The organism is Psychrobacter sanguinis (assembly GCF_020736705.1).
GTDB classification, from domain to species: Bacteria; Pseudomonadota; Gammaproteobacteria; order Pseudomonadales; family Moraxellaceae; genus Psychrobacter; species Psychrobacter sanguinis.
Genome location: NZ_CP085990.1, coordinates 1,557,128 through 1,614,798, shown reverse-complemented (window position 1 = coordinate 1,614,798; position 57,671 = coordinate 1,557,128). Strand labels below are relative to the sequence as shown.

At 42.4% G+C, this 57,671-nt stretch carries 52 protein-coding genes (2 of these 52 running past the window's edge); 29 read left to right on the top strand and 23 right to left on the bottom strand.

Annotation, left to right across the window (positions count from 1 at the left end; genetic code table 11):
• Positions 1-432, bottom strand: the 5' portion of a protein-coding gene (locus LK453_RS06830; protein WP_007395640.1) for a hypothetical protein. It extends 168 nt beyond the left edge of the window; only the first 432 of its 600 coding nucleotides appear in the window; it begins with the start codon at positions 430-432; the stop codon falls past the left edge of the window.
• 287 nt (positions 433-719) lie between these two features.
• Here LK453_RS06830 and LK453_RS06825 point away from each other — a divergent pair, with 287 nt between their 5' ends.
• The gene (locus LK453_RS06825) at positions 720-1,313 is read left to right on the top strand and encodes a LysE/ArgO family amino acid transporter (protein ID WP_007395641.1); all 594 of its coding nucleotides are present in this window, start codon (positions 720-722) and stop codon (positions 1,311-1,313) included.
• A gap of 240 nt (positions 1,314-1,553) precedes the next feature.
• Here the strand turns inward: LK453_RS06825 and LK453_RS06820 are convergent, their stop codons facing one another.
• From LK453_RS06820 to LK453_RS06810, 3 genes are all read right to left on the bottom strand, one after another.
• Positions 1,554-2,195 (bottom strand): MarC family protein, encoded by a 642-nt coding sequence (locus tag LK453_RS06820; protein WP_007395642.1) that lies wholly within the window; start codon positions 2,193-2,195, stop codon positions 1,554-1,556.
• A 272-nt stretch (positions 2,196-2,467) separates the two neighbouring features.
• Complete coding sequence (gene nadC / locus LK453_RS06815; protein ID WP_201534629.1) at positions 2,468-3,382, bottom strand: carboxylating nicotinate-nucleotide diphosphorylase; 915 nt, start codon at positions 3,380-3,382, stop codon at positions 2,468-2,470.
• Positions 3,383-3,575: 193 nt separating this feature from the next.
• Positions 3,576-4,670 (bottom strand): NUDIX hydrolase, encoded by a 1,095-nt coding sequence (locus LK453_RS06810; protein ID WP_201534626.1) that lies wholly within the window; start codon positions 4,668-4,670, stop codon positions 3,576-3,578.
• A 359-nt stretch (positions 4,671-5,029) separates the two neighbouring features.
• On the opposite strand from LK453_RS06810, the gene nadA reads away from it, so the two are divergent.
• The 3 genes from nadA (at position 5,030) to LK453_RS06795 (ending at position 9,391) form a co-directional block, all read left to right on the top strand.
• Entirely contained in the window at positions 5,030-6,190 is a 1,161-nt protein-coding gene (gene nadA, locus LK453_RS06805; RefSeq protein ID WP_201534642.1) for a quinolinate synthase NadA, read from the top strand.
• Between the two features lie 99 nt (positions 6,191-6,289).
• The gene (gene nadB, locus LK453_RS06800; protein WP_201534623.1) at positions 6,290-8,209 is read left to right on the top strand and encodes an L-aspartate oxidase; all 1,920 of its coding nucleotides are present in this window, start codon (positions 6,290-6,292) and stop codon (positions 8,207-8,209) included.
• A gap of 255 nt (positions 8,210-8,464) precedes the next feature.
• Positions 8,465-9,391: a LysO family transporter gene (locus tag LK453_RS06795; RefSeq protein ID WP_201534620.1), complete on the top strand. Its 927-nt coding sequence runs from the start codon at positions 8,465-8,467 to the stop codon at positions 9,389-9,391.
• A 134-nt stretch (positions 9,392-9,525) separates the two neighbouring features.
• Here the strand turns inward: LK453_RS06795 and LK453_RS06790 are convergent, their stop codons facing one another.
• From LK453_RS06790 to LK453_RS06775, 4 genes are all read right to left on the bottom strand, one after another.
• Complete coding sequence (locus LK453_RS06790) at positions 9,526-9,975, bottom strand: hypothetical protein (RefSeq protein WP_201534617.1); 450 nt, start codon at positions 9,973-9,975, stop codon at positions 9,526-9,528.
• 127 nt (positions 9,976-10,102) lie between these two features.
• Entirely contained in the window at positions 10,103-10,702 is a 600-nt protein-coding gene (locus LK453_RS06785; protein ID WP_201534614.1) for an OmpA family protein, read from the bottom strand.
• Complete coding sequence (locus tag LK453_RS06780; protein ID WP_201534611.1) at positions 10,703-11,980, bottom strand: FAD-dependent oxidoreductase; 1,278 nt, start codon at positions 11,978-11,980, stop codon at positions 10,703-10,705.
• 67 nt (positions 11,981-12,047) lie between these two features.
• Positions 12,048-13,403, bottom strand: a complete 1,356-nt coding sequence (locus LK453_RS06775) for a UbiH/UbiF/VisC/COQ6 family ubiquinone biosynthesis hydroxylase (protein ID WP_227674395.1) — start codon at positions 13,401-13,403, stop codon at positions 12,048-12,050.
• A 378-nt stretch (positions 13,404-13,781) separates the two neighbouring features.
• On the opposite strand from LK453_RS06775, the gene LK453_RS06770 reads away from it, so the two are divergent.
• The 3 genes from LK453_RS06770 to LK453_RS06760 all read left to right on the top strand — a co-directional run bounded on the left by LK453_RS06770 (position 13,782) and on the right by LK453_RS06760 (position 16,247).
• Entirely contained in the window at positions 13,782-14,885 is a 1,104-nt protein-coding gene (locus tag LK453_RS06770; protein WP_201534608.1) for a PhoH family protein, read from the top strand.
• Positions 14,886-15,046: 161 nt separating this feature from the next.
• Positions 15,047-15,601, top strand: coding sequence for an rRNA maturation RNase YbeY (gene ybeY, locus LK453_RS06765; protein WP_201534605.1), 555 nt, complete (start codon positions 15,047-15,049; stop codon positions 15,599-15,601).
• 217 nt (positions 15,602-15,818) lie between these two features.
• Positions 15,819-16,247, top strand: a complete 429-nt coding sequence (locus LK453_RS06760) for an Hsp20/alpha crystallin family protein (protein WP_007395654.1) — start codon at positions 15,819-15,821, stop codon at positions 16,245-16,247.
• A 155-nt stretch (positions 16,248-16,402) separates the two neighbouring features.
• Here LK453_RS06760 and LK453_RS06755 read toward each other — a convergent pair whose 3' ends face one another.
• The 3 genes from LK453_RS06755 to fumC form a co-directional block, all read right to left on the bottom strand.
• Positions 16,403-17,671 carry an ammonium transporter gene (locus LK453_RS06755; protein ID WP_201534585.1) on the bottom strand — a complete coding sequence of 423 codons (1,269 nt, stop codon included), beginning with the start codon at positions 17,669-17,671 and terminating at the stop codon, positions 16,403-16,405.
• A gap of 575 nt (positions 17,672-18,246) precedes the next feature.
• Positions 18,247-18,678, bottom strand: a complete 432-nt coding sequence (locus LK453_RS06750; RefSeq protein ID WP_201534582.1) for an ACP-like domain-containing protein — start codon at positions 18,676-18,678, stop codon at positions 18,247-18,249.
• Positions 18,679-19,292: 614 nt separating this feature from the next.
• A complete protein-coding gene (gene fumC, locus LK453_RS06745) occupies positions 19,293-20,681 on the bottom strand; it encodes a class II fumarate hydratase (protein WP_201534579.1) in 1,389 nt (462 codons plus the stop codon).
• A 241-nt stretch (positions 20,682-20,922) separates the two neighbouring features.
• Between fumC and LK453_RS06740 the strand changes: the two genes are divergently transcribed.
• Positions 20,923-21,537, top strand: a complete 615-nt coding sequence (locus LK453_RS06740) for a 5-formyltetrahydrofolate cyclo-ligase (RefSeq protein WP_201534577.1) — start codon at positions 20,923-20,925, stop codon at positions 21,535-21,537.
• Complete coding sequence (locus LK453_RS06735; RefSeq protein ID WP_201534574.1) at positions 21,534-21,827, top strand: hypothetical protein; 294 nt, start codon at positions 21,534-21,536, stop codon at positions 21,825-21,827. The genes LK453_RS06740 and LK453_RS06735 overlap by 4 nt, the downstream gene beginning before the upstream one ends.
• A 112-nt stretch (positions 21,828-21,939) precedes the next feature.
• Here LK453_RS06735 and LK453_RS06730 read toward each other — a convergent pair whose 3' ends face one another.
• Positions 21,940-23,316: a Na+/H+ antiporter family protein gene (locus tag LK453_RS06730; protein ID WP_201534572.1), complete on the bottom strand. Its 1,377-nt coding sequence runs from the start codon at positions 23,314-23,316 to the stop codon at positions 21,940-21,942.
• 339 nt (positions 23,317-23,655) lie between these two features.
• Here LK453_RS06730 and lon point away from each other — a divergent pair, with 339 nt between their 5' ends.
• The 4 genes from lon (at position 23,656) to LK453_RS06710 (ending at position 29,957) form a co-directional block, all read left to right on the top strand.
• The gene (gene lon / locus LK453_RS06725) at positions 23,656-26,232 is read left to right on the top strand and encodes an endopeptidase La (RefSeq protein ID WP_227674394.1); all 2,577 of its coding nucleotides are present in this window, start codon (positions 23,656-23,658) and stop codon (positions 26,230-26,232) included.
• Positions 26,233-26,721: 489 nt separating this feature from the next.
• Entirely contained in the window at positions 26,722-27,273 is a 552-nt protein-coding gene (locus LK453_RS06720; protein WP_201529922.1) for a superoxide dismutase family protein, read from the top strand.
• Between the two features lie 463 nt (positions 27,274-27,736).
• On the top strand, positions 27,737-28,789 hold the full coding sequence (gene recA, locus LK453_RS06715; RefSeq protein WP_201529920.1) for a recombinase RecA: 1,053 nt from the start codon (positions 27,737-27,739) through the stop codon (positions 28,787-28,789).
• A gap of 70 nt (positions 28,790-28,859) precedes the next feature.
• A complete protein-coding gene (locus tag LK453_RS06710; protein WP_201534569.1) occupies positions 28,860-29,957 on the top strand; it encodes a regulatory protein RecX in 1,098 nt (365 codons plus the stop codon).
• Between the two features lie 97 nt (positions 29,958-30,054).
• Here the strand turns inward: LK453_RS06710 and LK453_RS06705 are convergent, their stop codons facing one another.
• The gene (locus tag LK453_RS06705) at positions 30,055-30,615 is read right to left on the bottom strand and encodes a GNAT family N-acetyltransferase (RefSeq protein ID WP_007395667.1); all 561 of its coding nucleotides are present in this window, start codon (positions 30,613-30,615) and stop codon (positions 30,055-30,057) included.
• Positions 30,616-30,748: 133 nt separating this feature from the next.
• Here LK453_RS06705 and truD point away from each other — a divergent pair, with 133 nt between their 5' ends.
• The gene (truD, locus tag LK453_RS06700; RefSeq protein WP_201534566.1) at positions 30,749-31,945 is read left to right on the top strand and encodes a tRNA pseudouridine(13) synthase TruD; all 1,197 of its coding nucleotides are present in this window, start codon (positions 30,749-30,751) and stop codon (positions 31,943-31,945) included.
• Here the strand turns inward: truD and LK453_RS06695 are convergent, their stop codons facing one another.
• Positions 31,946-32,878 (bottom strand): PHP domain-containing protein, encoded by a 933-nt coding sequence (locus LK453_RS06695; RefSeq protein WP_007395669.1) that lies wholly within the window; start codon positions 32,876-32,878, stop codon positions 31,946-31,948. It lies immediately after the preceding gene.
• A 254-nt stretch (positions 32,879-33,132) separates the two neighbouring features.
• On the opposite strand from LK453_RS06695, the gene ispZ reads away from it, so the two are divergent.
• The 4 genes from ispZ to mnmD all read left to right on the top strand — a co-directional run bounded on the left by ispZ (position 33,133) and on the right by mnmD (position 37,143).
• The gene (ispZ, locus tag LK453_RS06690) at positions 33,133-33,687 is read left to right on the top strand and encodes a septation protein IspZ (RefSeq protein WP_007395670.1); all 555 of its coding nucleotides are present in this window, start codon (positions 33,133-33,135) and stop codon (positions 33,685-33,687) included.
• Between the two features lie 89 nt (positions 33,688-33,776).
• Positions 33,777-34,073, top strand: coding sequence for a YciI family protein (locus LK453_RS06685; RefSeq protein ID WP_044298382.1), 297 nt, complete (start codon positions 33,777-33,779; stop codon positions 34,071-34,073).
• 36 nt (positions 34,074-34,109) lie between these two features.
• Positions 34,110-34,676 (top strand): hypothetical protein, encoded by a 567-nt coding sequence (locus LK453_RS06680; RefSeq protein WP_007395672.1) that lies wholly within the window; start codon positions 34,110-34,112, stop codon positions 34,674-34,676.
• 220 nt (positions 34,677-34,896) lie between these two features.
• The gene (gene mnmD / locus LK453_RS06675) at positions 34,897-37,143 is read left to right on the top strand and encodes a tRNA (5-methylaminomethyl-2-thiouridine)(34)-methyltransferase MnmD (RefSeq protein WP_044298526.1); all 2,247 of its coding nucleotides are present in this window, start codon (positions 34,897-34,899) and stop codon (positions 37,141-37,143) included.
• Between the two features lie 51 nt (positions 37,144-37,194).
• Here mnmD and LK453_RS06670 read toward each other — a convergent pair whose 3' ends face one another.
• The 5 genes from LK453_RS06670 to LK453_RS06650 all read right to left on the bottom strand — a co-directional run bounded on the left by LK453_RS06670 (position 37,195) and on the right by LK453_RS06650 (position 41,424).
• Entirely contained in the window at positions 37,195-38,001 is an 807-nt protein-coding gene (locus LK453_RS06670) for a tRNA threonylcarbamoyladenosine dehydratase (RefSeq protein WP_007395676.1), read from the bottom strand.
• Between the two features lie 56 nt (positions 38,002-38,057).
• Entirely contained in the window at positions 38,058-38,918 is an 861-nt protein-coding gene (locus tag LK453_RS06665) for a TatD family hydrolase (protein WP_201534638.1), read from the bottom strand.
• Between the two features lie 4 nt (positions 38,919-38,922).
• Positions 38,923-39,153: a hypothetical protein gene (locus LK453_RS06660; protein WP_201541754.1), complete on the bottom strand. Its 231-nt coding sequence runs from the start codon at positions 39,151-39,153 to the stop codon at positions 38,923-38,925.
• Positions 39,154-39,303: 150 nt separating this feature from the next.
• Entirely contained in the window at positions 39,304-39,963 is a 660-nt protein-coding gene (gene ssb, locus LK453_RS06655) for a single-stranded DNA-binding protein (protein WP_007395679.1), read from the bottom strand.
• A gap of 96 nt (positions 39,964-40,059) precedes the next feature.
• Positions 40,060-41,424 (bottom strand): MFS transporter, encoded by a 1,365-nt coding sequence (locus LK453_RS06650; RefSeq protein ID WP_201534563.1) that lies wholly within the window; start codon positions 41,422-41,424, stop codon positions 40,060-40,062.
• A 622-nt stretch (positions 41,425-42,046) separates the two neighbouring features.
• On the opposite strand from LK453_RS06650, the gene uvrA reads away from it, so the two are divergent.
• Positions 42,047-45,025, top strand: a complete 2,979-nt coding sequence (gene uvrA / locus LK453_RS06645; RefSeq protein ID WP_007395681.1) for an excinuclease ABC subunit UvrA — start codon at positions 42,047-42,049, stop codon at positions 45,023-45,025.
• Between the two features lie 125 nt (positions 45,026-45,150).
• Complete coding sequence (locus LK453_RS06640; RefSeq protein ID WP_007395682.1) at positions 45,151-46,251, top strand: ArsO family NAD(P)H-dependent flavin-containing monooxygenase; 1,101 nt, start codon at positions 45,151-45,153, stop codon at positions 46,249-46,251.
• A 50-nt stretch (positions 46,252-46,301) separates the two neighbouring features.
• Here the strand turns inward: LK453_RS06640 and LK453_RS06635 are convergent, their stop codons facing one another.
• Positions 46,302-47,342: an outer membrane protein assembly factor BamB family protein gene (locus tag LK453_RS06635; RefSeq protein ID WP_007395683.1), complete on the bottom strand. Its 1,041-nt coding sequence runs from the start codon at positions 47,340-47,342 to the stop codon at positions 46,302-46,304.
• A gap of 19 nt (positions 47,343-47,361) precedes the next feature.
• A complete protein-coding gene (locus LK453_RS06630) occupies positions 47,362-47,643 on the bottom strand; it encodes a DUF503 domain-containing protein (protein WP_007395684.1) in 282 nt (93 codons plus the stop codon).
• Positions 47,644-47,751: 108 nt separating this feature from the next.
• Here LK453_RS06630 and LK453_RS06625 point away from each other — a divergent pair, with 108 nt between their 5' ends.
• Positions 47,752-48,195, top strand: coding sequence for a GFA family protein (locus LK453_RS06625; RefSeq protein ID WP_007395685.1), 444 nt, complete (start codon positions 47,752-47,754; stop codon positions 48,193-48,195).
• Between the two features lie 34 nt (positions 48,196-48,229).
• Here the strand turns inward: LK453_RS06625 and LK453_RS06620 are convergent, their stop codons facing one another.
• A complete protein-coding gene (locus LK453_RS06620; RefSeq protein WP_007395686.1) occupies positions 48,230-48,874 on the bottom strand; it encodes a LysE family translocator in 645 nt (214 codons plus the stop codon).
• A gap of 349 nt (positions 48,875-49,223) precedes the next feature.
• Here LK453_RS06620 and LK453_RS06615 point away from each other — a divergent pair, with 349 nt between their 5' ends.
• From LK453_RS06615 to gorA, 5 genes are all read left to right on the top strand, one after another.
• The gene (locus LK453_RS06615) at positions 49,224-49,856 is read left to right on the top strand and encodes a nitroreductase family protein (protein WP_007395687.1); all 633 of its coding nucleotides are present in this window, start codon (positions 49,224-49,226) and stop codon (positions 49,854-49,856) included.
• A 257-nt stretch (positions 49,857-50,113) separates the two neighbouring features.
• A complete protein-coding gene (locus tag LK453_RS06610) occupies positions 50,114-51,112 on the top strand; it encodes a DUF368 domain-containing protein (RefSeq protein WP_007395688.1) in 999 nt (332 codons plus the stop codon).
• Between the two features lie 146 nt (positions 51,113-51,258).
• Positions 51,259-52,050 carry a threonine/serine exporter family protein gene (locus LK453_RS06605; RefSeq protein ID WP_007395689.1) on the top strand — a complete coding sequence of 264 codons (792 nt, stop codon included), beginning with the start codon at positions 51,259-51,261 and terminating at the stop codon, positions 52,048-52,050.
• 1 nt (position 52,051) lies between these two features.
• Complete coding sequence (locus LK453_RS06600; RefSeq protein ID WP_007395690.1) at positions 52,052-52,504, top strand: threonine/serine exporter family protein; 453 nt, start codon at positions 52,052-52,054, stop codon at positions 52,502-52,504.
• A 315-nt stretch (positions 52,505-52,819) separates the two neighbouring features.
• Positions 52,820-54,175, top strand: coding sequence for a glutathione-disulfide reductase (gene gorA / locus LK453_RS06595; protein ID WP_007395691.1), 1,356 nt, complete (start codon positions 52,820-52,822; stop codon positions 54,173-54,175).
• A 109-nt stretch (positions 54,176-54,284) separates the two neighbouring features.
• On the opposite strand, the gene smpB is transcribed toward gorA, so the two are convergent.
• Positions 54,285-54,761 (bottom strand): SsrA-binding protein SmpB, encoded by a 477-nt coding sequence (gene smpB, locus LK453_RS06590; RefSeq protein ID WP_044298531.1) that lies wholly within the window; start codon positions 54,759-54,761, stop codon positions 54,285-54,287.
• A gap of 373 nt (positions 54,762-55,134) precedes the next feature.
• Here smpB and coaD point away from each other — a divergent pair, with 373 nt between their 5' ends.
• The 3 genes from coaD to LK453_RS06575 all read left to right on the top strand — a co-directional run.
• Entirely contained in the window at positions 55,135-55,641 is a 507-nt protein-coding gene (gene coaD, locus LK453_RS06585; protein WP_007395693.1) for a pantetheine-phosphate adenylyltransferase, read from the top strand.
• Between the two features lie 126 nt (positions 55,642-55,767).
• The gene (locus LK453_RS06580; RefSeq protein ID WP_007395694.1) at positions 55,768-56,016 is read left to right on the top strand and encodes a YfhL family 4Fe-4S dicluster ferredoxin; all 249 of its coding nucleotides are present in this window, start codon (positions 55,768-55,770) and stop codon (positions 56,014-56,016) included.
• 211 nt (positions 56,017-56,227) lie between these two features.
• Positions 56,228-57,671 carry the 5' portion of a YgiQ family radical SAM protein gene (locus LK453_RS06575; RefSeq protein WP_007395696.1) on the top strand. It continues 1,040 nt past the right edge of the window, so only the first 1,444 of its 2,484 coding nucleotides appear in the window; the start codon lies at positions 56,228-56,230; the stop codon falls past the right edge of the window.

Sequence of the window (57,671 nt, the reverse complement as noted above, 5' to 3'; positions counted from 1 at the left end):
AGCGCGGCTTAGCTCATTGCTATTAGACGTATCACTTTGCGCTGATAGCACGACCGTTTTGTTAGACGTGGTATCTAGGTCATGCAAGCGTCGATAATCAGCGACCGCTTCTGGAATATGTTTGTCCATTACGTTCTTGATCATGATATAGGTTTCAGTAACGGCGTCCTTATCATCAATAACCCCATCGTTATTGGTATCGCCATACAGCCCTTTTAGTTTCTCGCCTTTATCATTGATCATATCTAGCTTTTGCTTGACCTCTGCTGGCAAACTTTTTTCTGGGATATAACCGAGTTGTGGCATGGCTTTATATTCCAGCATCTTTGGCTGAGTTAATTTTTTAACGCCACGATAGCCCAAATAAATACCTGCAGCTGGTAATACCCCATATAGTATAAACATCAGAACCATTGCAGTAGCTTGCGTCATATATTCACCTTTTGTTTTTTATTATTTATTAAACTTACGCCTATAAGACTTTTTAAGCGTGCTACGACTGGGATTATTTTTCAAGCTTCTAGTATTACCATATCGCTAGCTAATAAATAACAGCCAGCAATACCAGTACCCAGTCGCTATAGTCTATACCTTTGCGTAACTTCAGCTATTTATATTGGTCAGTCAGAACTTATATCAAGCTTTTATAATCTATAATGATCGCTTAATAATGGCTTTGGCTATACTTCTATTTTAATAACTTACCCTGAGATAACTAGATGGATTATGTATCAGGCTTTATGTTGGGTCTATCGCTTATCTTTGCCATAGGCTCGCAAAATGCTTTTATTTTGAAACAAGGATTAAAAAAACAGCATATTTTTGCCATATGTCTATTCTGCGCGGTCTCAGATGCGCTGTTAATCTCTGCTGGGGTAGCAGGATTTGGGGCAATAACGACAAGGTATCCCAACGCAGTATTTATTGCAAAAATTGCAGGGGCTTTGTTTTTATTGGTTTATGGCCTACAAAGTCTATATGCCAGTGCCACTAAGTCGCATGCTTTGACACAAGACCATCAACAGGTTAGTAGTTTAAAAAAATCTTTGCTGTTATGCTTTGGCTTTACCTGGCTCAACCCTCATGTTTATTTAGATACGTTGGTATTGGTCGGCATGGTATCCACTGGAGCCGCTAGTAAATTACAGTTTGGCATTGGGGCAGTGAGCGCTTCATTTGTGTTCTTTTTTAGTTTGGGCTACGGTGCAAGGTTATTATCTCCGCTTTTTGCCAAACCCAAAGCTTGGAATATTTTGGATGCTCTTGTTGGATTATTAATGATTTATTTGGCGTGGCATTTATACAGCAGCTAGCGATATACAGTTAAACCATTCCACTATCAAACCATGTAGCTGTTAAACCAAGCCACTACCTAATCATTCCTTTATCAAATCCCATTTCCATAAAAAAAGGTCTCTACCAATATAGAGACCTTTCATCATTTAAATCAAAAATTAAATCAGACTTAAATAGCTACGTAGGGGTGGCAACTAGATAAATCGTAGTCTTTGCTAGCTGCTTTAAGCATAGAAATCTATCTTAAACCTAAATGATTATGCAAGGCTCGGAAAAATAGTACGAATACCACTCACCAAGATTTCGATCGCCACTGCTGCCAATAACATACCCATAATTCGGCTGATAATATTTAGTCCGGTATCGCCTAAGAATCGGCTTAATCTACCTGCGGCCATTAATGCCAAATAACAGAAAATAGAGATTAATAAACCAGCAATGATAATGGCCAATCTTTGATGCCAGCTTGTAACTTGAGCGGAATAAATAATCACTGTAGAAATACCACCAGGGCCTACCATCATAGGAATCGCTAAAGGCACTACCGCGGCAGCTGTGCTTCCAATACTCTCAACACTGTCATCAAAATCAACATTTTCTTGGTCCGGTTTTGCTGGGTTACCATCGCCATTCATCATATTAATGGCAATTAAAAATACCAGCACACCACCTGCCACTTGGAACGAGCCTACTGAGATACCCAATACCCTTAAAAGTCCTTCACCGGCTACAGTGAAAAAGGTAATGGTAATAAAAACAGTTAAGCTACTGATACGCGCAAAACGGCGCCTATCAGTCATACTATAGCCTTTGGTCGAATCTAAAAATAGGGTTAGAGCACTAAAAGGATTAATCAGCACCATAAACGCTATCATTATTTTGACAATTTCAGTGTCCATAATGGGCGCCTCAGTTTGCAGAAAAAACAGGCGATTCTAACACACACATCAAATCGCAAAAACCCTATATTATAGGCTTAGACAGCTTTTGTGTACCGGCTATGTATCATATTATTACAGGGAATAAAAATTGACCGGCCTTCATAGCAATATAGTTTAATACGGATAGGCGTTTAAGGGTAAGAGAATAAGCATCAGGGCCATAACATCAAGTTAAAGCCCCTAAACTATAAGTTAATTTGAAAAATATAAGCTACTCTGGAAAATATAGGCTAAGCAGAGAAATCCATACCAATATCTAACGCTGTGGTACTGTGCGTTAAATAACCCATGGCAATAAAATCGACACCTGTTTCTGCCACTGCCACCACGCTGTCAGGCGTAATTCCACCCGAAGCTTCGGTTTTGATACGGCCACTAGGATGGTTTTTGCACAATGCCACAGCTTGACGTAAAGTGTCAGGACTCATATTGTCTAATAGCACCAACTCTGCCCCGGCATCAATGGCTTGTTGCAACTGCTCTAAAGTATCTACTTCAATTTCAATCGGTATCAAATGCCCAGCCAGTTGTTTGGCCTGAGCAATAGCATTGGGAATGTTGCCGGCGATGGCAATGTGGTTGTCTTTGATTAAGATAGCATCATCGAGACCCAAACGGTGATTGCGGCCACCGCCACAACGTACAGCATATTTTTGTACAGTGCGTAGGCCTGGAATGGTCTTACGAGTACAAGTAATTTGAGCAGGATAGTCGGCTACCAGATCTACTACCTTTCTGGTGGCCGTAGCAATGCCGCTCAAATGAGTCATAAAATTGAGTGCAGTGCGTTCAGCGGTCAATAAGTTACGCGCATTACCACTGATAGTAGCCAGTGCCTGACCCGCAGTAACCCATGCACCATCCTGAGTGTGTGCGGTAAATTCAATCGACGCATCGACTTGGGCAAATGCCAGTCTCGCCAAATCTAAACCACACACCACGCCATCATCACGCACCGTTAATGTCAGCGTTGCTTGCTTGTCTGCGGGAATGGTCGCTTGTGAGGTCACATCGCCTCGACGACCTAAATCCTCTAGTAAAGCATTCTCAACCAAGGGCGCCAGTAAAACTTCATTTAAAGGGGGCTGTTGATAGTCTTTTAACGGGGCTGAGTGTTGATAATTAGTGCTAAGCGTTGAAGACATAGAGGGTCCTTGATGATTTTGTTGGTTACTTTATCTATGGTTTTATCAATAATTCATTAAATAAGCATAAGATAAGCTGCGCTAAGTTAAACATTTGTACCTTACAAATATTGTCAGAACTCTTTTGCCAATAATACTCATAATGAGCATAAATATAACCAACAAACAGCCGTTTAGCAATAATTAATCTAGATTATCGGTTGTTGCTTTTAGGCAACTTGCTGTCCATCAATAAACTTTGTAAACCGACATCGAAACGGAATCGATACAGTTTAGCCGGTCGGCCTCTACCGGTTTGGCTGCTATTACCGGTTGGCTCAAGTAAGTCTTGACTCTCAAGTAGTCTTCTAAAGTTTTGCTTGTGTAGAGGGACGCCCGATAAGGCCTCTACGCTTTGTTGTAACTGCAATAAGGTAAATTCTTCAGGCATCAAACCAAAGATAAGTGGGCGATACTCAATCTTGGCGCGCAGTCGCGATATGGCGGTAGCAATCACTCGGCGATGATCATAGTACATAGGCTCACCGGTAACTTGTTGCCAATCTTTGGGTAGCTTGATGGCATTGTAGAAAGGTGATTCAGGTATTAATCCTGCCTCATAAAGCATTTCATAACGCAGTAATGCATGTTCAGCGACCCACTGACTAAACATCTCTTTGGCACTGCTACTACGACCCTCTTCACTGGTGATGACCTGTCTAAAGTCCGAATCTTCCTCCCAATCTCCACCCCAACATAGATAAATACGTTGTAGGCGCTTGGTTCGCTCCACACTACTATCTGCAGCATATGCCCATTGTTTTAATTTTTCAATAATCTGACTGCTGTTTGTCTGATCTTGCAAATGATTTTCCCAAGGAAAATAGGTGTACCAATCACGCCAGCGTGCACTGCTCTGACCTTCCACTGTAGTCGGAGATTGGGCTACAGCAGCAACAGGGGTAGATTGAGAGCTGGTCGTAATACCTGCTTGAGAAACTGCTTCTTGCACCAGCCCCATATAGCTGACATAGACTAAGGCATGCCCTTCTTTATTACGTCTGTTAGTATCAACAAAAGTATATAACTGCTCAATATAGCCAAGCGGCTGCTGAGTCTGCTCCTCTACCCACTGCCGAACCCCCGCTTGCAATGAACGGTGTAAAGGCATTAAGGGTCCATTAGGTAATAGTTTTCCACCATCAACCGTCAGCACTCGAGCGCTATTATTGGTAATGGCTATCAGCACCGCTACCACTTCAGTGGTGCCACTACCTTCACTATGGGCGTGAGAAAAAGACAGACTCATAACTCTCATCAAATCTATTGAATTTAAGGTCTTTAGTATATCGTTTAATACACTGAATTACACGGTATCTAAGTTAGATCTTACTTTAATCTTACCCTCATAGGACCACGATAAATGTAGGCATAGCCGTTGCTAAAGCCTCTAATCGAGCCTCACCAACAACCAGCATTTATAGCAAAACAGATCACTATAAATCATTCATATCTCAGTTTTATTAAAAATTTTCTTGTATTTATACTCAAAATGAGCATAATTATAAAAACCACATTTAAACTTATTACTATGAAATAGGGATATCTATGCCAGCCTCACAAGCCAGTTCAACCCTGACAAAAAACGACATGACTTCTAAAAGAAATATGACCTCTGAAAAAGTAGAGCTTTTTGCTTATGATGCCCCTACTTTGGCTCAAAGCAATCAGCAGTCTACTGTCAATCATATCGATATAGAGTATGCCAAAGCCAAAATACCGGCTGAACTATCACGCAGTGAGCGTAAGCAAGTTGAAGCCAATATCAAGCGTCTGCTAAAAGAGCACAACGCAGTATTGGTAGCTCATTATTATGTTGACCCTTATATTCAAGACTTGGCCTTAGAAACAGGCGGCTGTGTGGGTGATTCGCTAGAAATGGCCCGCTTTGGTAAAGAGCATGAGGCTCAGACCTTAGTGGTAGCTGGAGTGCGCTTCATGGGTGAGTCTGCCAAGATTCTTAGCATGGAAAAAACAGTGTTAATGGCGGACTTAGAAGCAGAATGCTCGCTAGATTTGGGCTGCCCTATTGAGGAGTTTAGCGCCTTTTGTGACCAGCACTCTGATCGCACTGTCGTGGTCTATGCCAATACCAGTGCTGAAGTTAAAGCCCGTGCTGACTGGGTGGTAACTTCTTCTGTGGGACTTGAAATTGTGACTCACTTGCATGAACAAGGCCAAAAAATCATTTGGGGCCCTGACCGTCATTTGGGCAAATACATTCAAAAAGAAACTGGCGCTGATATGCTACTTTGGCAAGGCTCCTGCATCGTCCATAATGAGTTTAAAGCCAAAGAATTACAGCAGCTTAAAGCGGAACATCCTGAAGCAGTGGTATTGGTTCACCCTGAGTCACCAGACAGTGTGGTAGCCCTTGCTGATGTTGTAGGTTCAACCAGTAAACTACTCAGTGCCACACAGGAAATGGATGCCAAAACTTTCATCGTCGGTACTGACCTTGGCATCTTGCACGAAATGCAAAAGCACTCTCCAGATAAGCTATTTTTAGCCGCTCCTACCGCAGGCGAAAGTGCCACTTGTAAGAGCTGTGCTTTTTGCCCTTGGATGGCCATGAACGGTCTAAAAGGCATTGAGCAGTGTTTAGAAACGGGTAGCGGCGAAATTAAGCTAGAGCCAGAATTGGCAGCGGCAGCATTAAAACCGTTACAACGTATGCTCGACTTCGCAGCTGAACAAAAACGCCGTGTCGCAACCAGCGGCGATATTGTTAAAGACCGTTCGCTATTTGCCAACGTTGGTCCTGCTTAATTGTGATTTAAACCTCACAATGAACCTTAACAGCAAATTTTAAAGGCTTTTAGCTATTTACTAAAAGTCCTGCTATCAACCATAAATAAGAGCCTGCCTATGTCAACATCACAAACTGGTGCCACTAGCACAACCTGCTCATTGCCTGATTCACTTGACACTGTCCTTGAAACAGCCAATGAAGCTTCAACGATTCAGCATTGTGATGTATTAATCATTGGCGCGGGTTTGGCAGGTCTGGCCACCGCTTTGTCTTTGCCTCAGCATTTAAAAATAACAGTATTAGCCAAAGAAGGGTTAAATGCCTGTTCAAGTTATTACGCTCAAGGCGGTATTGCTGCCGTTATTGATGCAAAAGATAAAGTGTCAGACCACGTGAGTGATACACTAATAGCAGGCGACGGCTTATGCGATGAACAAGCCACTACCCATATTTTGTCTCAAGGCAGCGAGGCCATACGCTGGTTGTTGGCTCATCAAGTACCTTTTACCACCAATGACCACTCTATACCACCTGCTGATATGAAGACAAATGGGCCCTCTCTTGCAGATCTACATTTGACTCAAGAAGGGGGGCATGGCTGTCGCCGAGTGGCTCATGCCGATGATGCTACTGGCAGACATATTATGACCCGCTTACAACAGCAGGCATTAGAGGCTGACCATATTACAGTTTTGCCCTTTCATCAAGCGTTAAGTCTTATTACGCAAGGCGAGACAGACCGACGTTGTACCGGTGCTCAGGCCATTAATACCCAAACCAATAGCTTAGTTCGCTTTAATAGCAAAGCGGTGGTTCTCGCCAGCGGTGGATTAGGACAATTATTTAGTCGTGCTACGGCCCCTAACGTCTGTGTCGGCGATGGCATTATGATGGCATGGGAAGCCGGTTGCCGCTTGGCCAATCTTGAGTTTATCCAGTTTCATCCAACCGGCTTGGTCTATAACGATCAAAATGGCAGCAGTAATTTCCTGATCTCAGAAGCAGTGCGTGGTGAAGGTGGGCATCTGTTATGTCCGCTGACTCATCAGCGCTTTATGCCAAACTATGATAGCCGTGAAGAGCTGGCACCACGTGATATTGTGGCCCGTGCTATCGCCAGTGAAATTGCTAATAATGGCTTAGGTTATGTTCATTTAGATATTTCGCATAAGCCCGCTGAATTTATCCAGCAGCACTTTCCTGATATTTACGCTCATTGCTTAAGCTTAGGAATAGATATTACCCGTAACCCCATTCCAGTGGCGCCTACTGCTCACTATACTTGTGGCGGGGTTATGGCAAATGGTCATGGTCAAACCGATGTTAAAGGCCTATATGCAGCAGGAGAAGTGGCCAATACTGGGTTACATGGCGCCAATCGCTTGGCCAGTAATTCGCTTTTGGAGTGTGTGGTGGTGGGCCGTGACATAGCTTCTCATCTTGCTAAGCAGTTAGATAATGAGACTAATGACCTAGATTGGCCAGTGCGCAATACGGGTGAGGCCTTATTGGCTCAGTTCAAAGTACCGACTGATTATCTGAATCAACTCAGCTTAGAACCGTTCGCTGAGTCTGAAACCAACTCTACTGAATTGCTTAGCTTTGATTTTGCTCAGCAACTGACTGATTTAAAGCAGTTAATGACCAATAATATGGGTATTAGACGCAATGAGGTCAGTTTAAAGCAAGCATTGCAGCAAGTGCTTAGCCTAAAACAGCAGCTGGCATCCACCCATATTGAAGATTCCGTACCAGATACTAAGCTAGTAAAAAATACTACGTTAAATAAGTTTCGCTTCCAGCGTCTATTAACCTTAGCGTCTTTGTTATTACAGTCAGCATTGGTGCGTACTGAAAGCCGTGGCGGTCATTACAGAGAAGACTATCCAAGTCTAACCGATATGCCCTCAATGAGCGTTGTCTCCGCTTTAGCTGGTCAATCAGCTGGTATTAATAATAGCAACGCTGAAACTGCTTTTATCCCCCATTCTGATACCGACATGGACCTTTCTAGTAGGGTGGCCAAAGCGTCTTAGACTTCATATCGTAATCCTTTTTGCGGTCCTTTTGCCATAGAGACATTGCTCTGTTACTTTAAGATTATGGTCTTTTTCGTTTAAAGCTATTGCCCTCTTTGTTTAGAGACAAAGAGGGCTTTCTCCTTTTTATGGCAAACAACCTTCGACCCTCCCCCTTTCAACCTTCAAGCTATGGTAGAATCGCCATTTGTCAGTTTTGGTGCATATATACGCCATAACTTTTCCAACCTAACGTCCTGTGTGCTCTTATCCATGCAAACACCGCAAAATTTAGACAACCTTATCACCCTGATTTTGGTATTAACCCCTTTGTTTATCGGCTTTGCTTTACCGTTAAATAAGAAATTAATTCACTACTCTGAGAAGATGCTGAGTTATTTGGTTTATATCATTCTCACTCTCATCGGAATAGAGTTGGCTCAAGTCCAAGGGCTGGGTAGCCAAATCAAAGACATCATATTATATGTTGGAGTGTTGTCGGTACTCACTATCGGCTGTGGCCTAGCTGGCTTAATGCTATTTGACCGCTTGATGCCTTGGCGACCCACAGTAAAGAATACCAACACCGAACATAAAGTCAGTATCCGAGGCAGCTTAATCCAAGTGTTTTGTGTGATTTTTGGGTTTTTGATTGGTGGCATATTACCATCGACCATGATGCCCCCAGAGAACACCATGACTGGGCTTTTAATGTTTTTAATTTTGTTGGTAGGCATTGGGCTAAAAGGCTCTGGCATTACTCTGAAAGAAGTTCTGCTTAGCAAGCGTGGCATGCAAACCAGTGTTATCTTCACTTTATCAGTATTGATGGGTGGGGTGATATTTTGGCTATTGTTTGATGAAGTCTCTTTGACTCAAAGCTTAGCTTTGGCTTCAGGCTTTGGCTGGTATTCTTTATCTGCCATCGTCATGACCGATGCCTATGGCGCAGTTTGGGGCAGTATCGCTTTATTTAATGATTTAGTACGCGAGTTTTTTGCGTTGTTGTTTATTCCGCTATTCATGCGTAAATATCCATCGGCTGCTGTGGGTCTGGGCGGTGCAACCAGCTTAGATTTTACCCTACCGGTTATACAACAGTCAGGTGGATTGGGTATCGTACCGTTGGCGATTAGTTTCGGCTTTATCATTAATATTGTGGCGCCAGTATTGATGGTTGTTTTTGCATCTTTCGGCTAATGAGTTTTTGTCGTTGAGATGGGCTTTTACTGCTGAATAATTAAAAATAAGTTTTCTAAAATAAAAAAGGTATGGATTTCTGGTCAATTTTTAGACCACGAAACCATACCTTTTTTAGAATAAAAGTGAAAAAACTAAGACTTTAACTTTCTTCTATAACTGACTTTATTATTAATTGAAATCTTGATTCTTTTTTTCTTAATCATTCTTTTAATCACTCTTTCTACCAACTGTTCGTCCTCAGTACGCAGGTGACTAAGTAAGAAATTCTTTAAAGCTTTTTTCTTAATAGGGCGCTTGTCAGCAGGCTGCTTTTTAAGCAACTTAACCCCTTTATGATACTGCTTTTTAACCTCTTTTTTTGCCGCTTTTTTGGCTGCTTTTTCTTTTTTGTCGTGCTTGTCTTTTTTGTAGTCTTTGTCTTTTTTATCTTTCTTGTGCTCTTTGTCCTTTTTATGCTTCTTATCTTTATTGTGCTTTTTCTCTTTCTTGTCTTTTTTCTCTTCTTTACGTTTCTTATCTTTTTTATCAGATTGCTCTAACTTCTCTTTATTAAGCAATTGTTCTTCCTCTTTGTTACTCATGTCGTCCTCTCCTGACTCTTAGGGTTAAGTCCCTTGTACTACAAACTTCCTTGATAAAATACATCCTAATCACTATTACAATATAGACGCCTTATCAAAGCCTAAAGCAAATTTATAACTTTCATTTTTAGTCTGGATTAGTCTCAATCTCACCAGTTAATAAACCATAAACTCTTTGGTTGAGTCTTAGCTCCTCTTTGTTATCTTCATTTTCAGAAAGCGGTCGAGTAGCACCATAAGTTTCTATCGTAATTCTGTCGGGCTGAATACCATGGTTTAAGATAAGATAGTTTTCAACATACTCTACCCGTTCTTGAGCCAAAGCAGCATTATTAGTGCTCTTTTCATAATTACTGATATGACCTTCAAAAAGTACTTTAGACTCTGGATACTGCTTCATAATATCTGCAACTCTATCTAATTCTATTAAATCTTCTTGAGTTAACTGATTACTTCCAGCTTCATAATAAGCTCTATACTCCATTTTTAAATCTGTTCCTATAGGAGTCGGTGGGCAACCCTCTTTATCAACCACTATATTCCACGGTGTATTTGGGCACTGATCAATAATATCTGGCACCCCATCCCCATCACTGTCTAATTTATTCGGATCGATGGGAGTAGTCACTACAGCTTCTGGAATAGGCGCTGACACTGTCTGACAACCCATTAATCCTAAAACGCTTATGCTCAAAAATGTTGCCGCAATGACTGGTAAAGTTTTCACTTAAAGCCCGCTCGCCTTATTGGTAAAGAAACGCATTAACGGTTTAATTTTGCCCACACGGTACATACCTTCACTGCGCAGCTGCTGCACCGGACGCAGCGCCGCAAAGTCTCCAGCGAATAACCAGTTCATTAGCGAAAAACTGTGCATCATTACACTATTATGAGGGCGACGGGTACGCTCATAACGACGTAATGTGGCAAGTTCACCCCAACATCTGCCACCACTACGCTGATAATCCTCGTTCAATATCTCAACCAAAGCTGAGACATCGAGCATACCCAAATTCAATCCTTGACCCGCCAGCGGATGCACCCCATGCGCCGCATCTCCGACTAACACCAAGTTATCTTTCACATAGTTTTTTGCTTGCTGCGCATTTAGTGGGAAACTAGCAATCGACTCAAGCTGCTCAATATCGCCTAAAGCATACTGGCTGGCAGCCGCCAATTCCCTGCGTAAAGTATCAGCAGTTTCTTCAGAGTCTTCTTCATTCAACTGCAACAGCTCAAGCGCTCTATTACGCGGCAAACTCCAGACCACAGATTGCCAGTGTTGCGGATTGGCTTTGTCTTGTTCGGTGACATCGGCGAGCGGTAGTAACGCCAAAGTTCCAGTGGGCAACATCAACTGGCGAGCAGTGGCTTTATGCGGCTTCTCGGTCTTGATAGCACAGCAAATGGCAGTTTGATTATAGTCTAAAGTATCAAGCCCAATACCGGCCTCACGTCGTACCAATGACCCACGACCATCAGCACCAATTAACAGTTTACCTTGTAGCTTATCGCCATTATCAAGATGAACCTGATAGCCTTGCTGGCTGCCTAACCAATCAAGCATGGTTACTTTATGACCGGCAATTAAGGTCAGATACTCTTTAACATCATCAGCTGCCATCCTTTGATACAAAGCTTGCTCAATCACAAACGGCTCAACCATAGAGCCTAATAATTGTGGCACTCTGTCATCACCGAAATTCAGCTCGCCTCTGCCATCTTGTTGCCAGACCTGCATCTGAGTATAGTCAGCTTTACGTCCCGACTGGGCAATAAGTTGCCAGGCACCGACTTCTTTTAATAACTCAATACTGGCGATACTTAATGCGAAGACGCGGGCATCACGCTGCTGCAGTTTTTGTTGCCACTGAGACTCACTCAGCTCGGGACGGGCATCAATTAAAGTCACTTTCTGCTGTTGCAGTGCTAACTTTAGCGCCAAAGTAACACCGACTATGCCGCCGCCGATAATGAGGGTTTGTGTTGCCGTATTTGTTGCCATAAAGCCGCCCAATGTTTCAATTAAAATCAGTTAAAAGTAAAATCGTTGCTGTCCAAACCTTAAAACTTTAGGACTTCAGACCCATTGCATAGTTAGCCACCAACGGCTTCACATTAGGTAGCTTGTCAAAGGCAATCAGCGCTACGTTACGTGCCAGCTTCATGGCTGGATTGGGATGGGTAAAGCCATGTACTACCGCATCACAGAAGCGAATAACCCGTTTTTGATCTTTTTGACGGGCACGCTCGTAAGCTTGTAGCATTTTGCTATCGCCAATATCTTCTCCGCGTAGCACTTGATTGCCCAGCATTTTTGCCAGTACATGAGCGTCGCGCATACATAAGTTAAAGCCTTGTCCAGCAACAGGGTGTAGCGTGTGAGCAGCATTGCCCATAATCACTACGCGGCCATCCACCTGACGTTCAGCCAGTACTCGGGTTAGCGGATAAGCACCGCGTCGACCGGCTTCAACAAAGGTACCGGCACGCTGACCAAACGCTTTTTGTAACGTCGCCATAAACAATGCATCATCTTCCAAATACTGCTTTTCTTCACCGCTTTTGCAGACCCATACCACAGAACGACGATAGCCGGCTTGCATAAGATCATTACCATCGCCGTCTGCATCAGTTAATGGCAATACCGCCAAAGGTCCGGCTGGACTAAAGCGTTCGATGGCAATATGCTCATGTGGCTTATCAGTCTGTACTACCCCAACAATGGCGGTCTGACCATAATCATAATCTTTAGTACCAATGCCCAACAGGTTACGCACCGTCGAATCTCGACCATCACAAGCGACCAATAGATCGGCAGTTAGAGTCTGCTGCTGGTCACTTTCGGTATCATAAGTGATAGTTACTGAAGTCGTCGACTGCGTCACATCGGTTACGGTCGCCCCATCGACCAAATCGATTAAAGGACTTTGCTGCACTGCCAATAGCAGTTTACGACCTAGCCAAGCATTTTCCATTACCTGGCCAAAAGACTCTACTTTCTCTTCTTCTTTGTTAAGCTGAGCATAACCAAAGCTGCCTTGCTCACTAACTTGAACCGAGTCGATACGACAAGCATGGCTTTGTAGCTCATCCCATAAGTCAATTTCTTGATAAATCTGTACCGTACGTCTCGATAAAGCAGTATTACGGCTGTCTAAGTAGTGGGTTCTTTTGGCATCTTCTTTTGGGCTAAGTTTTGGATATTTATTACGTTCCACGATGGTGATAGCGATGCCTTGAGCGGCCAATAGCAACGCAAAAGACAAGCCCACATGTCCGCCCCCTGCGATAATGACATTTTGTTCAGTAATAGCATTATTAAAGGCAGATGGGCCTTTAGCTATGGGTAATGGGCTTGAGGAAGAAGATGGTTGTTTCTGATTTGGCGTATTAATCGAAGCATTATTTTCGGTTTGATTTGTCATGAGATTACTCTGGTCAACTTTGTTATTTTAATAAAAGCGGTCTATTTATTTTTAGGCTTAAGCAAGCACTATCATTTAGTGCTATCTTATTTAGTATCTTATCATGTTACCTTAATTGTCGGCTTTATTGTCATTGGCTTTAGGTAGTATATTGTTCTATCTCTATCTTACCTTAAACTGTGGTCAGATTTAACTTAACCCTTTAACTCTACTGTAGGATTTTGTTTAGGGCGTGGTTTATAAATAAACACCTAGTTTTTGAAAATCGACAGTTTACAAAAATCGACCAACTGCATGGCCGCTATGGCTTGAATTTCCTTATTAAACAGCCATAATAAATACACTGCTTTAAAACCTACATAACAAAAGGATGCTCACTTGACTGATACCGTCACTAGAAAAATTAACCTAGATTTTTTAACCTCGTCACAGCTGAAAATCTTGGTTGGCGAATACAATAATAACCTTAAGTACATCGAAGAACGCCTTGGCATTCATATCAATCAACGTCAACATAAATTTATTTTGGCCGGTGATTTAACCGCGGTAGAACGTGGCGACTTTATCCTTAATAAGTTAGCTGATGAAGCTCAATCTGAGAAAGACATTGCCCCACAAGAGTTACACCTTATCATTCAAGCCAGTATGTCTCGTGAATTCGATACTTTTGCCACGCCTGCCAAGCTTGAAGAAGACCCTGATTCAGAAGCATTCGAATATGATGCTGAAGCCAATTACGACTCTATTGCGCTAAAGACCCGTAAAGGGAAAATTATCCCACGCGGTGGCAATCAGCAGCGTTATGTACAGCGTATCTTGACCTCAGATGTGTCATTTGGGGTGGGTCCTGCCGGTACGGGTAAAACCTATTTGGCAGTAGCTTGTGCGGTAGATATGTTGGAGCGCAATGAAATCGAACGTATCTTGTTGGTACGTCCTGCGGTAGAAGCTGGCGAAAAGCTGGGCTTTTTACCGGGTGATTTAACCCAAAAAATCGACCCTTACTTACGCCCGTTATATGACGCTTTATATGAAATGCTAGGCTTTGAAAAAGTGGGTAAATTAATCGAAAAGCAGATTATTGAAATTGCTCCTTTGGCTTATATGCGTGGCCGTACGTTGAACAATTCATTCGTTATTTTGGACGAGGCGCAAAACACCACGCCCGAACAAATGAAAATGTTCCTAACCCGTCTAGGCTTTGGTTCACGCGCGGTTATTACCGGTGACGTAACTCAGGTGGATTTACCCCGTGGCCATAAGTCAGGCTTGGCCCAAGCCATTCAAATCTTAGGTAAAATTGAAGAAATTCATGTTACTAAATTTGATTCAAAAGACGTGGTACGCCATCAATTAGTGCAAAAAATCGTTGAAGCGTATGGCGTATGGGATGAAGAACAAGAGGCCATTAAAGAGGCCCGTAAAATAGCCCGCCGAGAAGAGCAAGAACGCAAACAAGCTGAACTAGCTGCAAAATCATAGCTTTTCAAAAATAAGCTAAAAGCTCGAATAGTTAATAAGTCGGATAACTTTATCCGGCTTTTTATTGTTCGCTCTATATGAGTCGGTTCTATACTAAATCATCTTTACCAGAACAAGACTTACCAAATTTCACCCTATCTAATTTTTAAACAGGAACAACAATGCCTGATTCTATTGCCCCTATTATTGACATCAGTACCTCGGAGGCTGTGGCAACTGAGATTGCTGATAAATTCTATTCACTTGAACACATTCAGCAGGTGTTAAACACTAGTCTAAAGTTTATGAGAACCCAGCCTGTAACTTTGCCCTATTTTGAAGAATTAGATATCGAAACTTGGTCACAGAAACCAAAACAATTGGGTGTCTACCTTACCGATAGCGTTGAGGGTCGTGAGCTTAATCTGGAAGCCCGTGATAAAGATTATGCCACCAATATTCTCTCCTACCCAAGCGACTTACCCGCCTTTATTTTAGCTGAGATGCCAGAAATCGCCCTTGGCGAACTGGTTATTTGTCATGAAGTAGTCGAGCAGCAAGCCCGTGATCAGCACAAAACGGTAGCGGACCACGCGACCCATTTACTAGTTCATGGCATTTTGCATTTGTTAGGCTTCGACCATGAGTTGGGGCAGGCGGAGCAAGATGAAATGGAAGGCTTTGAAATTGCTATTCTAGAAAAGTTGGGCATTGCTAACCCTTATATTGCTAAGTAGTTATCGCTAAATAATTATTGCCATTACTCTGTTCTTTTTTAGGATACATATGAAGGGCACTATTTTCTTAAGTAAGCTAAGACTACTTTCTGGCTACATTGTCTTTTTAACTGATATTGTCAAATAGACTTGAAAAAAATAAAGTTATCCGCATATATATAGGTAAGAGAGACACTTAGATGTCACATAATAAACCCTTGATTATGAGGATAATAATATGACTAAATTAGTAACTAGAAACTCACTTTTTGACAGCTTGTTTGATGATATGTCACCTAGCTTCTTAATGCGTCCACTTCATGGTGATGCTCTACCTGCTGCTTCAAAAATTAAGATTGATGTCAGTGAAAAAGACGGCACTTTCTTAGTTAATGCAGAAATTCCAGGCGTGGCCAAAGAAGATATTGATTTATCAATTTCAGGTGATGTGGTGTCAATCAGTGCTGAAATTACTCAAAAAGATGAGCAAAAAGAAGGTAATAAAGTGCTACGCAGTGAGCGCTACTTTGGTTCAGTATCACGCAGCTTCCAGTTACCTGAGAAGATTGATGTCGATAAGGCCGAAGCGTCTTATGAGAACGGCGTATTACAGCTGTCATTACCCAAACTGACTGGCTCTAACAGCAAAAAGTTAGAAATTAAGTAATCCAGTATTAGCATTAATTAACTGATGCTTGATTAGCGAGGGGCACATGAGTAAATCATGTGCCCTTTTTTAATGTATTTTTATTGCCATTTTAAAAATGAGGACACACCATAATGAGATTTTATTACTTATAGAAATATTAACTAGATTTTAGCTTACTCAACACGCTCACCATGTTGACTTAAGTCTAAGCCCATACGTTCCTCTTCATCCCCAACACGCAATCCAATGGTAATATCGATAACTTTGGCAATAATAAAGGTCATAATGGCTGAGTAAATCATGACCGCCACTACCCCTTCTATCTGAGTCACCAATTGCGGAATAAGGTCAATTTGTCTGCCCATAATCATTTCACTGGCAAATACTGCGGTTAGCACAGCGCCTACTATCCCACCGACCGCATGTAAACCAAAAGCATCTAATGCATCATCTGCTTTAAGCAAGCGTTTCAAGCCATTAGTACCCCATAGACAGATTGCACCACCGATTAGGCCCATGATTAAAGCCCCTTTTATATCGACAAAACCGGCTGCAGGGGTAATTACCACCAAGCCTGCTACTGCCCCAGAAACTGCGCCTAAGATAGAGGCTTTGCCATGTAGGATACGCTCGAAAAATAACCAAGATAAAGTCGCTGCTGCTGCGGCAACCTGTGTGGTCATAATCGCATAGGCTGCTGATCCATTTGCTGCCAAAGCTGAGCCACCATTGAACCCAAACCAACCTATCCAAATCAAACTGGCACCAATAACGCTTAATACTAAGTTATGCGGTGCCATCGACTCACGACCGTAGCCGATGCGTTTACCAAGCATATAGGCCAATACCAAACCGGCTACCCCAGAGTTAATATGCACCACAGTACCTCCTGCGAAGTCGAGTGCTCCTTCAGCGAACAACCAACCGGTAGGTGCCCATACCCAATGGGTAATAGGTGCATATACGATCAAGACCCACAGCGCCATAAACACCATCCAAGCGCTGAACTTAATTCGATCTGCCACGGAACCACTGATAATCGCTACCGCAATAATGGCAAAAGTCATTTGGAAAATAGCAAATAAAATCTCAGGGATAGTACCACTTAACGTATCTGTGGTAATGCCCTCTAATAACAGTTTACTCATATCCCCTAGCCATAAACCACCATCGCCAAATGCTAAAGAATATCCCACTATTACCCAAACTACGGTCACCATAGCCGCCGCACTAAAGCTATGTCCCATCGTTGCTAAGACGTTCTTCTTGCGAACCATACCCCCATAGAATAATGCCAAACCTGGAATGGTCATCATTAATACCAATAGGGTTGAAACCAAAATCCAAGCGGTATCACCACTGTCTATCACTGCTGTGGTATCGGCTGCCCAAGCGCTTCCACTACAGGCAAGGGCGGCTAGTAGATATATAATTTTTTTCATCACTATTTCTCAGTCATTAAATTATCAAGTGTTAAAGTAGCTACAATATTCGTATTTAAAAAATTATATTCAAATTTCATGCCAAATAGAGTGCGGGGTAAATCACGTCTATTTTCCCTTTATTCTTCCCCAATCTTTACTAAGTCTCATTTTTATTTGCCCCAAAACTAAGCATTAAATAGAGTAAGAGGATTTAATATCCTCTATTTAAAGAAATCTATTTTTTATTTTCCTTCAATGACACTCAATAAAATTTAATAAAACTATAAAATTGCACCAATATTACTCATAAATAATATTTGCACCAAATTGGAAAGTCATAAGTTTTATTGTAATTTGTGCTACTGCAGGCTACTTATTTGAACTCTTCAATTAGATTTTTTCTCTTGAGCCAATAACGATTAAGAATAAATATAGGTATAGGTGATGAAAACGCGATACTAATTAATTGATCAGCGGAGTGAATGATTAATTGACTACAAAAAAAGACCCTGCCATTGAATGACAGGGTCTTTTTAGATTAAAAACAGTTAAATAAAAACCGACTAAATTTTATTCAAACAGATTGAATAGAATTAGCCTTTAATTCTTTTAACTGATTTTACATTGCAGCCTTTATAAAGGATTTTGCTACTGGCATCTTGAACATTAATGCTAGATTTATGATAGTTATTCAGTTGCATAGCATTACTCATGATGCTGAAGTTGTCTTCATCACCAAATACTGTATCAACATCATCCGAGCGGCCTAAATTAACAGGTAAAAATCTGTTTTTACCACTTAAGTTTGCTTGAGCGTAAGTAGGTAGGTTTTGCTTGTTAAAACCATAAGTTACACTGATTTTATTGTTGCTTTGGCAGCTGTAATTTACTTGTCTAACTTTAGTTGCTGAATCATAGCTGGTTGCCGCATCCATCACTTGATCTGAATATGCCAGCGCTGAACCTGAAGTTAATGCTGCTGATAATACTGCAGCAGAAGACAATAGAGTGGTTAATTTTTTCATAAAAATACCTTGTTTGAGAATTAGAACAATAGAATGGAGGGACAAATATTCCTCCAATAACCAAATGCCAGTCTTTAAATATTTGTTGCCCTAAACATTTGGAATATGTGGATATGATAAAGCCATACTTATTGAGTTGCTGTTAGTTCAGAGTAATGTTAATTGATTATTTTGTTATAACATAACATTTATTGTAAGGGTTTAGCCTTAAAATATCAATACACTGTTGCTGTCTTTTTAATTAGCAAATAAATTTAGCCAAAAACTCTAGTTTTATTAATAACTTAGGTCGATAGCATCTGGCTATTATTTATAAGCCAACTTTCAATCTAGAATAGGCATTATCTCGAGTTTTATTAAGCTAATTTTATTGAACCAATCTCGCTAGCTCAATTAAAAACACTCTGTCCCCTTGGCCAAAAACGCTGTATGCGTACTTGTATAAGTAGAAAAATATAAGCACTTAATCAAACATACGGGTATTAAATCGAAAAGACCTTGCCAAACAAATGGCAAGGTCTTTTCGTGCAAAATGCTTAATCTAAATAAGTTAAATATTAAAAAACTTAAATAACTTAAACAATTGAGCGATATAAGCTATGGTCTAGAAAAGCTTATTTAGGATGAACCATATCAGCAGGGATTACCCACTCATCAAACTGTGCTTCAGTTAATAGTTCAAGCTCTACCGCTACTTGTTTCAAAGTTTTGTTTTCTTTATAAGCGGTTTTAGCAATTTTCGCTGCGTTTTCATAACCCACATGACGGTTTAACGCGGTTACTAGCATTAATGAGTTGTGTAAGAAGTTATCGATTTTTTCTTTCACAGGCTCAATACCTACCGCACAGTTTTCGTTGAAGCTGTTGCAAGCATCGCCTAATAACTTGATAGATTGTAGTAAATTATAAGCGATAACAGGTTTAAATACGTTTAGCTCGAAGTTACCAGAAGCGCCCGCCATACTAATAGTGACATCATTACCCATGACTTGAGCCACAACCATGGTCATCGCTTCTGACTGAGTTGGGTTAACTTTACCTGGCATGATTGAAGAGCCTGGCTCATTCTCAGGAATGGTTAACTCGCCAAGACCACAACGTGGACCAGAGGCCAACCACCGTACGTCGTTTGCGATTTTGTTTAAGCTTGCCGCTAATGTTTTTAATGCGCCTGATGCAAATACTTCAGCATCACGAGCAGCTAAGGCTTCAAATTTGTTTGGAGAGGTAACAAAAGGTAGGCCTGTCAATTCTGATAATTGTTCAGCCGCTTTTACTGCATAATCAGGGTGTGAGTTTAGACCTGTACCTACTGCAGTACCACCTAAAGGCAACTGATACAAGCCTTCTAATGCATTATCGATACGCACTAGCGCATGGTCAAGCTGGCTAACATAGCCACTGAACTCTTGGCCTAAAGTTAGAGGCGTAGCATCTTGTAAATGGGTACGACCAATTTTTACGATGCTGTCGAATTCTTTTGCTTTTTTGTCTAAGGTGTCACGTAGCGCTTTAACTGCAGGAATTAATAGGCTATTGATTTGACGAGCAGCAGCCACACGGATAGCGGTTGGGAAGCTGTCGTTAGTAGATTGAGCATGGTTTACATGGTCATTAGGGTGAACTGGTGAATAAGTACCACGCTCAGAACCTGCGATTTCGTTAGCACGGTTGGCAAGTACTTCGTTCATGTTCATGTTTGACTGAGTGCCAGAACCTGTCTGCCATACTACTAGTGGGAACTGATCAGTAAGACCACCGTTGATTACTTCGTCAGCAGCTTGGATAATTAGGTCACGTTGGCTTTCTTCGATACGGCCCAAGCTAGCGTTGGTGATAGCCGCAGCTTTTTTAACCAATGCCATTGCTTCAATCATTGGACGTGGTAGAGCTTCACCACCAATCTTAAAGTTTTCACGGCTACGCTGAGTTTGAGCACCCCAATAAGCGTCAGCAGGTACTTCCACATTACCCATGGTATCTTTTTCTATACGAGTTGACATGATGTCTCCTGTTTTTTTATATAAAATCTAAAAGAATTTGTTATGGTATTAATGACATTGATTACTCAGCTTACCGATACAGTAGGCCTGAGTGAAATATAGCGTAAATATGATAGCATGACTTGATGTCAAACGCATTGATAGCGGCTGTTTTTTCGACAGCCTTTTCAGTAAGGTGCAAAGCACTTATCCTAACTTTTGACCCCAATCATTTTTGACCTTAATCATTATAAACAAAACTATGACCAATAATCCTTCTCGTCGCGAAATTAATCGTCAACGCCGTTCGCTAACTGAACAGCAACGTCGAATTTCTGGCTCAATGGCCAGCCGTTATCTACCCAAGCTCACCCCTCGCCTGCCCAAAAGGGCTAAAGTGGCTATTTATTTGGATGACTTTGGGGAGCTACCTACTCAGCCCTTATTAAAATGGTGCCAGCGTATGGGCTACAAAGCTTATATGCCAGTGATTAATACCTTAGGTAAAGACAATAAGCATATCCGCTTTGCCCCGATTGAGCATACTAAGCTGATTAATATTCCTAACGTACGCCATCCTTTTGGAATGAAAGAAAGCAAACACCGTCGGCTATTGTCGGCCGATGAGCTTGATTTGATAATCTGTCCGTTAGTAGCCGCTGACGAACAAGGCAATCGGATGGGCATGGGCGGTGGGTTTTATGACACCACAATGGCCAAATCTTATCAATACAGCAGTTCAAAAAACCATCGCAAGCACCCGTTGCGTGTTGGTTGGTGTTATGAGTTTCAGGTGGTAGATCAGTTGCAAACTAAGCCTTGGGATGTACCGCTTAATGCGCTGATAACTCCTGAAAAAATAAGGTGGTTCTCATGAGTAAACCGCATCAATCAGACGACAGCAATACCAATATAGACTCTGTCGAGTCTAAAAACACCGTTAATAGTTCGGAAAGCTCAAGTGCCGATAATGTTGATCGGCATTTGCAAACACTGGAAGCAACTTCAAAGGTTGCCATTCAACGTCAGCTGTCACCTGAAGAGCAGTTATTTACTGAGGAGGAGCTGGCGCGTTTGGTTAATCCTGATAAGCTCAAAGCCTTGATGAATAATGGCGATGATTTTTTGGGTTATTTGACCGGTGAGATTGATAAGTTCGAAAAATAGAGCTTAAACAACCAGACTCCGATTGAAGCTACTTTCAGAGCTTTTAGAAACAAAAAAGCGAGGCAGATAAACTGTCTCGCTTTTTGGTTAAGTCTTAACTGTAAAGCTTGGATTACAGCACCATCGCTGCTATCCAACCAAAGACTAACAGCGGAATATTGTAGTGTAAGAAGGTTGGAATCACACTGTCTTTAATATGATCGTGCTGACCGTCCACATTAAGACCAGACGTTGGACCTAACGTTGAATCAGAAGCAGGCGAACCAGCATCGCCTAACGCTCCAGCCGTACCAATAATGGCCACAGTAGCCAGCGGTGAGAAGCCCATTGACATACATAAGGGCACATAAATCGCCGCAATAATAGGAATGGTTGAGAAAGATGAGCCAATACCCATAGTCACGATTAGACCAATCGCTAACATCACAAAAGCCGCTATTCCTTTATTACCTGCGAATAGATTGGTTGCCCCATCAATTAACGGTGCAATCTGATCAGTCGCCTTCATCACTTCGGCGAAGCCTTGGGCGGTAATCATAATAAAGCCAATCATCGCCATTAACTTAATGCCTTCATTAAATACGCTATCGGCTTCATTCCACTTAACTACGCCTGTGGCCATAAATACCCCAAAGCCAAATAGCGAACCTAGCAGTAATGAATCGGTATAAAGTTGAACCACAAAAGCGGTGACAATCGCCAGTAAGGCAACTAACGTTTTGCCTTTACTGGGCGCATTCGCTGTCGTTGCTGCTTGAGTCAAGGCATCTCCCTGGCCTTGTGGCGCAGTATAGCTGCTGCCTTCATCAGACAGTGAATCAGACAAATTATAGTGCCGAGGCTTACGATAACTGATAAAAATTGCGGTTAATAAACCCACTAGCATCCCCAGTGCAGGAATAGACATGGCCTTCATTACTGAGATATTTTCGACATTCAAACCGGCTTCACCGACGTTCTTCAACATAATCTGTTTAAGGTAAATCTCACCAAATCCATAAGGCACAAACATGTAGGTCGTCACTAAGCCAAAGGTCATCAAACAAGCCAGCAAACGTCTGTCAACCTTAAGACGATTAAACACCATTAATAATGGCGGGATAATCAAGGGAATAAAAGCAATGTGAATGGGAATTAAGTTTTGACTGAAAATACTCATCAGTACCAAGCCAAAAAACAGTGCCCATTTGATAGATCCGGAACCTGCACCTTGCTCACTGTTGATACGATTAATCACTGTATTGGACAAAGATTGCGGCAATCCTGAATGTGCAATGGCCACCGCAAAGGCACCTAGCAAAGCATACGACAGGGCAATTTGTGCCCCATTTTTAATGCCTTCCTGAAAAGCTGCCAATGTGGCATCGACCCCTAAGCCACCTACTAATCCCCCTACCATTGCGCCTATTAATAAGCTGAGCACAACATGGACTCGGGCCAATGATAGTCCTAACATCACTATCACGGCCAACAGTACCGCATTAATCATAATTTGTTCCTTGTATAGACCTGTAGCCTACGCCAGTGGCTTAAGCGTAAATCTATCTTCTATAAAAGTTGGTTTTTGAGTCAATAGCACCTATATCATTAATCATCAGTGACTATTGACATGGGTGAGTATCAAAACGAGATGGCTTTTAAGTTAACTAACCGGTAAAGGTAGCGTTACAAACTCTCTATTCTAACCGATTTTTGTTTGTTAGGTCATTGCTGAAGAATTATGCTGACAAATTAAACTTGCAATTATCATCGGTCATCACCATTTAGTAAGTCATAGCATAAAAAACTTCTAAATAAGAAGGTTTGTGTCACACGATAAGGAAAAAATATGAGTAAATCCGATAAAGATTATGACAGTGATTTCGAGCAGCTGATCGATGACAGCATTGAATATGATGCTGAGTCTACTGAAAATGATGTTGCTGATGACTCTGACATAACTACAGATTTTGAGCCAACGGATGTGGCACTGAGTTCAGATGACGGGTCGCATTCTCTACCGCTACTCGCCTTGCGCGATGTTGTAGTCTATCCTCACATGCAAATCGCTTTGTTTGTGGGCCGTGAACCTTCGGTTAAAGCCATTCAAGAGGCCCAAGAGAACTTCGATGAATTGGTATTGGTTGTGGCTCAAAAAGATTCGCTCAGCGAAGATATCCAGTTAGACAATCTTTATGAGTATGGTACGGTGTGTAGGATTGTCAGCACCATGCCACATGACAGCGATGAGAACTGCATCAAGGTGCTCATAGAAGGTCAGTACCGTGCCAAATTAGACAAAGTAACTGATGCGGGTGATATGTTGCATGGTGAGTTCACGCCGAGTGAAATCAGCTTACCTATGGGCGAATCGCAACAAAAAAACACCATTGAGGCACTACGCAGCTTGTTTGCTAACTATGCTGAAGCGCGCTTGCGTAATAGTCGTGAATTAATTCGAGTCGCTGAACGTATCGATGACTTATTAGAATTGGTATATTTCATTGCCACTCGTGTTTCTATGGATCTTGAAGCGAAGCAGCTTTTGCTCGAAAAAGACGACATTGCGACGCACATCAATACGCTTACTGAGTACCTTGCTAAGCAAAGTGCCGAGCAGTCTATTGAACAAGATATCCAAGAAGCAGTTCGCCGTCAGATGGAAAACAACCAGCGTGAGTACTTCTTAAACGAAAAAATGAAAGCCATTAAAAATGAGCTTTCAGAAATCAGTGATGGCTCTTTTGATGCCGATGATGACATTGAAGAATTAGAAGCCCGTTTAAAAGAAGCGGACTTACCAGAAGATGTACGCAAAAAAGCTGAGCAAGAGTTTAAAAAGCTGAAAATGATGCCACCAGCGTCAAGCGAATCTTCAGTGGTACGTAACTATGTGGAATGGATTTTAGATACGCCTTGGAACAAAACCACTAAGGTATCTATTAAATTAGACAAAGCCGAAGAAGTACTTGATGCTGACCATTACGGCTTAAAAGATGTTAAAGACCGCATCTTAGAGTATTTAGCGGTGCAGTCACGTGTCAAAAAGCTACGTGGCCCTATCTTATGTCTAGTCGGTCCTCCAGGTGTGGGTAAAACCTCATTGGGTGAGTCTATCGCTCGTGCCACCGGTCGTAAGTTTGTACGTATGGCGTTAGGCGGCGTACGTGATGAAGCTGAAATTCGAGGCCATCGTCGTACCTATATCGGGGCGATGCCAGGTAAGATTGTGCAGTCATTGGCCAAAGTTGAGGTGAAAAACCCGCTATTCTTGTTGGATGAAATCGACAAGATGGCACAAGACTTCCGTGGCGATCCTGCTTCAGCCTTGCTTGAAGTATTGGACCCTTCACAAAACGATAAATTCAATGATCATTACTTAGATCTGGACTTAGATTTATCGCAAGTGATGTTTATCTGTACTGCCAACAGTATGGATATTCCACCGGCGCTACTGGACCGTATGGAAGTCATTCGTCTGCCAGGGTATACCGAAGATGAAAAAATCAACATCGCTGAGAAGTACTTGGTTCCTAAAGCCATTAAACAAAATGGCCTAAAAAACGACGAAATCGAAATCGTACCAGAAGCTTTGCATAGTATTGTTCAGCGCTATACTCGTGAAGCAGGGGTGCGTAACCTTGAGCGTGAGGTCAATAAGATTTGCCGTAAAGTGGTTCGCGAATCCATTGATAAATATGGGGTTAAGCCTTCTAAGAAAACCAAGGTTGAGACCGTGGTGGTAGATGCAGATAATATCAGCGACTATCTAGGCGTTCATCAGTATGACTTTGGCTTGGCTGAAGAAGAGCCTGAAGTGGGCCGCGTTACCGGTCTTGCTTGGACCAGTGTCGGTGGTGAGTTGTTGACCATTGAAGCGATTACCATGCCAGGTAAAGGTGAGCTTGTTTACACCGGGTCATTGGGCGATGTGATGAAAGAATCCATCCGAGCGGCGATGAGTGTGGTACGTGCCCGTGGCGAAATGCTGGGTATTGACTACGAGACTGTCAAAGCAAAAGATGTTCACGTTCATATGCCAGAAGGAGCGACACCGAAAGATGGTCCTTCAGCAGGTATTGCCCTGACCACGGCTCTAGTGTCTGCCATGACTGGCATTGCTATTCGTCCAGACATTGCTATGACCGGTGAGGTAACCCTGCGTGGTAAAGTACTTCGTATTGGTGGCCTAAAAGAGAAATTGCTGGCCGCTCATCGTGGTGGAATCAAACATGTGTTGATTCCGGCCTCCAACGAGCGTGATCTGGCAGAGATTCCAGACAATGTAAAACAAGGGTTGACCATTCAACCGGTGTCTAACATTGATGAGGTGTTACAAGTGGCCTTGGTTGAAATGCCAACACCGCTAAAACCTTCTAAAGTAGCTGTGGATACCACTAAATCTACTAAAGCGCTACGCAGTTAATCACTTTTAGAACACTTAGTGTGGTGAATCTTTATTGTTCAAAATGTTATTCAAAAAAAGCCGCTTTCTAGCGGCTTTTTTTATTTCAAAACTTCTTTGATTATATTAACGCTTTCTTACTGTATTTACATTTCATAACGTATTGCAACGTTTTTAGATAAGGTTTTTATTATTGGTGTAGCTATACTTAAAAAGCTGACCCACATCAGTCTAAGTTGGCCTTAACTCTTTATTGTTAATATCTGTTTAATGTTAATTCCAATAATTATCACTATCGATAGCTTTCAATATTAATAATAAAGATTAATCGCGAAATATTAATAGAATAAAATACCAATAAAGAATAAAAAAAAGCCAGAAAGAGACATTCATTTTGACTTTTTAGCTCATTTTAATCTACTCAGGTTTTAATTTTATCGAACCTGTATTTACCAAGATTTATCTTAATAATTTATTTTAATAAAAACATAAACAATAATAGGAGTATTTATGAAAAAGTTATTTACAGCCTCAGCCGTTTTGGCCTCTGCCCTTGCCCTAAGCGCTTGTCAAAGCACCCCAACCAAGGGTGATTTACCAGAAGAAGTACAACCTACATTAGAAGCACAAGTTCAAACTGTAGATGTTAGCCAAGCCCATATTGGCAAAATTTACTTTCGCCCTGTAAGTAATGGCGTTCAAGTATTTGGTAAATTAAATGGTTTAAACCCAGGATCTACCTACGCCATTCATATCCATGAAAATGGCAGCTGTTCAAGCAAAGCTCAAAGCGCGGGTGGTCATTTCAACCCATTTGGCAAACCTCACGGTAACCCAAATAGCCCACAGAGCCATGCCGGTGACTTACCTAACATTACTGCTGATGCCAATGGTGTCGCGAGCGTAAACTTTACTAGAAGAGACATTTCAGCAAACAAACAAGGCGCAAACAGTGTTTATAAGCGTGCGATTGTGCTTCATGCCGGTGCTGATGATTATGTGAGCCAGCCTTCTGGTAACTCGGGTGACCGTGCTGCTTGTGGTGTTATTGACGCTTACTAATTAAAGTTAGAGTTTAAGAGACTTATTATTAGCAATATAATTCATTAGTTATATAATATAGACTCTACTCCAATAAATTTCGCTTTTATTCAACGTCAGTTTCTAATCTTAGGGACTGACGTTTTTTTATGTCTCAACTACTTTAATTCGCTATGAAAGTGTCCGTAATATACACGACAAATAGTGTCGTATAGCATCCATTGCCCTCTATCTAGTTTGGGATAATTTGTTATACTTATCCTATCAAAACACCCGTCATCATTACTCATTTTTAACCAAGTTTAAATCCAGTTCGCAAATTCATTTTCTATTAGTTCCTGATAATTTTCATTAGTCCACCTAAATTGTGATTTAATCTTTATAATGAGCGGCGTTGTTAAATAAAATTAACTTTCAACTAAAAACATCACTTATTCAAATCAATTAACGACAAAATTTTTATAACTTAAATTAGGACATCATTATGGATGACAATAAAGCCAAAGCGTTAAAAGCAGCCTTAGGTCAAATTGAAAAGCAATTTGGTAAAAACACCATCATGCATTTAGGCGACAATTCTGCTGCTCTAGATGTGGATGTGGTTTCCACGGGCTCATTAGGTCTAGACATTGCTTTAGGTATTGGCGGCTTACCAAAAGGTCGCATCGTCGAAATTTATGGCCCTGAAAGCTCAGGTAAAACCACCTTAACCTTACAAGCTATTGCTGAGTGTCAAAAGCAAGGCGGTACCTGTGCCTTTATCGATGCTGAACACGCACTAGATCCTGTTTATGCCCGTAAATTAGGCGTGAATACCGACGATTTACTGGTATCACAGCCTGATAATGGCGAGCAAGCTTTGGAAATTACCGACATGTTGGTTCGCTCAGGCGCGCTAGATATGATCGTTATTGACTCGGTAGCAGCGTTGACCCCGCGTGCTGAAATCGAAGGCGAGATGGGCGACAGCCATATGGGCTTACAAGCGCGTTTGATGAGTCAGGCACTGCGTAAAATCACTGGTAATGCTAAGCGTTCTAACTGTATGGTAATCTTTATTAACCAGATTCGTATGAAGATTGGGGTTATGTTCGGTTCACCAGAGACCACTACCGGTGGTAACGCTCTTAAATTCTATGCATCAGTTCGCCTAGACATCCGCCGTATTGGTGCCGTGAAGAGTGGTGATGAAATTATTGGTAACCAAACCCGTGTTAAAGTTATCAAGAACAAAATGGCCCCTCCTTTCCGCCAAGCGGAGTTCGAAATCACTTATGGCGAAGGTACTAACCATTTAGCGGAAGTTATCGACTTAGGTGTTGAGATTGGTGTGGTCGGTAAGGCAGGCGCTTGGTACAGCTATGGCGATGAAAAAATCGGTCAAGGTAAAGCCAACTCAGTGCTATTTTTAAAGGACAACCCAGCCATTGCCGAAGAAATTGAAGCTAAAATTCGTGCTGAAAAACTGGCTGTTGTACCAGAAAAGGGCGCTGAAAAAGTTGACGTTGAACCTGAATTAGAAGAACCAGAAGCTTAAACCACCAGCGTTTTATTAATGAGTCCTCTAACTGTAGAGCGGCTGTTAACCTAAGGCTTAACTAAGCATTATGGAGATAAAAACCTTAGCTCAAATTGTGGCAGAGAACGCTCAGAAATCGGAGGGTTCTCAACGCCATAAAAAGCCCTCCCCTCCAAAAAGCAAAGCAAATAATCAGCCACGGGCTCAGGCTAGAAAGTCTACCTCTGCCCGGGGCTTTGCTGTGTCTGACGATAACAGTCATGACTCTTATGAGTCTCATGACGCTCATGATTTTGCAACATCGACAGACTCACAGCCTCGCTATGATTCACAATCACAAACAGATTCTAATAAAGAAACCAAAGCCAAAAAACGCAAAAAGAAAAAGACCTTTCATCCGGCATCTCCCTATCAGCCCAAGGTCAAGCACAGTGAGCCGATAAAAGAAGTCGACCCCAATAGCATTAAAAACGTATTGGCCCAAGTAAGACACGAAGCTGAAGACAGTGAACAGCAGAACAAAGTAGTTTCTGACACGGGTTCTGATATGAGCCCCAATATTGAGTCTACTGAAGATACTGCGGCTTCTTTTGACAATCTGCCGAGTGCGCTGAAGGCTTACTTAAAAACGCCTGAACAGCGTCAAGCAGAGAAAGAGGAAATCAAAGCCAACAGTCGTCTCAGATGGCTGGCCTTTTATTATCTGTCCAGACGTGAGCATTCAGCGGGAGAGCTGCGTCAAAAGCTTCTCGACAAAGAGCAAGACCCTGAAAAAATTGAAGAACTACTGCAAGAGTTTGCTGAAAAAGGTTATCAAAGCGATCACCGCACTGCGCTAATGCTTATCCGTGAAGGCATCCGTAAAGGTCGTGGACGACTGCGTATTAAAAATGATTTTTATAAAAGAAAAGTAGAAGTTCCTTCCAACATTGATGAATTGATTGATATGGCGATGCATGACAATGAAGAGTTCGTTGACGTATTGTCTGATAATGATCTGGTGGAAGGCGTGGATTGGTTGCGCTTAGCTGTAGAAGCCCGTGTCAAAAAATACGGTAATGACATTCCTACCGATCAAAAGATAAAGGCGCGTCAGCTTAGATTTTTGCAGTATCGCGGCTTTAAACCTGATATTTGTTTCCAAGCCATTGGCCATAACCTAGACACTTTAGACGATCGCTTTTAGCTCTTAGTTTATGGCTTATGGCTTATGGCTTATGGCTTCGCAGCCTAACCAGCATCGACATCAATTTATGTCGACATTAAATTAGGGCGATTTAGCCTTATAGCTGTTTTTCTAGCTCAAGTAGCTCTAGCCCTGCACGCTTAAGCTCACCGTTATTACCATCTTCTGGGAACGGTAGACTCTTCCCATTTAAGACATAACCTCGGCGTTGATAATAAGACAATAGCTCAGGACGATGGCTTAAGATACTCATGGTAAGACGGGTTTTGGCGGGATTGTCACCGGCTTTTAAATGACGACCGGCGAATGTCTCAGCCGCTTGCAGTATTTGATTGCCAACCCCTTTGCCTTGAAGACTAGGATGTACTGCAAACATGCCGATATAAGCGGTATCTTGCTCTGCTTTTACCTCTACTGCAATACAGCCGAGTATGTTACCCGTTTCGGCACCATCTTTGACCTCTGGAAAAACAAATAAATAGTGGCGTTTGTTGGCAATTACAGACTCAATTTCAGTGGCTGTGGTACGTATACCGCCTATCAAATGCGCTTCATTGGTCCAGCCCACATCATCACGATAGCATTGGTTTAACAAGCTTAGCAGTGACTGAACATCATCAATGGTGGCTTGACGCAAAAAGACATCGGGGCTAGACATGACTGTTTCTCCACAGGGTTAGCAAAATAAGGCATCAAGCTATTAAACCAAAAATTAAGCAGGGAAGTAAACATGTTATTATCCAAGTTATGCCTCCCCATTTTCCGAAATAATCTTATTATTTGAGCCGCTTATGACTTCCTCTAAACCTACGTTACCTGACATTACCTCCGAGCAAATTGCCCAACTTACTGACAGTCAAAACTTAGCACAACCTTACCCTGCCCCTATTTCAAAAGCGAACTTTAAAGGCTCGTCAAGCGACTTTCAGGTCGATGAGCTATTAGAGCTAGCGCTTAGCGGCGAAGGTGAACACTTATGGTTGCTGATTAAAAAAACCGGTATGAATACCAACTTTGTGGCTGAGCAATTGGCAAAGTGGGCTAAAATTCCAAGCCGAGATGTGGGCTACTCTGGATTAAAAGACCGTCAAGCAGTCACGACTCAGTGGTTCAGCTTACGTATTCCAAAAGGTCAATTACCTCAGACCACTTTTGAAGATTTTATTAACGCATCTGCCCTAAAATCTAACGCTGATGCTAACAAACACTCAGGCACTAAAGCACAAGAATCGGTCGAGGTATTACAGCAGGCTTGGCACAGCAAGAAGCTCAATCGCGGGACGCACAAGACCAATCGCTTTGCTATTCGTCTAACCGATATACAACTTAATAGCTTGGTTGCGCAAACAACGTCTCAGGTGGACGAGGTATTAACCCATATTGCCAAAGCGGGCGTGCCCAACTACTTCGGTGAGCAGCGCTTTGGTAGACAGGGTAACAATATTGCCACTGCCTTGGAGTGGTTCGAGCACGGTACCATCCATGGTCGTAACCCACATCCTAAGAAAAGTCGCGACTTACAGTCCCTACTATTGTCTTCTGCACGAAGTGCTATTTTTAATCAAATCGTTTCCGCTCGTGTTGAGCAAGGCAATTGGGATACGGGACTTGCTGGTGAGGTTTTCAATCTAAACGGGTCAGGCTCTGTGTTTGGCACCGAAGCAATGGATGAGGAGCTGCAGCAGCGTTTGATCAGTGGTGACATTCATCCCACTGCGCCGTTATGGGGTCTTAAAAATGACAAAGTTGTAGGTGAGGCTAAAGCGTTAGAAGATAAGATTATTGCACAAAACCCCATCTTACAAAGACTGGCTCAAGGACTTGAGAACAAAGACTTAAAGACCATGCGCCGAGCAGTACGCTTGCCAGTTGATGACTTGCAATGGTCGTGGATTGATGAACAAACTTTGCTGTTAAAGTTTAGCTTACCCACTGGGACTTTTGCCACCAGTGTATTGGCCAACTTAGTCGCGGACTTAACTCAATAACTAAACTTCTGACGGGCTCAGCAAGCTTTCAATAACCAACGTTTGACCTTCGGCTAGGCTTGGCACATCACCCAGCCTACGCCATGGCATGCTGGTACCATGAAAATCGCTGCCCGTCGATACCTGAAGATTGTGCTCTGCAATACTGCGATCCACCATGCGCCGGGTGCTTAATGGCTCGTCATTGCTGGGTAATTCACAGCCATCGCCGCCAAACTCAGCAAACTCAGCAATCAATTTACGTACCCGTGTCGCCGATAAGTTATAACGGGTTGGATGAGCCAAGACTGCTTTACCACCACAGCGATGAATCAAACTAATGGTATCTTCCATGCTTAACGTCTCGATAGGCACATACGCCGCTTTGTTATCTGCCAAGTATTTATCGAAAGCTTTTTGCATCGTGGGCACAATTTCTTTTTCCAGCAACACTTTGGCGATGTGAGCACGGCCTACTGCATCGGCATTGCCCTCCGCTTTATCCAGCACTGCTTGCCACAACTCTGCAAAATCATGACCGGTTAATTCTGCCATTTTTTCAACAATCATACGGCCACGATTACCACGGCTGGTTTGAATGTGGGTTAAAGTATCATTCATCTCATCAAAGTCGGTGAAGCCCAGACCAAGCACATGTATCACTTTATCCTTGGCTTTATTTTTACCGTAGCCACCCGTAAGCGTATGCTGACAGCTAATCTCTACCCCATTAATTAAGTGGATACCCAGACTTTCTGCCGCCTTTTTGGCTTCAGGAATCCCTACCAACGTATCGTGATCAGTTAGAGCGAAAATATCTATATTGGCATCGCTGGCCTTTTGTAATAACTGAGTGGGATTATTACTGCCATCAGAGCAGGTACTGTGACTATGTAAGTCGATACGCTTATAAGATAAGTTTGAAGATTGTGGTGCTGCGGTGCTAGGAGACATAATTTCGGTCTTTATAATGAGAGGGTTTTATAGTTAATATTGTAACGGTTAATCGCCTTAATTTGTCGATAAATTATAAAAGCAATTTTTGTCGGCCTAGTATTAACTATCTACTACTAACTAAAACTAACCACCTTATAGCCCCTTGTTTACCGCTATGTTGTGTCGCCAATGCTTTTTTTTATGGGTAATGGCGTGTAAACTATCGCCACACGTTATTTTACTTACCTTATTCATTTATTATTGTGACTTCTATGAAAGCATTGTTAGATTTTATCCCGTTACTCGCCTTCTTTTATGTGGCAAAAACCCAAGGTGTTTTGGCTGGTGCTGGGGCAATCTTAATCGCCACTGTGGCAGTTGCAGTTATTCATTTAATCAGTCAAAGAGGCCGTCTTACCAAGCAACAGGTAGTCACCTTAGTATTAACCGTTTTATTTTGTGGTTTAACCTTGTTGTTCCATGACGATATTTATTTGAAATGGAAATCAACGGTCATTAATGGGGTATTCGCTGTCGCCTTGTTAGTCAGTGTGTTAATCGGAAAACCTCTATTACAAATGGCCATGAAAAGCGTGTTTACCCTAACCAAATCAGGCTGGAACAAACTCACCTTAGCTTGGATGGGCTACTTTATTATTATGGCCATCTTACAGTACTACTTTGCCTTTTATACCAGCGAACAGACGTGGATTAACTTTAAAAGCTATGGCTGGTTACCTTTCATGTTGGTGTTTATGGTGGGTCAGTTTGTTATACTTAAAAACCATCTTAACCCTGAAATTACTGACAATAAATCACAGAAATAACTTAGCGTTAAACCCAGAGTTAATAGCGGTTTAAACTTGATTTAAAAGCTATCTTTTTATTAGCTATTCTTTTTTATATGAGGCTTACCATGCCATTATTTATGATTATTGGTCACGATGTTGCAAACTCATCAGAGTTGAGACAAGAGATACGCCCTGCTCATGTTGCTCGTCTAAAACAACTTGAAGCTGAAGGCCGTTTGGTTATCGCAGGTCCTAACCCCATTGAACATGGCAAAGAAGCCATGTCAGGCAGTTTGATCGTGGCAGCCTTTGACAGTTTAGAAGCGGTGCAAGAATGGGCCAGCGAGGAGCCTTATCTAAAGGCAGGCGTTTACAGTCACGTGGATATTAAACCCTTTATTAAAACGTTGCCTTCTGCTTAATTAGCCTCTGTTTTATTTGTATTGGAACTCTTAGCCATGCCTGCTCTAAAACTTCTAGCACCACACTGTGTTACACCCTCCAAAGCTCAGTCTGCAGGCTCACGGGTTCGTGCGACTGCATTTGCCCTATCTTGTGCACTGTCAGCCACTTTATTCACCGTCACTGCCTCTGCGGCACCTACGGTGGTGAATAACAACCAGACAGATCAAGCGACGACAGCGCCTCAAGATCCGCAAGTAGCACCGCAGCCGGCCACTCCTTTTAAAGAAATTAACCCGCAAAACCCTACTGAAACCGATGCAGCTAACAATAATCCGGCCAATAATAATCCGGCTCAAGCGCCAAATGCCCTAGAGAACCCAAACAGCTTGGCCAGTGAAATGCAGCCCAGCGATTCTGATCTGTCCGCGGCCAATCAAGAATTACTCAGTCGTAATGCTCAATTACAACGCGATGTGAATGACTTAGAGACCCGAGTGAATGTGTTGATTAATGAGCGCAGTGGTCAGTTATTTATGTACGGTGCAGTAACGATGGCAGTTTCATTATTTTTGGGCGTATTACTGGGCGGCTTTATCTTCAGTAGACGAGATCGCTGGTAATTAGTTGCTGCTAATTATTGCTGATCACTGATAGTTGCTGTTAATGACGGATAAATACTTGCTAGTAATAAGGGCTTAAGCTTTATCAATAGCAAAGCTGCATCAAGTTAAGCCAGCTGTATGGGTTCTAATTGCCTCCATCTTATTATTATTAACGCCCATTATATCTATAGCAATTACATAAGGCTCAATCAAAAAAGAGAGTAAAGCGGTGAGTGAAATAGACAAGGTCAACCCTGCCAAATTATCATGGCGTGAAGATGAGCTGGGCAACTTAGTGCCTGTATCCGAGGTTTTCGGTGATGTCTATTATTCTTTGGCAGACGGTCTGGCAGAGTCTCGCTATGTTTTTTTACAGCAAAACCATCTTCCCGAACGCTTTACGGCTCTTTTCGAGCAATACCTAGCCTCCTTTGATACTGAGAATGGCGACTCTGGTACCTCTTCAGTTATACCCTCAGTATCTTCAAATAGCTTTACCATTGCCGAACTTGGTTTTGGGACAGGTCTTAATATTCTGGCCACTTGGCAGCTGTGGCAACAGACCAAGCAACAAGTATATTCTACTAATTCTATAAAACACAGCGATACAGAGAATGGCTATCAACACCCTCGCCTACACCTGATTAGTACCGAGAAACACCCGTTAACTCTGCAAGACTTAACACGTAGCTTACAAAGCTGGCAGGACAATGATCCCAGTCTAATTCCTTTTATCACTCGTCTATTGGCGTTATACCCCACCTTGGTATCGGGCTGCCATCGCCTGCATTTAGAGGATGATGTTACGTTGGACTTATGGTTGGGGGATGCCACTCAAAGCTTACAGAAGTTAGCCAGTTCTTATAGTTATCTTTCGCATCAGACGCAAGTAGACGCTTGGTATTTAGACGGCTTTGCCCCTTCTTGCAATGAGTCGCTATGGGCGGAGCAAATTTTTGAGCAGGTTCAGCGTTTGTCAAAGCCAGGATCAACGGCAGCGACCTTCAGCTGTGCAGGGGTGGTAAAACGTGGCTTGGAGGGTGCGGGATTTGACATCAAAAAAGTCAAAGGCTTTGGCCGTAAACGTGAAATGCTCACGGCCTCTAAACGTCCTAACATTTTTGAGCCTATTAACCCTAATAACGAGCAGCCTATCACCGGCAGCGATGTAGCCCTTAATCCGAAGCCTTATAAGCAGGTAGCGGTTATTGGAGCAGGTATTTCAGGTCTGATGTCGGCGTGGTCTCTAGCGCAGCGTGGGCTTAAAGTCACTTTAATAGATAAGACTGCTCCTTTAGCAGGGGCTTCTGGCAACCCTAGAGCCTTATTAGCCCCTAAGATGACGCCCATAGCGCATGTGGCAGAGCATTTACATAGTATTGGCTACCTATATAGCCAGCGTCTATATCGACAGCTTGATCAGCGAAATCTGCAACAGCTGGCGTCATCTGACACAGATCAATCCTCTGCCTCGCCCAGCTCTATATTCACCGGTACTGGCACCGTAGATTTACTATTAAAATCCAATGTCGACGTTTCGCAGATTGCTGAATATCCTTCGCAAATGGCCACGACCTTGTCGAATGAGCAAGCCTGCGCAATTACTGGACTTAAACAACAGAACTTAGCTGACAATCTGTATTTACCTCAGGCCGGACTGGTTAATCCAAAAGCCTTGGCCGAGACGATTTTAACTCACCCCAATATTAGCTTTGAGCAAGCGCAGGTAAAACAGATTAAACCTTACGACAGCATAGAAGGTTCAAAGACTAACGCCTCAAGACAATGTGTTCAATTAGAATTTAAGTCAACAGTGAGTGGCGATTATCACCCTAAAGAATTTGATGCAGTGATTATAGCCGCTGCTTTCGACAGTCAAAGTTTAGACGCTAGAATTTTTGAGTTTCGTAGGATTCGAGGTCAACTGTCTTGGTTTCAACCGACTAAAGCCCAGTTAGAGGCGTTACCCAAAGTACCGCTTAAATACGGGGGCTATTGTGCCGCCTTTACCCCTTGTTCACATGATGAGCAGTTAAACCCAGTCTCAGTTGATCGCCCTACTTTCCTGTTGGGAGCCAGCTTCGTTCGTAATGACATGAACACTGAGATTCGTCCCTCTGAGCATCAGGTCAATCGCCATAAATTAATTACTGCCATACCAGAGCTAGAGGGCGTATTGACGACATCTATAAACTCTACCCTTGGAAATGAGGATGAATGTAATCAAGCAAACGATGAAGGCTGGCAAGCAAGGGTGGGTATTCGTGCTCAAACCCCAGACTATCATCCTTTGGTCGGTCAAGTGGATGACGAGGGTCTGATTTGGACTTTAAGTGGCATGGGCTCTAAAGGCTATGCCTTCGCCCCAATCTGCGCTGAAGTGTTAGCAGACATGATGACTGGGCAATATACACCGCTGCCAAGCGTGCTACTAGACAGGCTATCTCCTCATCGTGCCAGCCTGCAAAAACCATTGTCTAAGTAGCTGACTGCTATATATTTTTTATGTGCGATGCATTAACTAAACGGTGCCCTATTATTGACTCAGCAGTGCCAGTGTTTCGCTCACCATCACCATACCGACTACTGAAGTTACTGCTACTGCGGAGCCATAGCCACCGCAGTGCAAGCCGCCAGTTTGGACGCTGCCATCGGCTGACTTATTGACAATCGGTGGCTGCGTCGAATAAACGCACTTGATGCCAAACTTTTCTTTCATCTGCTTATTAATGCCATGCTCATTGCGTAATTTACTACGCAGACGTGCTAGCAGTGGGTCTTGATAAGTATCTTTTAAATCACTAACCGTGATTTGCAGCGGATCGGTCTTGCCGCCTGCCCCACCCGCACAAATCAATTTTAATTTATTAAATCGGCAGTGTAGCGCAATGGCGATCTTCGCTGACATATCATCCGTGCAGTCGAGTATGATGGTAGTCTCACCTTGCTGCTTACTTTGGTTAGCTTGCTGTCGGCTAGGTAACAACTGAGCGACATTTTCAGCGGTCAAGAAATCATCTACTAACGTCAGTTCAAGCTTAGGGTTAATTTGACGGACACGCGTTGCCATTTCCTCGATTTTACTTTTACCAAAGCTACTGTCGAGAGCAGGCAATTGACGATTGACGTTAGAGGCGACCAACACATCCATGTCGATTAGAGTCATTTTGCCAATGGCGGTACGTGCCAGCCCTTCAGCGACCCAAGTACCGACACCGCCCACGCCTATCACTATCACATGTGCCTTCTCAAAATTACTAAAACTTTGCTGGCCATATAAGGTCTGAGTGCCTTTAAAGCGTCGGTCATATTGAGCGTTGTCTACAGTTTGAGATGAGGTCATAAAGCGCTTACTTTTTGTCAAATAATGAGTGAAATAAAAACGAAACTGGTCGCCTATTATAGAGGATATGCCCAATCTACTCTTAAAGCGTCACAACTATTTTGCCACAGCTGTTTGGCTAAGACTTCCTCACTGACGCCCAGTAGTTCACTCAAGCTTTGCAACACAAAGTTCAAATTACCTGGCACATTTCGAGTGGGCTCGTCTCCTTGTTGACAGCAGACAGGCGTCATATCGGGGCAATCTGTCTCTAGTACCAAACATTCTATTCCATAGGTTTCAACAGCAGCAGCAATGGCTCGGCGTAGTTTCTTGGCATTAGTATTGGTAATCTGTCCGGTTACTCCGAGTTTAAATCCGAGTTTTACAAAGGCCTTAGCTTCTTGCTCGCCACCACTGAAGCTGTGGGCAATACCGCCAAGCTTGTGCGCATTGTAGTTATGGCTTTTGAGTATCGCCAAACAGTCGGCATGAGCCTTACGAATGTGCAGCAATACGGGTAGCTGATGCTGAATCGCTAAGTCTAATTGGGCTATAAAAAACCGCTTCTGTTTCGCCACCGACTTATCTGTTTTTAATTCGTCGGTAAAGGTATCAAGTCCAATCTCTCCAATAGCCACATGAGGATAACTTTGTAGAAAGTTTGCCAACTGTGCTAAATCGGCCTCGGTATGTTGGGCGATATAGGCAGGATGAAGCCCTGAAGCAAGATAGACTTTTGGCAGGGCAAGATCGCTTTCAGCTTTTTCTAGCTGCTGCTGTGTCTGCCGCATACGGTCAAAGTATTTGGCCAAATAACCTATCAATAGCAAATGACGCACACCAGAATCATAAGCCGACGTGGCCAAATCAATCCTATCTTCATCAAAGACAAAATCATCAAAATGAGTATGGGTGTCTATCAGCGGATAAGGCATAGCGTTATTTATCACCGGAGGAATCAATATTAGTATAGCTTTGTTGAGTGGGTTGTTCAGATTGTGCAGATTGCTTAGCCTCTTGGTCCGGCGGAGCATTGGATATAGGATCAGAGTTTAAATTTGAATCAGATGAAGTGGGCACCGACTGTTCTGATTGACGACTGCTACGTCTAGGAATTAATAGTAAAGCCAAACCTATAGCACTTAGCTTAATCAATTTGGAGTATTTCATTGTCGTTCCCATTTAGAAAGTAAAAAGTAAGTAGACATTATAAAAATATAGCCCAATGACAGTTATATCAATGGGCTATATGTTTAGAAATATAAAATTTTATTATTCTACATTTACTTATATATGAGATTTAGAACGGGTATATAAGATTTAGAATGGGATATCATCGTCTTTTGGTGTATCAGTCATGCCACCCGCAGGCGTCGTCGTTTGGTTATTAAAAGCAGGAGTCTGCTGTGGCTGTGGTGCAGGCGCACTTGGGGCTTTAGGAGCAAAAGTATTTTGGTTATTGCTTGGCGCTTGGTTACCAAAGTTATTGCCACCTTGTGGGTAGCCGTCTTGATTGCCATAAGACTGACCGCCACCTTGATTACCGCCTTGTGGGTAGCCACCACCTTGGCCTTGACCGCCGAAGTTACCATTTTGTGGAGGCTGACTGCCAAAACCAGTAGGCGTCGTTTGACCCATACCACCGGTTGCACCATCCAACATTTGCATCTGATCAGCACGGATTTCGGTAGTGTAACGGTCTTGACCATTTTGGTCTTGCCATTTACGGGTACGCAAGCTGCCTTCAATGTACACTTTGCTGCCTTTACGCAAATACTGAGCCGCAATTTCACCCAAGCGATTGAATAATGAAATACGATGCCATTCTGTTGCTTCGCGCTTTTCACCGGTTTGCTTGTCAGTCCACTGCTCAGAGGTGGCCACTGAAATATTGGTCACGCTGCCGCCATTACTAAACTGACGAGTCTCAGGATCTGCGCCTAAGTTACCTATGATAATTACTTTATTGATACCACGCATAGTACTTCCTTTTTATAGATTTGTTTAATAATTAATTAATTTAAGCTATCAACTGCTAGTTTTATAGCACATGCCGTCACTGTACCGAAATTTTGATTAAATATCTAGCTTAGTTTCGGTCAGTTGCGACAGTAATTGTCGTGAATTATCGGTAAGTTTTTGTTTATCAAGCTTTAAATAAGCCACGCCATCTTTGGGCATAACCACCACTTCATCCACACCATTTACTGCCATAACCTGTTGCGACCATGCAGAAATATCAGTCTGTTTGGGGATGGCCAATGTGGTACTGGTCAAGTAAGGTGGCTGAGAGATAGGGAAAATTAATAACAGTGCAATTGCCATTACTCCACCCAGTAGCCCCCAAGACAGCATGGCACTTTGGCTTAATAACATACCGCCTAAAGCACCACCAAAGAAAGCCCCTAAAAACTGACTTGAAGAGTTAATCCCCATCGCTGTCGCTTTGTTAGCCACAGGTGCTTTTTTGGAAATCCAAGAGGGAATGGTCGCCTCAAGTAAGTTGAAGCCGATAAAATATAGACCCAGTCCAAACAGCAACACATAGCTTAGCTCACTGCCTAGTGCCAAGCAGGCGAACGCTGCTACTAACAGGCTTAATGCGGCTAAAAACACCTGACGCATTTTTTGCTTTTTCTCAGCAATGATAATAAACGGAATGGCAATACCAAAACCAATAAACAAGAGTGGCAAATACACCATACCCTGCTGACGCACTGTCAAATCTAGCACGTCTGCCAACTGCTGTGGCACGATCACAAAAATGGCGGTCATGGTCAAATGTAGAGCAAAGATACCAATATGCAACCGGTTTAAATCGCCGATACGCAGCACCTCTTTAAGCTGATCCCCTATCGATTGATTGTCCAGATTGTGTCTTAGCACTCTCATCGGTGTCGGCACAAACAATAGCAATAGCATGGCCAACAACGCAAATACTGCTGTTAGCCAAAACAAGCCAGAGATACCGAGACTTGATACCATCATTGGCCCAATGGCAAAGGACAGCATAATTGAGGTAGCGATGGTCAGACCCATGGCGGCCATTGCTTTAGTGCGTTGCTGCTCACGGGTTACGTCAGCCAATAAAGCCATCATTACGCCTGATACCGCACCACTGCCTGCTAGCGCCCGACCAATAATAACTCCGTAAATATCGGTGGCCGTTGCTGCGACTATTCCACCGATGGCAAATAATAGCAGTCCAAAAAATATCATCGGTTTGCGCGGAAATTTATCCGCAGCCATACTCATAGGAATTTGAAATATGGCTTGGCCCAGACCGTAAATACCCACTGCTAGGCCAATTAAAAACGGCGTAGCATGGGCATAATCGTTACCATAAACTGAAAAGACCGGCACTATCATAAATAGGCCGATCATACGAAGTGCAAAAATACCACCTATACCGGCAATGGCTCGCTTTTCGATGCTATTCATATTGCTCCCACATTGGCTACACCCACTTTATATGTTGATCAATTAAGTCACTTTTTGCTGCTCTCAAACAAGGTAAGACGCCTTCGCCATATGCGGCATTAAGGCATCAAGACCCTTTGGGAACTCCATTAATTAGCTAGCGAATCATTTCTTAATGAGTGCGCCATTATAATGGATTACCTGACACTATGGGCAGCAACCTTCAGCTAAAATTTTATTGTGTCATTTCTCATCATATTCAATGCTACGCTGCCTATTATAAACCTTCTTTTTTAACGCTTTTACTTTGTTTTGATTGTCCTTTTAGACCAGTGTTTGCCCTTGAATTATTGACAAATCACACCCATTAATAGTCTAACTAACTTATACATATATTAAACTCACCTCTAATTTAACTTAGCAATAAACTCAGCTATGCTTGATGTCAAAGCAGGTTGTGTCAGGGTACCGTAAGCGGTTATCACTATTGATAATTTACGACACCAGATTTCTCTATCCAAATCTCTTTATATTGACTCAAACCCTGTACTCTAATTTTTGCTAACCCTTTATTTAACTGTTTTGTGAAATCTAAAAGTTAATCGACCTAATAACTGAATAATTTAATAACAAAAGGCTCTATATGGCACACGAACACATTAAGATTCGCGGCGCACGCACCCATAATTTAAAGAATATCGATATTGATATTCCTCGTGATAAATTTGTGGTTATCACCGGTTTGTCAGGGTCAGGTAAGTCCTCTCTTGCCTTTGATACCCTTTATGCTGAAGGCCAACGCCGTTATGTGGAAAGTTTATCGGCTTATGCCCGTCAGTTTTTGTCACAGATGGACAAACCGGAAGTAGACAGCATTGAAGGCTTGTCTCCTGCCATCGCTATTGAGCAAAAATCGACCAACCACAACCCTCGCTCTACGGTTGGTACCATCACTGAGATTTATGACTACCTACGTCTGCTATATGCTCGTGTGGGAACGCCGTACTGTCCTGTGCATGACCTACCCATGGTGGCACAGACCATCACTGAAATGGTCGATGACATCATGGCCTTGCCAGAAGATACCAAGCTAATGATTTTGGCACCAGTCGTCCGTGACCGTAAGGGAGAGCATATTGTTCTGTTAGAGCAATTGGTCGGTCAAGGTTTCGTGCGCGTGCGTGTTGATGGCAACGTTTATGATATGGACGAATTGCCTGCACTTGAGAAGAATAAAAAACACACCATCGAGGTGGTCGTTGACCGCTTCAAGGTGCGCGATGACTTAGGCAACCGTGTCGCTGAAAGTTTAGAAACGGCGCTACGTCTCGGTGGTGATTTGGCTATTTTGCATTATATGGATGGTAACCCTAATCCAGATGCCTCTAATCAAAACAGCGATGACCAAATTCTCTCAGCTAAGCACTCTTGCCCCGTCTGTGATCGTGCGGTGTCCGAGCTAGAGCCTCGTTTATTCAGTTTTAACAACCCTTATGGTGCCTGCCCTGCCTGTGATGGTCTGGGTAAACGCCAGTACTTTGCTGCTGAAAAATTAGTCACCAATCCTGAAAAGTCGCTTAATCAAGGGGCTATCAATGGTTGGGACAAGCGTCATGCCTATTACTTTGGTCTATTGTCTACAGTGGCCAATCACTTCAAAATAGACATGGACTTGCCTTGGCAGGAGATTTCAAAAGAGCACCGTGACATTATTTTAAATGGCTCTGGCAAAGAAAAAATCGAGTTTAACTTTACCGATGAACGTGGCCGTAAAACTAAGAAAACAACGCCATTTGAAGGCGTACTTCCCTATCTTGAGCGCCGTTATGCCAAGACCCAAAGTAACTTTGTACGTGATGAGCTAGCCAAATACTTAGCCGATACCACCTGTAACGTCTGTGATGGTGCTCGTCTAAATGAGATTGCGCGTAACGTTCGTGTTGATGGCCGTGGTATTGCTGACATCGTCCAGTTATCTATCGGCGATGCTGCCAATTACTATGCTGATTTACACATGGGCGGTGCCAAAGGTGAAGTCAGTGACAAGATTTTTAAAGAAATCAACGAACGCTTAAATTTCTTAGTCAGCGTTGGCTTAGACTATCTAAACCTTGCCCGTTCAGCGGAGACCCTATCTGGAGGTGAAGCACAGCGCATTCGTCTTGCCAGCCAAATTGGTGCTGGCCTAATGGGCGTGATGTATGTGCTCGATGAGCCGTCTATCGGTCTGCATCAGCGCGATAATGACCGCTTATTACAGACGCTTGTTCGCTTGCGTGACCTAGGCAATACAGTGTTAGTCGTTGAGCATGATGAAGATGCCATTCGTCAGGCCGATCATGTAATCGATATCGGGGTTGGTGCCGGTGTGCATGGCGGTCATGTTATTGCTGAAGGCACTATGCAAGAAATTATGGATGTTGAGGAATCGCTAACAGGTCAATATTTATCGGGTAAAAGAAAAATTGAGATTCCTAAGACCCGTCATAAAGCCAAAACCATTGATTTAAATAATCCGCCTGAAAGAGCGCGCATTATGCCAATGGGTAAAGCCAAAGCGGCGGCAGCAGCCAAAGCGGCGAAGAATGCTAAGCCCAAAGCGAAAAAAATCGTACCGATGCAAATTGAGCTAAAAGGCGCCAATGGTAATAACTTACAAGATGTGGACTTAACCATTCCTATCGGTACCTTTACCTGTATTACTGGGGTATCAGGCTCGGGTAAATCAACCTTGATTAACCGTACCCTTATGCCTCTAGCAGCTACTCAGTTGAACAATGCTTCAACCTTAGTACCTGATCAATATGAGAGCATTAGTGGTCTTGAGTATCTAGATAAGATGGTCGATATTGACCAAAGCCCTATTGGCCGTACGCCACGCTCAAACCCTGCGACTTATACCGGTGTGTTTACCCCTATCCGTGATTTGTTCGCGCAGACCCAAGAAGCCAAAGCGCGCGGTTATAAAGCGGGTCGATTCAGCTTTAACGTCAAAGGCGGTCGTTGTGAGACTTGTCAGGGTGATGGTCTGATCAAGGTTGAGATGCATTTCTTGCCAGATATGTATGTGCCTTGCGACAGCTGTCATGGCAAACGCTATAACCGTGAGACGCTGGAGATTCATTACAAAGGCAAGAGCATCGCTGAAGTATTAGAGATGACTGTGGAAGATGCGACTGAATTCTTCTCAGCAATTCCACCGATTCACCGTCGTCTTGAAGCGCTGATGGATGTTGGCTTAAGCTATATCCGTCTAGGTCAGTCTGCCCCTACTTTATCAGGAGGTGAGGCGCAACGGGTTAAGCTGGCTCGTGAGCTTGCCAAACGTGATACCGGTCAGACCTTATATATCTTGGATGAGCCAACCACTGGTCTGCATTTCCATGATATTTATAAGTTGCTTAATATCCTTCACGCCTTACGTGATAAGGGCAATACCATCGTGGTCATCGAACACAATTTAGATGTGATTAAGACTGCCGACTGGATTATTGATTTAGGCCCTGAAGGCGGTAAAAATGGTGGTCTAATTATCGCTGAAGGTACGCCTGAGGAAGTGGCAGACAACGAAGCTTCGTTTACCGGTCATTTCTTAAAGCCTATGCTTGAGAAAGCTTCGTAGATTATTTTAAAACTTTTAAGTTTGAAAAAGGCCGTCCTTATTGGGATGGCCTTTTTTATAGGCTTAGAAGATTCCTTTAGTCATGTTAGATTATAATCATACTCAATAATAAATATGAGGTAACCATGTCATCAAAACCAACCACCAAAATATTCGACGTAATTGTTATCGGCGGTGGCCAAGCAGGATTAGCAGTTGGCTACTACCTAAGACGCGCCAAGCTCGATTTTATTATTCTTGATAATCAACCTCGAAGTGGCGGAGCATGGCAAAACTTTTGGCCGTCATTACGACTGTTCTCGCCAGCCTCAGTAAGCTCACTTCCGGGTAGAATGATGACCTCCGCTAAAGACGATAGCAGTCCCTATCTAGACGACGTTTTAAGCTATTTTGATAACTACGAAAAGCATTACAAATTGCCTATCTACCGCCCTTTTGAGGTACAAAGCGTAGAGCGTGATGATGAAAACGACTGCTTACGAGTCAGCGACGGTAAATTTACGTGGCTTGCGAGAGCCGTTGTAAGTGCAACCGGGATTTGGAGTAATCCTTATATTCCAGAGATTGAAGGACGCCAAGATTTCCAGGGTGAACAAATCCACTCCGCCCACTATTCCGGACCAGAAGCTTATCAAAACAAACGAGTCTTGGTGGTCGGTGCTGGTAACTCAGGAGCACAAATCTTTGCAGAATTGGTTGAAGTCACTGATGCCAGTTGGGTGACCCGTGAGCCGCCACAATTTCTTCCCGATGACGTCGATGGTCGTGTTCTTTTTGAAAGAGCCACACAGCGTATTAAGAATGACGCCAGTTATGATACCCAAGATGAGAGTAATACAGAAAGTTCGGACACGCCCAAAGGCAATATCGTAATGATGCCACCAGTTAAAGAGGCGCGAGATAAAGGATTACTAACCACAAAGCCTATGTTTAATCACTTAACTGAGCAAGGTGTGCTTTGGTCTGATGGTGAAGAAGAATCAATAGATGCGATTATTTGGTGTACAGGCTTTAATCCTGAGCTTGAGCATTTAGCGCCATTGGGTGTAATTGAAGACGATGGCAAAGTATTAACCGAACAGGGGCAATCTGTTAAACAGCCTCGTCTGTGGTTATTTGGCTACGGCGACTGGGTTAGCCCTGCTTCAGCCACCATTATCGGTGCTGGGCGTAGCGCTCGAGAGAATGTACCGGCTTTGGTTGAGTTTTTGAAGGAAGATTCTTAGGTTGGCATAGAGCTTGTGAAAATAACGAATAATTCTATTTTACCAAGGGCTTACCAGCCAACTAGGAACTTACTAATATAACCTTTCTCATAAGCTATAATTATACTTCCATCTTCTCCTAATAAAATATCGCAAATCTCGGCGCTCTCTTTAAGCCTTACAGCCGAGCATTCTTCACCAGTATGTCTATTAATAATAGACAGGTTTTTATTAGAGTTAGCAAAAACAAGATAATCTTTATATAGTTTCAGCTGACTCTCAATCTCACCATCAGATTTGAACACCCAAAGCAGTTTTGTCTCAATATTATATTGATCAAGATAAATGCACTCATAAGCATAAATACTACCTGAATGATCGCTAAAATAAATATTTTCTTCGTTAGTGGTTATATACCTAATTGCACTGTCTAAAGCATCAGTTTGAGTACGCAACTGCTTTATAAGCCTACCGTTATGTTTATGATAAAAATTTATTAAACCATGGCCTGATGCTAATATTAAGTCCTTAAATTTTTCAGCCTTCAACAAATAAGTAGAAGCCTCTTTAACCTTCCAAATTAAAGAGCCTGTATTCAAGTCCAAACACCTTAAGTAATTCTCAGTACATTGGTAAACCTGCCCCGCGGATATTAAGGGTGTATAGGAGTGACCATCAGTATCGAACTCCCATTCAATTTTAAAGTCTTTTAAATCTATACAAGTCGTCTGTGTTGAGCCCTGAATACCTCCTGTCACAATTTTATTATCAACAATAACTGAAGGAAAACCACATCTGTTAACATTCAAATCAATTGCTTTAATTAATTGACCTTCTAATAAATCAATCTCTTCAACTCTCCCATTCATACATACACTTACGATATTATTGGAAATAGGTGATTTCATGATTTTATTAATAATAAAGTCATAATCATATGTCCATTTCTCTTCAAAAGTACAAATATCCAAGCAAATTATTCTACTATTACTCGTATCTCCTTTATCAAAGATAAAAGCTGAATATAAATTGTCGCCGATAATTATTTGATTTCTTGGTGATATTCTACGTTTATCTTTTAATTTATATTCTTTTAACTTCTTAATTTTCATCCCTAAACCCTATTAATATTTAAATAAACTCACGTCTAACATCCATAATCCTTGCCTCAACCACCCGCTGAATTTTATCCTCAATCTGACTAAACTCGGACTCAATTTCACGTTTAGACAATCCCACTACCACAAACGTCCATTCACTGGCGTCATGACGATTACGCTCGCCACTTTCACTAACTGCTACTGCAGGATTACGCCCAAAGCGCTCATGCAATCCGCCCATTCGCATCCGCTTTTCTTTTAGCGAGCCACAACCAGGCAATGAGAATGTCAAAGTTAAAATACCTATGTGCATAGCTGTCTCCTTTTTAAGTGAGTGTTTTGATATATTAGCCTTAGACTTCTACTATAAAGTGATAGAACATGAGTATTAAATTACTCCAAAAAAAAATAAGGACAGATTATGCTGACAGGTAAATGCTTGTGTGGGGATATTGAATTTGCATGTGACATTGACACCAATCCTTTGAAAATATATCAATGCCATTGTACGTTATGCAAAAAGCAGTCAGGCTCAAGCTCTAATTCGGCCACCATTATTCCAACAACTGATTTCAAATGGATTAAAAACGACACAATAAAAAGTTGGCAAAAAAAGACCGGCTTTAGCTCACACTTTTGTGCTAACTGTGGCGGCCCTGTGCCTAATTTATTTACCCCTTCACCCAATGAGCAATACTACTGGATTCCTGTTGGGTTGCTTGATATCGATGGACATACGGATAACGTAAAAGTGGTGGCTAACTTTTGCTTAAACTCAAAATCCAGTTGGCATCAAATTGACTCAGAGGCTGAAAATTTTGCGGAATTACCTGAGTTTAAAAAGTTACTAGAGCTTCTATCATGAATATTGCCTAACTCACCTATTGATGACCACTCAGCTATCCTCTAGTCAATAACCACCCTCCAGCCATGCCCATAAATGACGCCCCAACTCGATTGAATATCTGTCGTGACTTGGGGCTTTTTAATTGCTTTTGAGCGTACCCTGCTATAAAAGCATAGCTCATCATGGTCACAACCGCACAAACAAATATAACCCCGCATAATATGCCAATATCAAGGCCTGTTAAGTTTGCAACTGGAAAGAAACTAGGCAGTAAACTGACATAAAATAGAATAACTTTAGGATTACTAATCGAAATTAGGAAGCCTGAAGTCATACTTTTAATGCCCTGTTTTCTATCACCTTTAGTCACTGATAAGGTTCCGGAAGATTCAGTTTCAATGGCCGGAGGCATAGTAACCCACATCTTATACGCCAAATAAAACAGATAGCCTGCACCCGCAAATTTAATAGCCGTAAACAAGATATTAAAGTTAGTCGCTAAAGCACTAAGTCCATAAGCCGAAAAAACCATATAAATGGTATCGCCGGCGGCAAGACCAATGGCTAATGGTAATACCGCCCAACTCCCTTGACTCATAGCTTTAGCAATAGTGGCAAAAACACCAGGACCCGGTGTTAACATAAATAGGGTTACCGCAAAAATAAAAGTAAATAGCTGAATAAAGGTAATGGTCACAGTGTGTTTAAACCTTAGGTAATTTAGTAGACAGAAGTAGTTTATACCACTACTACAACTACCCGCACACAATTATTAGATAATTTTTTAACTCGTCTTCTCTAAAGAAATTCGTCAAATTACTGCCTCCTTTTTCGTAAGCAGAATTAGGGTAGATTCATCTATTAACACCCCAAAAATATTGCCAAATCTATCCTAATTTTGAATATATTGTAATTGTTAGGTAATAACTAATCGCTAAAGATTGTAAAACAGAGCGTGAACCTCAAATAGGATAGCTGATGGGCGATAAACTTTATTTATTATCGAAAACCCCTCTATAAAATCATAAAAATTCCCGAGGATAACTATGTCATTACTAGAAGATTTAAACTGGCGTCATGCGGTAAAAGCATTTAAACCAAATGAAAAAGTAAGCCAAGAAAATATTGATAAAATTGTTGAAGCAGCCAGATTGGCACCGACTTCTTCAGGTCTACAACCCTTCCGCTTATTGGTTGTTGAAGACCAAGACATTAAAAATAAACTGGTCAAAGGGGCGTTAAACCCTGAGTGTATGCAAGAGTGCTCACACGTACTTATCTTTGCCGGTTGGAAAGACTATAGCGAGCAGAAGATTGATGAGGTCTATGACATGACCACGGACAAACGCGGCTTACCTCGTGGTCGTTTTAACAGCTATACCGATCAGCTAAAAGCCTATGTGGGCAGCAAAAGTGCTGAAGAGAACTTTGAGCACATCGCCAGACAAGCCTATATTGCAATGGGCTTAGCACTAGCTCAAGCCGCTGAGTTGAAAGTTGATAGTTGCCCTGCGGAAGGGTTTAGCACTGATTTGGTTGATGAGGTCCTTGAGCTTGATAAATTGGGTTTAAAGAGTATCGCCCTAATTTATGTCGGTGTGGCTGACCCTGAGCGCGACTGGGTAGGCTCTATGGCTAAAGTGCGTCTGCCAACAGAAGACTTTGTCATTAACTACTAAGTCTTAATTAGACTGTATAGAACTTAGTTCTCACATATTTTTTTAATATAATTGTTTTAATATAACAAGGCCATTCGTTAAGAGTGGCCTTTTTTGGTTATTATCTACTGTAAAGCTCAAGTCTTAACTTTTTATTGATAAACAAACCTCTCGACAGAGCAGATAAGGTAAAATGCCGGCTTGATTAAATAGTCTTAACATTTATTATTTAAATTTATATACTCTCGCCTTTAATACTTATCTCCAAAGGAATGTCTATGACGGCATCACACTCTCCGCGACCTACCAAACAGTCATTACCCTCAGATCAACTAGATGCAGACGCAACCATAAAAGACAGTCCCAAAGACTTAGCGACTACTTACGTTAAAGGTATCGCTATGGGAGCGGCCGATATTGTCCCTGGCGTATCTGGTGGCACTATCGCTTTGATTGCGGGTATTTATGAACGTTTAATCAACGCCATCGGTAGCATTGGCCCCGACTTATGGAAAGTGTATCGCCAGCAAGGTGGCATTAAAGGACTGCTGGACATTTGGCGTCATGTTGATGCGACATTTTTATTGGTTTTAGTATTGGGCATTGCCACCAGCTTTGCCACTTTATCTGGGTTTATTAAGAACCTACTAGATAATCAACCCTTATTAATTTGGTCTTTCTTCTTCGGTTTGGTCGTTGCGACCGTGGTGATTTTACTGAGCGAGATCAAACGCTGGAATATAGCACGGGCCGCACTATTCATTGTCGGTATTATAGCGGCAGTTACTATCAGTAACCTGCCTCCGCTTACCACTGAGCCAAGCTTAACCTATATCTTTTTCTCAGGCGCACTGGCCATTTGCGCCATGATTTTACCGGGTATCTCTGGTTCATTTATCTTATTGCTACTGGGTGTATATGACCGAGTATTAGAGGCGGTTCATAGCTTTAACTTCCCTATTATTTTCACTTTAATGGGCGGTATGATCACCGGTTTACTGCTATTTACCCGGGCGCTTAAATGGCTACTATCGCATTACTATCAGGGTACCTTAGCGCTATTGACTGGATTTATTGCCGGCTCGTTGGTCAAAGTTTGGCCGTGGAAGGTAGATGAGCTTGGTACTCTGGCGGGCGACGCCATAAATAACGTTGCCCCTTGGCACTATCCTAGTGGTGCTCAGTGGTTCACCACTATCGGCTTAATGGTACTAGGGGCTGTTTTAGTCTCCGCCTTATCTTGGTGGGGCAATAAAACCAAACCTATTGATGGTTAACTGAGATAAACTCATTCATAACATTGAGTTTTAGATGATTGATATCTCTCTCGGATTCGACAGCCCATTTATCCGTTATTTAACCCGTTATCAGTTATTTAATCCATCGATATGACTACCCTCTTACTTAATACTTGTATGTACTCATGACTAAAATTAGCTACGCTCAGCAGCAACACATTACTCGACTATGTGTACGCTGTGGTCTACTGCTCATGCAATACGGAGCAGAGTCTGCGGTGGTAGTTGACCTATCTAAACGTCTGGGAGTAGCACTAGGGGTTAATAGCGTAGAATGTGCCCTTAATTTTAATGCGTTAACTCTGACTACGCTGTTAAACGGACGCTGTATCACCACCACGAGGGACACAATCAATCAAAGCATCAACGTCAATTTGCTGGTACAAATTCAACAAATTGTCAGTAAAGCAGAAGACGCATCATCCCCCAATGAAGCGTTAATCGAAGAGACAGAAAAGGCGTTTGATGAGCTAGATAAGTCTGTTTATCCGTCTTGGGTGGTGAGTTTGTTTGTGGGCGGCTCTTGTGCCGCTTTTGCCTATCTTAATGGTGGCAATTGGTCTATCACTGCCATAACTTTTATGGCCGGCATGGTGGCTATGTTGACCCGTATCTACTTGTCCAAACATCACTTCAACCCCTTTATTACCGTCATTGTTACCGCATTTATTGCATCGTTAATTGGGGCGACGAGTTATTATTATGATATTGGCAATAATGCAGATATTGCGGTCGCCTCTAGTGTGTTACTTCTAGTGCCAAGCTTCCCGCTTATTAACTCATTATCCGACATTCTGAAGGGCTATATTAATATTGGGCTTGGCCGAGCAGTGTATGCCTATATGCTGACCTTGTCTTCTTGCGTCGGTATTGTCATAGCGCTTATATTGTTAAGAATTCAACACTGGGGGTTTTAAGATGTGGCTGATAGAAACCATCGTACTCTCTATTATTATCACCCTAGGTTGGACCTTGATGTTCACGGTGCCTAAGCGCTATATCTTACCGTGCTTGCTGATGACCGCACTGGGGTTTGGTCTTAAGTCAGCATTGGTACATTATGATGTTAATTTGATTTTAGCGAGCTTTTTGGGGGCGATGTTGGCAAGCTTTGTAGGCGTATATTTTTCTCAAAAATATACCTTGCCGCCTAAAGCCTTAATTTCGCCTAGTGTAATTTGTATGATGCCTGGTATCGCGGCGTATAAAGCGATGGTCAGTATGGTTCAAATTGGCTATCTTGGCTTTTCGGATGCCCTATTTAATCAAATGATGACTTACTTATTTGAGGCGCTTTTTGTCACGTCAGGATTGGTGCTTGGCTTATCCATTCCAGGGATTTTATTCTATAGACGTCGACCTATTGTTTGAGTTGGCTCATCCACTATTCTTAAAGAGCTGCAACTTATTCAGGTCATTCAAATTCAAAACCATCTGTGGCTCTACTAAACCTTCTTTATCAAACTCAACCAAATTTACTTTAACCAAATTAATAGCTTGTACTCAGTTAATAGCTGTCTTTAATTTAATAAATAGCCAATTAAGTTATCATATTAACCTTGGCTTAGTCTTACGCAACTCAATTAGAATCAAACACAGATATAAGGTAACATTAATCTTAACTGTTAGACCTAGCAAATAGACCCAATTAATCGCTAAAAATAAAATCTAAGATAAGGTATAAATATGACAAAACATTATGACTATATTTCTATTGGGGGTGGCAGTGGTGGCATCGCTTCTCTAAACCGTGCGGCCAGTTATGGCAAAAAGTGCGCCATCATTGAAGCCAGTCATCTAGGAGGCACCTGCGTCAACCTAGGCTGCGTACCCAAAAAAGTGATGTGGTACGGTGCTCAAGTTGCCGAAGCCATTCATAAGTATGCCCCTGATTATGGCTTTGATATTGACGTTAAAGGCTTCGATTTTAAGAAACTTGTCGAGACCCGTCAAAAATACATCAGCAATATCCACCGCTCTTATGAGACCAATTTGGCTAAGAATAAAGTTGAAGTGATACAAGGTTTTGCCAAGTTCGTTGATACTAAAACCGTTGAAGTCAATGGTGAGCTAATTACTGCAGATCACATCCTCATTGCCACAGGTGGTCGACCTGTATTCCCAGATGTCAAAGGCGCAGAATATGGTATTGATTCTGATGGTTTCTTTGAGCTAGAGCAGCTTCCTGAGCGAGTCGCTGTTGTTGGTGCCGGCTATGTCGCAGTTGAGATAGCAGGCGTATTACGTAGCTTAGGATCAGAAGTTGATTTATATGTTCGTCAACACTCTCCCCTACGCTCTTTTGATCACAGCATCGTTAACGTGTTGATTGAAGAGATGGATAAGGAGGGTATCGAATTACATACCCATACAGTCATTAAAGAAGTCATTAAAAATGAAGATGGTAGTCTTACCATAGACTTAGAAGATGGTCGCACAAATACTGTGGATTGCTTAATTTGGGCCGTTGGTCGTGAGCCTGCCACAGATAAAATCAATCTGGAAGTGACGGGCGTAGAAACCAACTCTATTGGCAAAATTAAAGTAGATAAGTTCCAAAATACCAATGTTGAAGGCATTTACGCTGTCGGTGATATTATCGAAAACAGCATCGATTTGACTCCGGTTGCCGTAGCAGCAGGGCGACGCTTATCTGAGCGTCTATTCAACAATAAGCCCAATGAGCATTTGGATTATAACTTAGTGCCGACTGTGATCTTTACCCATCCGCCTATTGGTACTATTGGTATGTCTGAAATGCAGGCCATTGCCCAGTATGGTGAAGACAGCATCAAATGCTACAGTTCTACCTTCACCCCAATGTACAGTGCGGTCACCCAGCACCGTCAAAAATGCACCATGAAGCTGGTTTGTCTCGGTGATGAAGAAAAAGTCATTGGCCTACATGGTATTGGTTTTGGTGTGGATGAAATGATTCAAGGTTTTGCGGTTGCTATCAAGATGGGCGCGACCAAAGCTGACTTTGATAATACCGTTGCTATTCATCCGACTGGCTCGGAAGAATTTGTAACCATGCGATAATCTTCTGCTGACTTAGGCGTTGATTAATCTTTCATAAGCGTCAATTAAAAAGGCCACTCTACTTTTAGAGTGGCCTTTTTAATTGACGCGGTTAATAAAACACCAAGCTTTAATCCAAGTGCTGCTTAAAACCACGTTGTTGATCACGTTCCCAATCTCTATCTTTAAGTGTCTTACGCTTATCGTGTAGCTTCTTACCTTTGGCTAAGCCAATTTTGCATTTCACCAACGAGTCTTTCCAATACACCTCTAACGGCACACAGGCATAGCCTTTCTGGTTTACAGCGCCAAACAAGGTGTCAATCTCTTTGCGATGTAGCAGCAATTTACGAGTACGAATACTATCAGGATCGATATGTGTTGAGCTTGATAACAGCGGTTGAATGTGAGCCCCGAATAAGAAAGCTTCATTGCCACGGAAAACCACATACGCTTCGGTAATGGTCATCTTGCCAGCACGAATCGCTTTAACTTCCCAACCTTGCAATGCCAACCCTGCTTCATAAGTCTCTTCAATAAAATACTCATGACGGGCTTTTTTGTTAGTTGCAATCTGATTTGATGGTTTTCTAGTCTTCTTTGCCATATAAATAAAATCTCTCAAATAACCAAGCTCTGCTTTCACTTATTCAGCAAAAGACAACTTGTCGTTCATGTCCCTAATCTTATTGCCTTTATTACAGGCATGACAACAGGCAATTAAGTTAGGTCGAGGTTAAAGTATAGCAAATTTAAGCTAAATACTTTTTCGTAGCTTTGTAAGCTGAACAGTTATTAGAACTGCTCGTGCGGGATTCATTATCAGGGTGAGTAGCGAGATGTGTCTGAGTAAATCTGAATTTAAGTCCTACTAGCATCTTTTTTGTTTAATTAACTAGCAAACAGTTGTCTAATAAGGTTACGTCTTTAAGCAAAATTTGCTACGATAGCCTCCTATTTTACAGCCTACTTAAAACATCATGAATAAACCATCATCGCTACATACTAAAGTTGTCTACCCTGGCACCTTCGACCCTATTACTAATGGTCATCGCGACTTAGTAATGCGTGCCGTTAAGCTTTTTGATGAGGTGGTGATTGCCGTCGCCTTAGGTCATCACAAAAAACCTATGTTTAGCTTCGAAGAAAGAGTGGAACTGGTTGAAACCGTATTTGCTGATTTTCCACAAGTGACTGTGGTTGGCTTTGAAGGCTTATTGGTAGATTTCATGCGGGAACAACAAGCCACTGCTGTACTACGTGGATTACGTGCCACCTCAGACTTTGAATATGAGTTCCAGCTGGCCAATATGAACCGTGAGCTTGACGATAATTTTGAAGCCGTGTTTCTGACCCCTGCCCCTCAGTACTCTTTTATCTCTTCTACCATGATTCGCGAAGTGGCGAAGCTTGGCGGTGAAGTCCATAAATTTGTTCCTGTGTGTGTACAACAAGCTTTTGCCCATAAGCTTGCTAATAACGGTTAATAAGGCTCATACTGTCTCTCTATTTTTCTATTACTAAGTAGTGTTTGTCAGTAAATTCCATTTATCATCAAATACTAGGTAGCTACATCGAACATAGATAGATTGAACAAAGGTTAGGAGTTTGCTATGGCTTTAATGATAACTGATGAATGCATCAACTGTGATGTGTGTGAACCGGTTTGTCCGAATGATGCCATTTATGAAGGTGAGGATATTTATGAAATCAATCCTGACCTCTGTACTGAATGTGTGGGCCATTTTGATGAGCCCCAATGTGTCGAAATCTGCCCAATCGACTGTATTCCTCATGACCCTAATCATGTGGAATCTGAAGGCGATTTGATGGCCAAGTATAAGCGGATTGTTGGCGAATAACTCAGCATATAAATCCTTATAATGGCCGGTACTTTTACCGGCTTTTTTTATGCCACTATCTTGCCAGCTACAAATACAGGTTTACAACAACTTGAACCTAATTCATGTTAAAATGAGCGATATTCTTTTTATCATTCTTAAACCCCTCTATTTTTTCTTCGCCACACTCGCTTTTAAATCTCTTTATTAAATTATTGTTTAGGTCATAACCATGTCTGCTGAAACCATTGCCCGCACCGCTTTTAAACAAGGCGTTACGCCTCTATACGACTACGATAAGCACTGGGCCAGTTGCTACGAACCTGCCCCCTTCTTACCCATGAGCCGTAAAGAGATGGATGAGCTAGGTTGGGATGCTTGTGATGTGATTATCATCTCAGGCGACGCTTACGTCGATCATCCAAGTTTTGGCATGGCCATTATCGGTCGCTTACTAGAAGCTCAGGGCTTCCGTGTCGGTATCATTGCTCAGCCCGATTGGACCAGTAAAGATGCCTTTATGGAACTGGGCAAACCGGTTTATGCGTATGGCGTAACTGCGGGTAATATGGACAGTATGATTAACCGCTACACCGCTGACCGCCGTATCCGTAGTGATGATGCTTACTCTCCAAACAATGCCCCTGACAAACGTCCGGATCGCGCCGCTATTGTGTACAGTCAGCGCTGCCGTGAAGCGTATCCTGATGTGCCGATTATTTTGGGCGGTATTGAAGGTAGCTTACGCCGTATTGCTCACTATGATTATTGGTCGGACAAAGTACGTCGTAGTATCTTGCTAGACAGCCGTGCCGATGTCTTGTTGTATGGCAATGCTGAGCGTGCCATCGTGGATGTGGTGCATGGCTTATCAAAGGGCTATACCTTCGAGCAAATGAGCAGCTTACGTGGCACCGCTTACTTGTTGACCCCATCGCGCCGTCATTGGCAAGCCGATATGGTGGAAGTGGCCAGTAATGATGTGGACACCGTAGGCCGTGTAGACCCTATCATTAATCCTTATGTGATGACGGAAGACTTGGACAGCTGCTCTATTGAAAAAGAAAAAGGCAACTCTGAAAGCAAGGTCAATGCCAGCTTATCAGCGATGGAGCGTCAGTATCAAGGCTTTAAAGCTGAGCCAGTTGACAATAAAATACTAAACGCCGAGCAAGTTAATGATGATGTGCAACCGGTGAAGATGGTTGGTTTAGTCGACCCTCAAGATGACAACAACAAACCAAAAACAGCGCGTAAACACAAACTTAAATTACCCCCTCGTGAAAAAACGGTCATTCGCTTGCCAGATTATGAGCAGGTCAAATCTGATCCTGTCCTTTATGCGCACGCCAACCGTATTCTGCATTTAGAAACCAACCCAGGTAATGCCCGTGCGTTGGTCCAGCGTCATGGTACCGGCGGTGGTAACTCTCGAACCGATATTGATGTGTGGTTGAATCCACCCCCTATTCCTTTATCGATGGAAGAGATGGATTACGTGTTTGACTTACCCTATGCCCGCGTGCCACATCCAAGCTATGGCGATGCGCGTATTCCAGCCTTTGACATGATTAAATTCTCAGTCAACATTATGCGTGGCTGCTTTGGTGGCTGTACGTTCTGTTCTATTACTGAGCACGAAGGCCGTATTATTCAGAACCGTTCTGAAGAGTCGA

What these genes read in the sequence shown, in the direction of transcription:
- LK453_RS06825 (WP_007395641.1), top strand. Translation starts at nt 720, where the DNA reads ATGGATTATGTATCAGGCTTTATGTTGGGTCTATCGCTTATCTTTGCC.
- LK453_RS06820 (WP_007395642.1), bottom strand. Translation starts at nt 2,195, where the DNA reads ATGGACACTGAAATTGTCAAAATAATGATAGCGTTTATGGTGCTGATT.
- nadC (WP_201534629.1), bottom strand. Translation starts at nt 3,382, where the DNA reads ATGTCTTCAACGCTTAGCACTAATTATCAACACTCAGCCCCGTTAAAA.
- LK453_RS06810 (WP_201534626.1), bottom strand. Translation starts at nt 4,670, where the DNA reads ATGAGTCTGTCTTTTTCTCACGCCCATAGTGAAGGTAGTGGCACCACT.
- nadA (WP_201534642.1), top strand. Translation starts at nt 5,030, where the DNA reads ATGACCTCTGAAAAAGTAGAGCTTTTTGCTTATGATGCCCCTACTTTG.
- nadB (WP_201534623.1), top strand. Translation starts at nt 6,290, where the DNA reads ATGTCAACATCACAAACTGGTGCCACTAGCACAACCTGCTCATTGCCT.
- LK453_RS06795 (WP_201534620.1), top strand. Translation starts at nt 8,465, where the DNA reads ATGCAAACACCGCAAAATTTAGACAACCTTATCACCCTGATTTTGGTA.
- LK453_RS06790 (WP_201534617.1), bottom strand. Translation starts at nt 9,975, where the DNA reads ATGAGTAACAAAGAGGAAGAACAATTGCTTAATAAAGAGAAGTTAGAG.
- LK453_RS06780 (WP_201534611.1), bottom strand. Translation starts at nt 11,980, where the DNA reads ATGGCAACAAATACGGCAACACAAACCCTCATTATCGGCGGCGGCATA.
- LK453_RS06775 (WP_227674395.1), bottom strand. Translation starts at nt 13,403, where the DNA reads ATGACAAATCAAACCGAAAATAATGCTTCGATTAATACGCCAAATCAG.
- ybeY (WP_201534605.1), top strand. Translation starts at nt 15,047, where the DNA reads ATGCCTGATTCTATTGCCCCTATTATTGACATCAGTACCTCGGAGGCT.
- LK453_RS06760 (WP_007395654.1), top strand. Translation starts at nt 15,819, where the DNA reads ATGACTAAATTAGTAACTAGAAACTCACTTTTTGACAGCTTGTTTGAT.
- LK453_RS06755 (WP_201534585.1), bottom strand. Translation starts at nt 17,671, where the DNA reads ATGAAAAAAATTATATATCTACTAGCCGCCCTTGCCTGTAGTGGAAGC.
- LK453_RS06750 (WP_201534582.1), bottom strand. Translation starts at nt 18,678, where the DNA reads ATGAAAAAATTAACCACTCTATTGTCTTCTGCTGCAGTATTATCAGCA.
- fumC (WP_201534579.1), bottom strand. Translation starts at nt 20,681, where the DNA reads ATGTCAACTCGTATAGAAAAAGATACCATGGGTAATGTGGAAGTACCT.
- LK453_RS06740 (WP_201534577.1), top strand. Translation starts at nt 20,923, where the DNA reads ATGACCAATAATCCTTCTCGTCGCGAAATTAATCGTCAACGCCGTTCG.
- LK453_RS06735 (WP_201534574.1), top strand. Translation starts at nt 21,534, where the DNA reads ATGAGTAAACCGCATCAATCAGACGACAGCAATACCAATATAGACTCT.
- LK453_RS06730 (WP_201534572.1), bottom strand. Translation starts at nt 23,316, where the DNA reads ATGATTAATGCGGTACTGTTGGCCGTGATAGTGATGTTAGGACTATCA.
- lon (WP_227674394.1), top strand. Translation starts at nt 23,656, where the DNA reads ATGAGTAAATCCGATAAAGATTATGACAGTGATTTCGAGCAGCTGATC.
- LK453_RS06720 (WP_201529922.1), top strand. Translation starts at nt 26,722, where the DNA reads ATGAAAAAGTTATTTACAGCCTCAGCCGTTTTGGCCTCTGCCCTTGCC.
- recA (WP_201529920.1), top strand. Translation starts at nt 27,737, where the DNA reads ATGGATGACAATAAAGCCAAAGCGTTAAAAGCAGCCTTAGGTCAAATT.
- LK453_RS06710 (WP_201534569.1), top strand. Translation starts at nt 28,860, where the DNA reads ATGGAGATAAAAACCTTAGCTCAAATTGTGGCAGAGAACGCTCAGAAA.
- LK453_RS06705 (WP_007395667.1), bottom strand. Translation starts at nt 30,615, where the DNA reads ATGTCTAGCCCCGATGTCTTTTTGCGTCAAGCCACCATTGATGATGTT.
- truD (WP_201534566.1), top strand. Translation starts at nt 30,749, where the DNA reads ATGACTTCCTCTAAACCTACGTTACCTGACATTACCTCCGAGCAAATT.
- LK453_RS06695 (WP_007395669.1), bottom strand. Translation starts at nt 32,878, where the DNA reads ATGTCTCCTAGCACCGCAGCACCACAATCTTCAAACTTATCTTATAAG.
- ispZ (WP_007395670.1), top strand. Translation starts at nt 33,133, where the DNA reads ATGAAAGCATTGTTAGATTTTATCCCGTTACTCGCCTTCTTTTATGTG.
- LK453_RS06685 (WP_044298382.1), top strand. Translation starts at nt 33,777, where the DNA reads ATGCCATTATTTATGATTATTGGTCACGATGTTGCAAACTCATCAGAG.
- LK453_RS06680 (WP_007395672.1), top strand. Translation starts at nt 34,110, where the DNA reads ATGCCTGCTCTAAAACTTCTAGCACCACACTGTGTTACACCCTCCAAA.
- LK453_RS06670 (WP_007395676.1), bottom strand. Translation starts at nt 38,001, where the DNA reads ATGACCTCATCTCAAACTGTAGACAACGCTCAATATGACCGACGCTTT.
- LK453_RS06665 (WP_201534638.1), bottom strand. Translation starts at nt 38,918, where the DNA reads ATGCCTTATCCGCTGATAGACACCCATACTCATTTTGATGATTTTGTC.
- LK453_RS06660 (WP_201541754.1), bottom strand. Translation starts at nt 39,153, where the DNA reads ATGAAATACTCCAAATTGATTAAGCTAAGTGCTATAGGTTTGGCTTTA.
- ssb (WP_007395679.1), bottom strand. Translation starts at nt 39,963, where the DNA reads ATGCGTGGTATCAATAAAGTAATTATCATAGGTAACTTAGGCGCAGAT.
- LK453_RS06650 (WP_201534563.1), bottom strand. Translation starts at nt 41,424, where the DNA reads ATGAATAGCATCGAAAAGCGAGCCATTGCCGGTATAGGTGGTATTTTT.
- uvrA (WP_007395681.1), top strand. Translation starts at nt 42,047, where the DNA reads ATGGCACACGAACACATTAAGATTCGCGGCGCACGCACCCATAATTTA.
- LK453_RS06640 (WP_007395682.1), top strand. Translation starts at nt 45,151, where the DNA reads ATGTCATCAAAACCAACCACCAAAATATTCGACGTAATTGTTATCGGC.
- LK453_RS06635 (WP_007395683.1), bottom strand. Translation starts at nt 47,342, where the DNA reads ATGAAAATTAAGAAGTTAAAAGAATATAAATTAAAAGATAAACGTAGA.
- LK453_RS06630 (WP_007395684.1), bottom strand. Translation starts at nt 47,643, where the DNA reads ATGCACATAGGTATTTTAACTTTGACATTCTCATTGCCTGGTTGTGGC.
- LK453_RS06625 (WP_007395685.1), top strand. Translation starts at nt 47,752, where the DNA reads ATGCTGACAGGTAAATGCTTGTGTGGGGATATTGAATTTGCATGTGAC.
- LK453_RS06615 (WP_007395687.1), top strand. Translation starts at nt 49,224, where the DNA reads ATGTCATTACTAGAAGATTTAAACTGGCGTCATGCGGTAAAAGCATTT.
- LK453_RS06610 (WP_007395688.1), top strand. Translation starts at nt 50,114, where the DNA reads ATGACGGCATCACACTCTCCGCGACCTACCAAACAGTCATTACCCTCA.
- LK453_RS06605 (WP_007395689.1), top strand. Translation starts at nt 51,259, where the DNA reads ATGACTAAAATTAGCTACGCTCAGCAGCAACACATTACTCGACTATGT.
- LK453_RS06600 (WP_007395690.1), top strand. Translation starts at nt 52,052, where the DNA reads ATGTGGCTGATAGAAACCATCGTACTCTCTATTATTATCACCCTAGGT.
- gorA (WP_007395691.1), top strand. Translation starts at nt 52,820, where the DNA reads ATGACAAAACATTATGACTATATTTCTATTGGGGGTGGCAGTGGTGGC.
- smpB (WP_044298531.1), bottom strand. Translation starts at nt 54,761, where the DNA reads ATGGCAAAGAAGACTAGAAAACCATCAAATCAGATTGCAACTAACAAA.
- coaD (WP_007395693.1), top strand. Translation starts at nt 55,135, where the DNA reads ATGAATAAACCATCATCGCTACATACTAAAGTTGTCTACCCTGGCACC.
- LK453_RS06580 (WP_007395694.1), top strand. Translation starts at nt 55,768, where the DNA reads ATGGCTTTAATGATAACTGATGAATGCATCAACTGTGATGTGTGTGAA.